Annotated in this window: 40 protein-coding genes (1 of these 40 running past the window's edge); 14 read left to right on the top strand and 26 right to left on the bottom strand. The window is 46.2% G+C overall.

Going from position 1 to position 43768, the window contains the following annotated elements; translation table 11 throughout:
* Positions 1-1179, bottom strand: a 1179-nt coding sequence (locus tag L4C42_RS17720; protein ID WP_429761497.1) for an aldehyde dehydrogenase, incomplete at its 3' end; no start/stop codon positions are given.
* Between the two features lie 574 nt (positions 1180-1753).
* Between L4C42_RS17720 and L4C42_RS17715 the strand changes: the two genes are divergently transcribed.
* A complete protein-coding gene (locus L4C42_RS17715) occupies positions 1754-3343 on the top strand; it encodes a diaminopimelate decarboxylase family protein (protein ID WP_429761495.1) in 1590 nt (529 codons plus the stop codon).
* Positions 3344-3395: 52 nt separating this feature from the next.
* Here the strand turns inward: L4C42_RS17715 and L4C42_RS17710 are convergent, their stop codons facing one another.
* Positions 3396-3992, bottom strand: coding sequence for an alpha-ketoglutarate-dependent dioxygenase AlkB family protein (locus tag L4C42_RS17710; RefSeq protein WP_418643013.1), 597 nt, complete (start codon positions 3990-3992; stop codon positions 3396-3398).
* Positions 3993-4008: 16 nt separating this feature from the next.
* The gene (locus L4C42_RS17705; protein ID WP_418642560.1) at positions 4009-4800 is read right to left on the bottom strand and encodes an MBL fold metallo-hydrolase; all 792 of its coding nucleotides are present in this window, start codon (positions 4798-4800) and stop codon (positions 4009-4011) included.
* 137 nt (positions 4801-4937) lie between these two features.
* Between L4C42_RS17705 and L4C42_RS17700 the strand changes: the two genes are divergently transcribed.
* Entirely contained in the window at positions 4938-5894 is a 957-nt protein-coding gene (locus L4C42_RS17700; protein ID WP_353498868.1) for a GlxA family transcriptional regulator, read from the top strand.
* A 68-nt stretch (positions 5895-5962) separates the two neighbouring features.
* Here the strand turns inward: L4C42_RS17700 and L4C42_RS17695 are convergent, their stop codons facing one another.
* The gene (locus tag L4C42_RS17695) at positions 5963-6601 is read right to left on the bottom strand and encodes a hypothetical protein (RefSeq protein WP_429761492.1); all 639 of its coding nucleotides are present in this window, start codon (positions 6599-6601) and stop codon (positions 5963-5965) included.
* 446 nt (positions 6602-7047) lie between these two features.
* Between L4C42_RS17695 and L4C42_RS17690 the strand changes: the two genes are divergently transcribed.
* The gene (locus L4C42_RS17690; protein WP_429761502.1) at positions 7048-7692 is read left to right on the top strand and encodes a PilZ domain-containing protein; all 645 of its coding nucleotides are present in this window, start codon (positions 7048-7050) and stop codon (positions 7690-7692) included.
* A 67-nt stretch (positions 7693-7759) separates the two neighbouring features.
* Here L4C42_RS17690 and L4C42_RS17685 read toward each other — a convergent pair whose 3' ends face one another.
* Complete coding sequence (locus tag L4C42_RS17685) at positions 7760-10120, bottom strand: Lon protease family protein (RefSeq protein WP_353498865.1); 2361 nt, start codon at positions 10118-10120, stop codon at positions 7760-7762.
* A gap of 246 nt (positions 10121-10366) precedes the next feature.
* On the opposite strand from L4C42_RS17685, the gene L4C42_RS17680 reads away from it, so the two are divergent.
* The 3 genes from L4C42_RS17680 (at position 10367) to L4C42_RS17670 (ending at position 12402) form a co-directional block, all read left to right on the top strand.
* Positions 10367-11266 carry a hypothetical protein gene (locus tag L4C42_RS17680; protein WP_353498864.1) on the top strand — a complete coding sequence of 300 codons (900 nt, stop codon included), beginning with the start codon at positions 10367-10369 and terminating at the stop codon, positions 11264-11266.
* A gap of 4 nt (positions 11267-11270) precedes the next feature.
* Positions 11271-11795 carry a GNAT family N-acetyltransferase gene (locus L4C42_RS17675; RefSeq protein WP_429761489.1) on the top strand — a complete coding sequence of 175 codons (525 nt, stop codon included), beginning with the start codon at positions 11271-11273 and terminating at the stop codon, positions 11793-11795.
* A 145-nt stretch (positions 11796-11940) separates the two neighbouring features.
* Positions 11941-12402 carry a fasciclin domain-containing protein gene (locus tag L4C42_RS17670; protein ID WP_353500176.1) on the top strand — a complete coding sequence of 154 codons (462 nt, stop codon included), beginning with the start codon at positions 11941-11943 and terminating at the stop codon, positions 12400-12402.
* Positions 12403-12484: 82 nt separating this feature from the next.
* Here L4C42_RS17670 and L4C42_RS17665 read toward each other — a convergent pair whose 3' ends face one another.
* From L4C42_RS17665 to L4C42_RS17655, 3 genes are all read right to left on the bottom strand, one after another.
* Complete coding sequence (locus tag L4C42_RS17665) at positions 12485-13084, bottom strand: DUF4136 domain-containing protein (protein ID WP_353498862.1); 600 nt, start codon at positions 13082-13084, stop codon at positions 12485-12487.
* A gap of 91 nt (positions 13085-13175) precedes the next feature.
* Positions 13176-13880 (bottom strand): lipid-binding SYLF domain-containing protein, encoded by a 705-nt coding sequence (locus tag L4C42_RS17660; protein ID WP_353498861.1) that lies wholly within the window; start codon positions 13878-13880, stop codon positions 13176-13178.
* A gap of 100 nt (positions 13881-13980) precedes the next feature.
* A complete protein-coding gene (locus L4C42_RS17655) occupies positions 13981-14562 on the bottom strand; it encodes a class I SAM-dependent DNA methyltransferase (protein ID WP_353498860.1) in 582 nt (193 codons plus the stop codon).
* A gap of 180 nt (positions 14563-14742) precedes the next feature.
* Here L4C42_RS17655 and L4C42_RS17650 point away from each other — a divergent pair, with 180 nt between their 5' ends.
* Both L4C42_RS17650 and L4C42_RS17645 read left to right on the top strand, forming a co-directional pair.
* Positions 14743-15621, top strand: a complete 879-nt coding sequence (locus tag L4C42_RS17650) for a LysR family transcriptional regulator (RefSeq protein ID WP_042502669.1) — start codon at positions 14743-14745, stop codon at positions 15619-15621.
* A 195-nt stretch (positions 15622-15816) separates the two neighbouring features.
* Complete coding sequence (locus L4C42_RS17645; protein WP_418642563.1) at positions 15817-16494, top strand: cation efflux transmembrane domain-containing protein; 678 nt, start codon at positions 15817-15819, stop codon at positions 16492-16494.
* Positions 16495-16502: 8 nt separating this feature from the next.
* On the opposite strand, the gene L4C42_RS17640 is transcribed toward L4C42_RS17645, so the two are convergent.
* Positions 16503-17108, bottom strand: coding sequence for an START domain-containing protein (locus L4C42_RS17640; RefSeq protein ID WP_429761486.1), 606 nt, complete (start codon positions 17106-17108; stop codon positions 16503-16505).
* 151 nt (positions 17109-17259) lie between these two features.
* Positions 17260-18177: an aromatic amino acid DMT transporter YddG gene (yddG, locus tag L4C42_RS17635; RefSeq protein ID WP_353498858.1), complete on the bottom strand. Its 918-nt coding sequence runs from the start codon at positions 18175-18177 to the stop codon at positions 17260-17262.
* A 204-nt stretch (positions 18178-18381) separates the two neighbouring features.
* On the opposite strand from yddG, the gene L4C42_RS17630 reads away from it, so the two are divergent.
* Complete coding sequence (locus tag L4C42_RS17630) at positions 18382-19917, top strand: phospholipase D family protein (protein ID WP_418642565.1); 1536 nt, start codon at positions 18382-18384, stop codon at positions 19915-19917.
* Between the two features lie 59 nt (positions 19918-19976).
* Here the strand turns inward: L4C42_RS17630 and L4C42_RS17625 are convergent, their stop codons facing one another.
* The 9 genes from L4C42_RS17625 to L4C42_RS17585 form a co-directional block, all read right to left on the bottom strand.
* A complete protein-coding gene (locus tag L4C42_RS17625; RefSeq protein WP_418642566.1) occupies positions 19977-20792 on the bottom strand; it encodes a nitrate- and nitrite sensing domain-containing protein in 816 nt (271 codons plus the stop codon).
* Positions 20793-20802: 10 nt separating this feature from the next.
* A complete protein-coding gene (locus L4C42_RS17620; RefSeq protein ID WP_353498855.1) occupies positions 20803-21909 on the bottom strand; it encodes a methyl-accepting chemotaxis protein in 1107 nt (368 codons plus the stop codon).
* A 269-nt stretch (positions 21910-22178) separates the two neighbouring features.
* A complete protein-coding gene (locus tag L4C42_RS17615; RefSeq protein ID WP_128650681.1) occupies positions 22179-22331 on the bottom strand; it encodes a hypothetical protein in 153 nt (50 codons plus the stop codon).
* A 173-nt stretch (positions 22332-22504) separates the two neighbouring features.
* The gene (locus L4C42_RS17610; RefSeq protein WP_353498854.1) at positions 22505-23656 is read right to left on the bottom strand and encodes an arginase family protein; all 1152 of its coding nucleotides are present in this window, start codon (positions 23654-23656) and stop codon (positions 22505-22507) included.
* 176 nt (positions 23657-23832) lie between these two features.
* Positions 23833-25422, bottom strand: coding sequence for a hypothetical protein (locus L4C42_RS17605; protein WP_353498853.1), 1590 nt, complete (start codon positions 25420-25422; stop codon positions 23833-23835).
* Between the two features lie 148 nt (positions 25423-25570).
* Entirely contained in the window at positions 25571-26332 is a 762-nt protein-coding gene (locus tag L4C42_RS17600) for an iron ABC transporter ATP-binding protein (RefSeq protein ID WP_353498852.1), read from the bottom strand.
* 11 nt (positions 26333-26343) lie between these two features.
* On the bottom strand, positions 26344-27294 hold the full coding sequence (locus L4C42_RS17595) for an iron chelate uptake ABC transporter family permease subunit (RefSeq protein WP_418642568.1): 951 nt from the start codon (positions 27292-27294) through the stop codon (positions 26344-26346).
* On the bottom strand, positions 27287-28246 hold the full coding sequence (locus L4C42_RS17590; RefSeq protein ID WP_429761481.1) for an ABC transporter permease: 960 nt from the start codon (positions 28244-28246) through the stop codon (positions 27287-27289). Before L4C42_RS17590 ends, L4C42_RS17595 begins: the two co-directional genes overlap by 8 nt.
* Positions 28247-28321: 75 nt before the next feature.
* A complete protein-coding gene (locus tag L4C42_RS17585; RefSeq protein ID WP_353498849.1) occupies positions 28322-29242 on the bottom strand; it encodes a siderophore ABC transporter substrate-binding protein in 921 nt (306 codons plus the stop codon).
* Between the two features lie 269 nt (positions 29243-29511).
* Here L4C42_RS17585 and L4C42_RS17580 point away from each other — a divergent pair, with 269 nt between their 5' ends.
* Together L4C42_RS17580 and L4C42_RS17575 are read left to right on the top strand one after the other, a co-directional pair.
* Positions 29512-30225: a GntR family transcriptional regulator gene (locus L4C42_RS17580; protein ID WP_429761478.1), complete on the top strand. Its 714-nt coding sequence runs from the start codon at positions 29512-29514 to the stop codon at positions 30223-30225.
* A 225-nt stretch (positions 30226-30450) separates the two neighbouring features.
* Positions 30451-31611 (top strand): MFS transporter, encoded by a 1161-nt coding sequence (locus L4C42_RS17575; protein ID WP_429761476.1) that lies wholly within the window; start codon positions 30451-30453, stop codon positions 31609-31611.
* A gap of 76 nt (positions 31612-31687) precedes the next feature.
* On the opposite strand, the gene L4C42_RS17570 is transcribed toward L4C42_RS17575, so the two are convergent.
* The 5 genes from L4C42_RS17570 to L4C42_RS17550 form a co-directional block, all read right to left on the bottom strand.
* Positions 31688-33271 carry an ATP-binding cassette domain-containing protein gene (locus L4C42_RS17570; RefSeq protein ID WP_429761474.1) on the bottom strand — a complete coding sequence of 528 codons (1584 nt, stop codon included), beginning with the start codon at positions 33269-33271 and terminating at the stop codon, positions 31688-31690.
* 301 nt (positions 33272-33572) lie between these two features.
* Positions 33573-34721, bottom strand: a complete 1149-nt coding sequence (locus tag L4C42_RS17565; protein ID WP_353498845.1) for a DUF1501 domain-containing protein — start codon at positions 34719-34721, stop codon at positions 33573-33575.
* Positions 34722-34726: 5 nt separating this feature from the next.
* Entirely contained in the window at positions 34727-36088 is a 1362-nt protein-coding gene (locus tag L4C42_RS17560; protein WP_353498844.1) for a DUF1800 domain-containing protein, read from the bottom strand.
* Between the two features lie 125 nt (positions 36089-36213).
* Positions 36214-36564: a hypothetical protein gene (locus L4C42_RS17555; protein ID WP_353498843.1), complete on the bottom strand. Its 351-nt coding sequence runs from the start codon at positions 36562-36564 to the stop codon at positions 36214-36216.
* Between the two features lie 73 nt (positions 36565-36637).
* Positions 36638-37843: a peptidoglycan DD-metalloendopeptidase family protein gene (locus tag L4C42_RS17550; RefSeq protein WP_429761499.1), complete on the bottom strand. Its 1206-nt coding sequence runs from the start codon at positions 37841-37843 to the stop codon at positions 36638-36640.
* A 601-nt stretch (positions 37844-38444) separates the two neighbouring features.
* On the opposite strand from L4C42_RS17550, the gene L4C42_RS17545 reads away from it, so the two are divergent.
* A complete protein-coding gene (locus tag L4C42_RS17545) occupies positions 38445-40049 on the top strand; it encodes a BCCT family transporter (RefSeq protein ID WP_353498842.1) in 1605 nt (534 codons plus the stop codon).
* Positions 40050-40174: 125 nt separating this feature from the next.
* Here the strand turns inward: L4C42_RS17545 and L4C42_RS17540 are convergent, their stop codons facing one another.
* Both L4C42_RS17540 and L4C42_RS17535 read right to left on the bottom strand, forming a co-directional pair.
* Positions 40175-40474, bottom strand: coding sequence for an isoamylase early set domain-containing protein (locus L4C42_RS17540; RefSeq protein ID WP_353498841.1), 300 nt, complete (start codon positions 40472-40474; stop codon positions 40175-40177).
* Between the two features lie 137 nt (positions 40475-40611).
* Positions 40612-41238 carry a hypothetical protein gene (locus L4C42_RS17535; protein ID WP_418642574.1) on the bottom strand — a complete coding sequence of 209 codons (627 nt, stop codon included), beginning with the start codon at positions 41236-41238 and terminating at the stop codon, positions 40612-40614.
* 298 nt (positions 41239-41536) lie between these two features.
* Here L4C42_RS17535 and L4C42_RS17530 point away from each other — a divergent pair, with 298 nt between their 5' ends.
* Together L4C42_RS17530 and L4C42_RS17525 are read left to right on the top strand one after the other, a co-directional pair.
* Positions 41537-42907 carry a YjiH family protein gene (locus L4C42_RS17530; protein WP_353498839.1) on the top strand — a complete coding sequence of 457 codons (1371 nt, stop codon included), beginning with the start codon at positions 41537-41539 and terminating at the stop codon, positions 42905-42907.
* 239 nt (positions 42908-43146) lie between these two features.
* Positions 43147-43768, top strand: partial view of a conjugal transfer protein TraF gene (locus tag L4C42_RS17525; protein ID WP_418642576.1) — the 5' portion only. It continues 542 nt past the right edge of the window; only the first 622 of its 1164 coding nucleotides appear in the window; it begins with the start codon at positions 43147-43149; the stop codon falls past the right edge of the window.

Raw genomic sequence — 43768 nt, 5'->3', positions numbered from 1 at the left:
GTTCTCGATGTTACCAGAGTAGATACATGCAGAGTGCTTGTTACCACGTTCAGCAGCTACTGCGCGCTCGATAGCTTCGTCGATGTTCGCACAACGAACAACTGGAAGTACTGGCATCATTTGCTCTACGTGTACTAGTGGGTGATCGTTCTCAACAACCATAACCGCTAGACGAGTCTCTGATTCAACACCGATAGACTTAAGGATTTCACCTGCGTCTTGACCAACGTGTTGTTTAACTGGGTGCCATACGCGAGCAATTTCTTGCGCAGTACATGGCTTAGCACCATCGATTTCATCCATAGTTAGGATTTGTGCAGTTAGCTTCTCAGCCTCTACTGCAGAAAGAACGTAAGCGCCCGTTGCTTCAAGCTTAGCTAGGAACTCGTCAGCGACTGCATCTTCAACGAATACTTCTTTCTCACCGATACATAGTAGGTTGTTATCGAAAGATGCACCGCCGTAAACGCCAGCCGCAGCTAGGTCTAGGTTAGCAGAAGCGTCAACGATGACAGGTGGGTTACCAGCGCCAGCGCCTACACCTTTCTTACCAGATTGTAGGATTGCTTTCACTAGACCTGGGCCACCCGTACCAACAAGCATGTTGATAAGTGGAGACTTAGCGATTTCATTAAGCGTTTCTAGAGTAGGCTCTTTAACCATAGTGACTAGGTTTTCAGGACCGCCTGCTTCAACGATAGTTTTGTTGATCATGTCGATCATTACCGCAGACACTACTTTTGAAGATGGGTGAACGTTGAACGTTACCGCGTTACCAGACGCTAGCATAGAGATAGCGTTGTTAACGATAGTTTCAGTTGGGTTAGTGACAGGCGTAACCGCACCGATAACACCGTAAGGTGCGCGCTCTTCTAGAGAGATACCGTTATCACCAGACCATACTTTCGTTTCTAGAACTTCAGTACCAGGCGTCTTAGCAGCCGTTAGCTGGTGCTTAGCAATTTTGTCTTCTACACGACCTAGCTTCGTTTCTTCACGAACCATTTTCGCAAAGTCTTCAGCTTTAGCTAGAACTGCACCACGAATAGCAGTAAGGATAGCTTCGCGGCCTTCTTTTGTAGACGTTGCGTAGAACTCAACTTGCGCTTTATGAGTTGCTTCAATCGCAGCGTCCACTGTTGCGAATACACCTTTAGCTTTATTGATATCAAAAGACATAATGATTACCTCGTGAAGAATGAATGGTCTGTATAACTATTTTTATAGAGACAGGCTTTATAAAGACGGAACTCTTGTTGTGCTTACTGTTTAATAACGATGGATTATGTTTGCTCTATCACGGAACGGAGTGATTTGGCTTGCCGTTATTGAATGACTATAAATTAGCCACCCAGCTTCAAGTTGTAACGTCACTGAGAGTCAATATATTTGAACGAACAGAAGCAAAAAGGACACTTTTTACCCACGACGTTACTTGACTTGTTGTAAACACAATTCATTTACTCACAAAATGTTAACCAAGCTCACAAAACCACGTATGAGCTTGCGTAGCACCGACAAATCTCGCTACTTACTTGATACTGGAGTGTATCTGTAACCCCAAAGTAACTTACCTAGCACGGCAATCTAATGTTAACGTTTCATTCAGCAGCAAAATCAATAGCCAGCAATACATTAGACGCCAGTGTAAGTTTTTTTGACTCTGGGTGACGTGTTGTTTTTTCCACCGCCGAATACACTAGGTACCAACAAATCAGTTCATACCTTTTCAACGATTTCGTGAGGAACGAATATGAAATATCAAGCGCGTTTAGAAGACTCAGTAAAGCAACTAAGTTCTGTATTAGAAGAGCAACAGCGTCTTCTTGCTGAACACAAAGCAAACCAGAACTACGCTGAGCGTCTACAAAACATCCTAACGCCAACTGACGAGCTAACAACAAAAGGCGACGACCTATACATCGGCGGCTGTAAAGCTTCTGACTTGGTTGAGCAATACGGTAGCCCGCTATTCGTTCTTAGCGAAGACACACTACGTGGAAACCTACGTCGCGTTAAAGCAGCATTCGGTTCAAACTGGCCAAAGCCTGTGAACGTGATGTTTGCAATCAAATCAAACACTAACTTTGCTGTTCGTGCTATCTGTCACGAAGAAGGCGTGGGTGGTGACTGTTTCGGTCCTGGTGAAGTTGAAGCAACTTACATCGCAGGTGCGGATCCAAAGACTATCGCACTAAACGGTACTGTTAAGCCTGAGCTTGCTATCCGCAAAGCGATTGAGTACGGCTACGCAGTCCACCTAGACTCGTACGAAGAGATCGAGATTGTTGAGCGTATCGCTCGCGAAGTGAAGCCAAAAGAAAAAGTACGCATCGCTGTACGTCTGAAAGTTATCCCAGAAGATTTCTTCAACGACTTCGAACCAGATGCATACCCATTCCCTAACTTCATCGGCGCGATGAAGTGGATCAAATTCGGTCTGCTAAAAGAAGAAGCGAAGAAGATCATCAACCGCGTGAAAGAAATCGATGTGTTCGAATTCTACGGCTTCCACACTCACCTAGGCCGCTTCTCTAAGCAACCTGAAGGTTGGGATGCGCTATACCGTGAGTATGCACGCAACGTTATCGAAATCTCTCGCGAGTGTGGCGTTCAACCATTCCAAATCGACCTTGGCGGCGGTTGGCCACGTGAGCGTGAGCCAGAGTGTCGTAGCGCTGAGCACATGATGAACCCGAACACTATCGAAGATTACGCGAAAGTAGTGTGTGCAGGCATGCTAGAAGAATTCAACAAAGAAGGCTTCGAGATCCCACAACTATGGCTAGAACCTGGTCGTTACATCGCTGGTAACATCGGTACACTACTAACGTCAGTATACGTAGTGAAAGATGACCAAGAGATGGACTACACCTACACAATGGTTGACGCATCAACTTACCTAGCGACGCTAGTTGAGTCTCAAGAGTCTAAGAACCCTGTTCTACCAGCAAGCAAGATGAACCAACCACTTGTTGAGAAGACAACTGAAATCGCAGGTCCAATCTGTATCCCATCAATCTGGGAAAGCGGTGCACGTATGCCAGCTCTAGAGCCAAAAGACGTTCTAGCTATCATGGATGTGGGTCACTACGCAGAGTCTCAAGCGAGCCAGTTCAACTCTCTACCACGTCCTGCAACTGTGCTAGTTAAAGACGGTGAAGCTGAACTAATCAAGCGTGCTGAAACCGTTGAAGATGTGTTCGCAACTCAAATTCTTCCTGAGCGTCTAAAGCAAAAGAAGAAAAAGCCAGCTGCGAAGAAGCCAGCAACTAAGCGTGCTGTAGCAAGAACGCCTAGCTACGCTAAAAATACAAAGAAAGCGGCATCTGCAAAAGCATAATCAAACTCTGATTTAGCTAATCAAAAGCTCCCTACGGGGAGCTTTTGTTGTTTTAAGGAACCAGAACTTTTCGAAAAGTTAAATTTATCCTTGGCGCCACAGGTCGCTTAGTCTTCGGAATGGTATGTTGCCAATAATGCTGAGTTTCTCCAGCCATTATCAGTAGTGATCCGGATGCTAGATTGAACTCCAATTTCTCACCGGTCGACTTGTGTTTGAGCAAAAATCGCCGCTCACCACCAAAGCTAAGTGAGGCAATCACTGGATTGGTGCCAAGCTCGGGCTCATTGTCACTATGCCAACCATTTGAATCCTGGCCGTCACGATACAAATTGGCGAGTACCGTATTAAACCTATGTTGCGCGTATTGTTCACACAGCGCCTTTAGCTCAGCGAGTTTGGGATACCAGGTCTGAGCCTCTAACTCTAAATTAGAATAGCGATAACTGACATCCCCATACCAAGCTTGAAGTCTCGGGATCGGGTGCACTTTTCCAAACAAGCGAATGTTATCTTGTCGCCAATTTAGCGCGCTTTGTAACTCATGGAACACCGCCTCAGCAGAGTCATGGTCAAACAGTGTTTCAATGTAAAGCAGGCGACCATTTTCAACCTCCTGCCATTCATATTGATGCTCTAGCACGCTCAGCCCCGCTATATAGCTCTTAAAATTCGAATGTTTCACCATCCTCTGGAACCGATACTTTGTCAACTAAGCCATGAGCGTTCAACGTTCGCTTCAGCGTTGTTCTATCCACCGGGCAGTGATTCAACGCTTCCAAATGGTTAGCGATAACTTTGCCTGGTGAACGCTTAATAAATTCAATGACCTCATCTGTTGGCATAAGGAGTGGCTGACCAACGTCCATCTGTGCTTGACCCGCTGCAACAACAGTAATGTCTGGCTTAAGCTCAGTGAGTGCCTTATTGACGTCGTTTGTTAGCACCGTATCGCCACTAATGTAGATGCTTGGTTCGTTAGGTAACTCAATATAGAAACCACAACCGTTGGCCATCACTTTATGAATCCAACCATGTCCATGCTGCGCAGGTACCGCAGTAATTTGTCCGCCCAAAAATGGGGTCGGTTGCCACGGTTCCAAACCATTTTCGACAGTCATGCCATACTTTTCCAGGTACGCCTTGTCTTTGCTTGGTGTGGTAACTGGAATCCGGTTTTCAATCAAAAAAGCTTCACCAGCAGGATCTAGGTGATCGCCATGTTGAAGAGGCTTAAAGCCAAAGGTTTGACTGTGCGTCACGAGTGCATGAGTCACTTTAGCAAGTAGCTCATCAGCATTCGCGGGTAGATTTACCGTTGGATTTTTTTCCGCTTTGAATCGAAACACAGAAAACGGAGGCATGGACCCTTTGCTACCCAACATAGGGTCGATAAGAATAAAGTGATCGCCCGATTCAATAACAAATGTCGCGCTTCTTAGATGATGAATTTTCATAGTAACCTCCGATTCTCAAGATGAGTCCATTATGCAGCTGTTGAGAACTGTGCAATACTGTCCCTAGTGCCAACTATCGCTCAAATCAGGCCAACCAATTCATCATTAAGGTTTACTTCTATTTACGGTTTAGTTCTATGCAGCCCTATAAAATCGCGCTAGTTGCGCTCAATGATATTAGTGCTTTTCATCTCTCCGTCCCGTGTCTTGTTTTTCAAGATGTGTTTCTTGGCCAACAGGCTGCGTTTGAATTAACCATTTGTAGCGAAGAGAGTGAGCAAATAACTCTTAGTAGTGGATTTCAAGCCTCGGTAAACGCGGGGCTAGATAACTTAGAGCTAGCAGACATTATAGTGATCCCAGGTTGGCCAAATCATCTACCCGAACCTAGCCATACGCTCATCTCGAAATTAAAGGCCGCTCATAAAAGGGGAGCTATGGTGGTTGGTCTGTGCCTTGGTGCCTACGTATTGGCTAAATCGGGGTTGTTGGACGGTCGACGGGCAACTACCCATTGGGGATACCAGAAGGAGTTCATCGAGAGATTTCCTAATGTCATTATCGATTGCGACCCGCTATTTATCGAACAAGACAATATCATCACTTCTGCGGGCACCGCCGCCTCGCTCGATTGCTGTTTGCACATTGTACGCACTCTTTGTGGCAGCGAAGTCGCGACACAACTTGCTCGGATAATGGTAGCGGCACCGTTTCGAAGCGGTGGTCAGCAGCAGTACATTCCTAATCCAATCGCTAAGCAGCCTGACAAAGTCACCAGCTTTGGACATGTCATCAGTGACGTAGAAAGAAATCTAACCCAAAGTTATGATCTTGATGGCATTGCAGAGCGCTGTGCAATGAGTCGTCGCACTTTTACCCGCCAGTTTAAAGCCGCTTATGGCTGCACTTTTGGAGAATGGCTCCTTAATCGGAGATTGGCACTTAGCCAACAGCTATTAGAGTCAACTGATTACGGCATCGCTACCGTTGCTGAGTTATCGGGTTTTGGCTCCGAGAGTGTGTTTCGTAAGCACTTCTCGCGCAGTTTTAATGCCTCACCATCTCAATGGCGAGTGACATTTAAAGGGGGGTAACGGAAGGTCTCAACCAGGGGGTAAGCGCATATCCCTTGCACTCAACAATAGAATGTGAATACCAGGCCTCAATTGTCATCGAAGCCAGCGTATTCACGCCACTCTTGGATATCACGAGGGTCACCAAACTGGCGAAAGAATCGAACAGAACTTTGTGGCGCCTTACAATCAAACTTATCCTGGCAGTAGTTTGTCAATTTATAGTGACTTTGGTAGCCGTCACTCCAAGCATCATAGGCAAGGTGGGACTGCTTCCAAAACGCATGATCCACCTGCCCTTTGGTTGCGAGAAATGGATAGCTTGGTTTGGATTGTTGGATAGAATAAAGAGCACCGCCATATAAGTTCACCAACTTTGATAACAAGTCAGCGCCGATTTCTTCGATGGTCAGGGCTTTAATTTTCTCAATGTCACCACCGACAAGCGACGCAACTCGCTCAGTTAAGAAATCCATATCGATATGTGGTTGCAACTCATAGGCAAGCCAATTGAGGCGCTCGCCGATTTCATCAAGGAACTCTTGCTTGGTAAACTGCCCCTCGCGAAGTGCTCGGTTGTAGTTAACCACATTTGGATTTTTGCGCGCCAAATAATCTTGGAGCTCAGGGTAGTCATTCAGCGAGGAGTGACTTTTTGCCAGCACGTCCAGTAATGCTTCTTGATTTACGAGCAACTTCCCTAGCTCATTTTTGATACTTTTGTTCATTTCGACCTCATTATTGATCTGAAGGCATGATATATAGAACTGTACATATAATCAACAGCAATGACAAAACACCCTACCTATCAATCTAAAATCCTCCCTGGTTAGCCATTTTATAAATGCTAGGATTTGTGGCCTTCTTTTGTGAGTACCCTCTTTGGCAAAAACAAAAGTTGTGCGGTTGAACTCAATATTGACATCTAAGTCAATATTTTGACTCCTGAATTCTTGTTTTTGATTGCACTTTAATGAGCGAAACCCTAGAATTTTGTGAACACGGTTCAAAAATACAACACGTGTGACTCAAAGCAATTCATATAAAATATCCGAGATAAAGGTTTGAGTGTAGGTAAGAAAACGTCAGGAATTATCAGGCAGTGACGCAACAACAAAAATCCAATCCTCCATCACGCACGACGCAAACACTGAACAGCACCGATGCTCTCGCTATGATCGAGCATGGTGGCGACGTGACATTGACGGTTAATACACCTGTCGGCACTTCTTTTCGCTGTGCGACCCAATTTATTGGTGCTCATTCTGAGCATCGTATTTTGCTGGAAACGCCTAAGATCGATGAAAGTGATCTCAAGTACTTCTTTCAAGAGGGGTTTTGGCTAACAGTAAGAGCGATTTCTCAGCGTGGCGAAGGAGGAATTGTTCAATTCCGCGCACAGCTACTTAATATAGTTGAAGAGCCCTTGCCGATTCTTATTCTGTCTATCCCGCAGTCGATGCAAGTGACCAACCTTAGGAAAGAACCAAGGTATGAAGTAAACCTTGAGGCGATGCTAAGCACTGGGCACAGTCAAACGCGCTGTGAGCTAAGAGATATGTCAAAAAGCGGCTGTCGGTTTATTCTGCCAGCCCTTGGCAAAAGCTTAGTGGTAGGCCAAGAAGTGGCGTTAAACGTTGCAGCAGGCACGCAAAAAGGGCGATACTTCCCGCCACTATCTGGACTTATCTGCAACCAACAAAAATCCAGTCATTACACCGCTTACGGTATCAAATTTGATGAAAAAGGTGAGGCGAATGCCAAAGAGCTGCTCTCCCACCTTAAGTTTGATGGCACAAAACTCAAACTTCGCGCCTAACAGTTAGCACCTAAGCTGCTTAAAAAGTGGAATCGTTAAAAAGCCAAGCATTCGCTTGGCTTTTTAGTTACTTACGCAATGCGTTGAGTCTTGCTTGAGCGATACCAAATATGGTGTCGATGGGGTAACTGCCCTCTAGCGAAGCGGTACCCGCCTCTTTGCCAGTGAAGAGCTCGATCGCTTCGGTCACATGATCGATTGCCCAAATATGGAACTCACCTTTATCGACAGCCTTAACGATGTCAGCACGTAGCATCAAGTTATGAGCGTTAGAGCGTGGAATGATTACCCCTTGCTCGGAGTTACGACCCTTGATCGTGCAAACATCGAAGAAGCCTTCAATCTTCTCATTTACACCGCCAATTGGCTGCGACTCACCAAACTGGTTCATTGAACCTGTAATGGCTATGTCTTGTCGATTTGGTTGACCCGAAAAAGCAGAAACCACAGCGCAGAATTCCGCCATACTGGCACTGTCACCGTCCACGCCACCGTAAGACTGCTCAAAAGTGATCGTGGTTGTGAGTGGTACTTTGGCAGTTTTTCCAAACACAGAGGACAAGTAGGCGGTGAGTATCATGACGCCTTTAGAGTGAATGCTGCCGCCAAGATCGACACTACGCTCAATATCAATCACATCACCGTCGCCGTAGGACGTGGTGGCAGTAATTCGGTTTGGCGCTCCAAACATATGATCGCTGGTCGTTAACACCGAAAGTGCATTCACTTGACCAATCGCTGAGCCTTGAGTGTGGATTAACGTCGTACCATTAATGAAACCTTCCATCACGTTATCTTGCAATCGATTGACTCGCATCTGCTGGTATTCCAATGCTTGGTCGACATGCCCCATACGGATCAAATTAGACTTTGCATTCCGCGCCACATAGTTCGACTCTCGCAGCAAATTGGCAATGTGCGCAGAGTGAAGCGACAGTTTGTTTTGATCACCTGATAGACGCGAGCTGTGCTCAATGATACGAGCAATGGCTTTGCGGTCACAATGCAACATGTTGTTATCATGAACGATACTGGAAATAAAACGCGCATAATGCAGCTCGGAGTCCGCTGTTCGCGGCATTTCATCTTCAAAATCAGCTGTGACTTTGAACAGCTCACTAAACTCTGAATCGTAATGTTGCAGTAGTTGATAGGTACGGTAATCACCAAACAAAATTATTTTCACATTCAATGGAATAGGCTGTGGATCGAGTGATACCGTCCCGGTCAGCGTCACCTCTTTTTCAAGAGAGGTAAAGCTTAGCTGACGTGCACGCAGCGCCCGTTTTAGACCATCCCAAACATATGGCTGCTCTAACACCTTAATTGCATCCATCAGCAGCACGCCACCGTTCGCTCGATGCAAACTACCTGAACGGATTAAAGAAAAGTCGGTGAAGACTGTGCCTTTGTAGGTCGCGGTCTCAATGTAACCAAATAGAGAGTGATAGTTTGGGTTTTCCTCAACAATGATTGGAAAATCACTGCAAGACTGCTTCACAATCAAGTTCACTTTGTAACGTCGCGGGAATTTTTTATCAAGAGAAGCCGTAGCAATTTCTCCCTGCTCATTCCCTTCTTCAAGGAAGATATCAACGTTCTCACAAATATCCTGCTGAAGGGCGCTAAAGTACTTTTTAATTTCTGTGTAACCGTTGTATTCTTTTTTCAGCTTTTTGATCAGGTGACTGATCACCCCAAGGGTCACTTCTTCATTAAGCTTTTGAATGTTATCAGTGAAGGTCTCTTCCCAATCGGTCAGCTCTCTGGCCATACCACGCAGACTCACCTCAAGCTCATCAATGGTGGTACCAAATCGCTCTTGCTCTTCCGGTGGCAGCTCAGAAAAGCTCTCATCAGTATGTAAATCTTCACCATTTAGGGCGACAAATTGGTAATCCCCCTGCGGCGTAATAGTCAGGCTGATGTCTTTCTCTTTCGCCTCTTCGCTGAGCTTTTGCAACTCAACTTGCTGCTTGCGAGCCAAGTCATTTTTGAGTTTATCTGCTCGGCCAAAATAGAGTTCATTGTCAAAAGCCATTGGAATGGCTTTCACCAGTTTCGAAATCAGCTTTTCAACATCTTTCTTCAGCTTCTCACCCATACCACACGGCAACTTTAATACCTGCGGCGTACGAGTATCGGCGAAATTGGCCACATAGCACCAATCATAGAGTGCTTCAGTGTCGTGAGGATGGCGACTTAAATAGCGCAGTATCATGGTACGCTTACCCAGGCCGTTTTGGCCTATCGCGTAGATGTTGTATCCTTTTTCCTTAATAGACATTGCGAACTCAACCGCTTTTTGAGCACGCTCTTGACCGACAATTTCATCAATCGGATCCAGTTCTTTGGTCGACTTGCATGGCAGTTTTTTCAGTTCTGCGGCATGGTATAGCTTGTTAGCTTCGAGTCTTTGAATCGCCATCACCAGCTCCTACTTTTTTCCCTTATTGATTTCAGTTTAGCTGAATTGGCTTTACATTTTAGTGACTTACTAGGTAAATACGTTTAACTGGTGACTTTTTGCACAATCTCCCATTTTTCATCGCACGCCTCATCATGTTTGCTCTCATCTCATTTACTAAGAGAATCAGTTTGGTTATGGTTAGTGCTGGACGTTTCAATTTCAAAGCAATGTACTGAATTAGATGGCTTTGAAACAAGGAGTGATATGGAAAAGATCGTTGCCGCCAGCAGAGTGCTACTTGCCATTGCTATTTTGGCCTTGGCTTGGTCTATCTATATTTTCACCCTCGAAGCCAAACAAGTCAGGGTCGAACTGCCCACTCTAATCAAGCAAATCGACCAAACGGCGCAGCGCATTACTCCCGTGGTCGAAGAAGTACAAAAAATCCAAGCTATCATCCCTAGCATTCTTGAGCAGAGTGAGAAATACCAGCAAGCCATTCCCGAAGTACTCGCAAGAGTTGACGACATGAACCGTCAAATCCCAGTCATTCTCAATGAAGTTCAATCTGTCACAGCGGCCATTCCTCCGATTCTTGAGCAATCAAATCAATGGCATAGCTCTTTACCTAGCCTTCTAGAACAAGTTGAACAAACCAATAAGACGATTAGAGCGACCAACCAGCAAATTGCCGCCACCAACAAACAAGTCCCTGCCATACTGGCCGAGAGTGAAGCGCTGCGCGTCGCGATGCCTGAAGTGATTCGCCAGGCAGAATCTTTAGTACAACAGGCAGAGCAAGCAGGACGTGAAGCCAGTAAAGGGGCTGTTACTGGTGTGATTGGCGGCATATTGTCATCGCCGTTTCAGCTTGTAGACTCGCTCACGTCACAAACCTTCGGAGTCGAAGATAAAAGCTTCTCCGACAAAGACCAACAGCTACACAAGCAAGCGGTAGAAAGCCTCCTCCGTGACCCAAGCGCTGGACAAACCATTCCATGGGAAAATTCCAGTAGTGGTAATTCAGGTACGGTAAGTATCCAATCAACGACTCAAAATGGCAGCTCTACTTGCTATAACATTTTAAGCCGACTTACCATCGCGAAAGGAACTGACAAAGGCACTCACAGCATCGTCACAGAGCGTTGCGTAGTGAGCCAATAACACTATGAAAATACACTATATTGAAGATAGCTCCGTATCCGAAGAGCTCAACCAAGGACTGATCACCATTCTTAGTAGCTGCTTTACTAAGCCTAGTGATAGTCGTTTTAAAACCCAACGCTTTTACAACGAAATGCCTCAGCATCGCTGGTACATAACCGGCGATCATGACCATCACGTTATTGCCCACCTGGCCGTTCATGAGAAGACCATTACTGCTGCGAGAAAAGCAATCCCTATCGCAGGTGTTGCCGAGGTTTGTGTCCACCCAGACTATCGCAAAAAAGGCTTGGCGAAAGCCTTAATCGAAGAAGCCCACCAGTGGATGGAGCAACAGCCGTTTCATTACTCAATACTGTTTGGTCGTGACGAAGTCTACACCTCAAGTGGTTACAAACGAGTCACTAATCTTTCGCTGCTTCCCAATGAGCCTTTGGCTCAGCCTACCCCGGTTTCAGTGATGGTCAAAACGCTGAACCAGCACAGCTGGCCAAAACGAACCGTGCTACTTCCTGGTCTTACTTTCTGATGTTTTTCTACGTGGCGGCGTAAACGTAATTTGTTACTTGCTGCCAGTGATCGATAGCGATACCTCACCGTAACAGACGTCTGCGAATACAAACAAACAAAGGATCACAGATATGAAGACTTTACTAACACGTTCGTTTGCAGCAATGGCAGCGCTACTTCTATCCTTCTCAGCTCTCGCTGATCATCATGGAATGAAAAAAGACATTGTTGACGTTGCGGCTGAAAACGGCTCCTTCACAACACTCGTGGCAGCAGTACAGGCAGCTGGGCTGGTCGACACATTGAAAGGTGACGGCCCATTTACCGTGTTTGCGCCGACCGACGACGCTTTCGCAAAACTGCCTGAAGGCACGGTCGAATCTCTGCTAAAACCAGAGAACAAAGATAAGCTGGTAGCGATTTTGACCTACCATGTGGTGCCAGGAAAAGTGATGGCGGCGGATGTGATGGGACTTGATAAAGCAACGACAGTGCAAGGCTCTGACATCATGATTACGAAGAGTGACGGCAAAGTGATGGTCGACAACGCGACCGTCGTGGCAACTGACGTCAAAGCGAAAAACGGTGTGATTCACGTCATCGATACAGTCATAATGCCAAAATAAATCAAAGCGATTTTGACAAATTGCGGCATTGCAAAGGCCGAAGCTTAACGCTTCGGTCTTTGCTATTTAAAAACGTCGTAGGTTAGCGAGAAGGTAAATCGTCCAGCATAGCGCCAATTAAATTCTTAAGCTCTTCACGCTCTTCTGGGTTATCGATTCGATTTTCAGTCGGCCCCTGAGCTAAGGCTCGCCACCGTGGAAATGCGCCTACCGAATCAAACACTGCGATGTACAAACTGCCCTTCTCACTTTTCTGGCCTGTCAAATCAAACTGCACCCCAGTCTTAATTTGGGTGCTGGCAAATATTTGCTCATCATCCATTGCCGTTTCAGTTGCAATACCAAAGTCAAGGTGCATCGTCGCAGCCTGACCATCTTGAACCGCAATATAACCCTTAGATGTCAGCACTTCATCGATTTGCGCTTTGATTACAGAAAGGTAATGTTCGGCGTCAAAGTCTTCAGAAACTCTCGCCACAGGCAAATTAGTGCGCCACGAATAGGTCACCGCCCCTGACTGGGGTAAAAAACCAAAGTCTCCGGTTTTAGCAACACCATAAGAAAAGTTAAGGGGGGCAGCCGGTTTGGTGGTCGTCGTACACCCCACCAAAGCCAAACTTGTGAGAACCAAGGTCATCACTGCGTATTTCATAGACTGGTGCTTTATAGGCAGATGTTTCATAAACAAGTGTCCTGTGCGATTAAAGTCGGTTGCATAAAGACAATAATGCACGAAAAAACAACAAGTACAAATTTAACTCATCGCTTGATGACTAGCGGTAGACAGCCCGATAGGCGATCCCTTCCAATCGGCGACGTAGGTTCTGCGCTTGGCCTGATTGATGATCGTAGTTGGTGAGTACCTTATCGACAGAAAAGTCGTCACCATACAAGGCATTGTTCAACTTGTCGTCTAATGTCATGTTGAAGGTGTCAATGCTGCCACCAAAGTAAAGTCCTTTGTTTTGCGATACCATCATAGCGCTAATGCCGCTGGTACCACCGACTACTTTACCGCTGACACCATTTCCAATCGTCACGTCGGCTGTACCGCCTATTTTGGTTGAACCAGACTGCAATTGCTCAACCACATCATCAGAAAGAATCACACCCACACCGTTAATTTTCTGCGCGCCCGCTAATAGGCCAAACATCGCACTGCGGAAGGTCACAAACACAGGTTCACTCCAGTGGTGTGCATCTCTGGTAAGCAAAATGCCCTTGCCCCACTGCACGCCCAATAGAAACCCCGCCTGGCCTCCCGATGGGAAAATCACGATGGCTTTGGCAACGCCAGTGACATTCTTCACGGATTCCCAATGCGATACTGAGTCGAACTCATCAATGTTTTGCGCTGCTTTTACTAAAATAGCGTTCGCTTGCTCAATCATTTCTCGGTCGCCAGAATAAGCGTGACTACTAATAAGCAATAGGGACGCGAAACATGACCAAATCCAGCGCTTTGATTTTAGAAACATAATCAACCTATCCAAAAACTAGCCTGTTAGCATAACAAAAAAAGGTGGTACCAAAGGCACCACCTATTCGGAGATCAGATAATTAGTATTGAGTTTTACGTTACTTGCGACCAACACCCATCAGTACTTTTTGTGTGCCTTTCGAGGATTCAATTTCAAAAGCAATAGACACATCGACTTTTTCGAATCCAGCATTGAGGAGTACTTCTTTAGCACGCTTCTCGGTTATACCAAATCCTGCATCATCACTTTCGACCGCCCAGTCCCAATGAACAAACATGCCGAACTCATCCAGCAAGGTGTAGATCACATTAACGGTATCTTGAAGGTTATCAACGAACCCACAAACAGAAGACGCAACGACAAGATCGAATTGATTACGAAACGCAGGGTGCTGGGCAACGAGACCGCGCGTTAACAGATCCACGACTGGCTCTACGTTGTCTAAGCCTTTTTTGTCTAGCTCTTCAATCATGGCTTCAGAGCCATCCAGCGCGACAATATCTTTGGTCGTGGGTGACATTAATTGGCTCAAAAGGCCAGTACCACAACCAAAATCTAAAACTGATTTACCTTTCAACGAGGTCATTTCTGAAAGCGCGTCATAGCATGACTGAGCAAAGACCGCCGTCGCATCGTTATTTTCCCATGTCGCGGCGTACTCATCCCACTCATTAGACATAGTTTACTCCATTGTTTTGCTAGTGCTGAACATAATATAAGCACTTCATTTTAATCCTTGATGACTAGGCATAGATTAAACCAGAACGCCAAGCAATTCCTAGTGTTATCTTCGTATTCTTTGGCACACGTGCTATGATTTTTGCTCCCTTGATTTACTGGCGTTTTGCGATCAATGTCTATCAATCTTTCTCAAATAGAAGCTTTCTGTGCCGTGGTTAGCGCAGGCTCCGTGTCCGAGGCGGCGCGAGTGCTAGACTGCAACCGAACCAAACTTAGCATGGCTATCAAAGCACTAGAGAAAGACCTCGACACCGATCTTTTTGTCCGTACAGGCAATAATGTGACGTTGTCAGAAACAGGGAAGGCAATTTATAAAGACTGCGAAAACCTGCTTGTCACCTCGGCTCGCATTCGACAAACCTGTGCTCAGGTGTCTGGCGACTTTGCCACCGAACTGCGCATTGCTCATGATGACAGCCTGCCAGACCAAGTTTGGCAAGATCTCACATTGGAACTTAACCAGCGTTACCCTGCTCTATCACTCAACATAGTACTGGCCTCATCTGGTGATTTGGCTGACATCGTTGAAAAGAAACAGGTCGATTTCGCCTTTGGTGTTGATTTTGAAAGAGAGGATGACCCAAGACTCACCTACCAGCCTCTTGGAAAAATTCGCATGATGTCGGTGTGCCGAGCCGACCACAAGTTGTCGAAACTGCCTCGTGTCTCTGATGAAGTATTACGCGATGAGATGCAAGTGTCGCTCGCGTATCTCAACTTGCGTGACAACCCTGAGCTACTGCCTTTCTCATTGAAGTACATTGGTTTTTCAAGCTTTGAATTCATGCTAAAAACCATCCTTTCCGAAGGTGCTTGGGGCGTTCTGCCTGAGCCACTTATCCGTCAGCTCCTACGTGAACAGACACTGTCTGTTATCAAACATACCTACGGTCTAACACAAGAAGACTTCTGTATGTTGACCTCATCAGGCATGTCAGAGCACCCTGCGATGACTTGGCTCGCCGACCAAGTCAGTGATTACTTGTTTACCTTCTAGTTGCTCACAAACAGATGTGCGTGCCATCAGTGGGCGTCATTAATCCTGACAGCACAACCCATAGATTAAGCTATTGATTTTAAATAATATTACTAACCTTTACTGCCCCTACCCTCACTCAGTGATACAGTTAATGTTTGAAAGTTAATCACCCCGGCGAAATAATGGCCTTAATTCAAACAAAAGGTAAATCCCATGTCTTCGCTAACGCAACACAACGAATCATCAGTCTTGAGAGTATCAGCCATTATAGCTACTGGCTTCGCTGTCGCAGGCCTAGTGGTTGGTGTGTTGATGGGCTCGCTGGTCATCGCTTTTGACGGTGTTTATTCTCTGGTCAGCTTGCTGTTAACTTTATTGTCACTGGCTGCTGCGCAGCAACTAAAGAACCCGAAAAGTCAGGCTTGTAAATACGGCCGTCAAAGAGTTGAATCTTGGGTGATCGCGATTAAGGGTGCCGTTATTCTGATGATCGTGTTGGCGTCATTGTACTCCGCTATCAGCTCTATGTTTACCGGTGGTCGTCCAGTCGATACCACTGTCGCGACATTGTTCGGCTTGTTTAACGTCATGGGCTGTACTTACGCATGGTGGTACATAGCGTCAAAGAACAAACTAATGTGTGCAAACCTTATCGAAGCGGAAACAAAACAGTGGCAAATGGACACGCTACTCAGCGTAGCGGTAATGGCTGGCTTTATTTCTGCTTGGGTAATGGAGTTCACACCGTGGTCACACCTAAGTGTTTACGCAGATCCTGCGATGATGATTATGATCTCTGCCTACTTCATTAAAGTACCAGCACAGATGTTGTTCGAGGCTTGCAAATCGCTCTCAAACGCTGATGAGGCCAGTGTTGCTAGCAACTCATAAGCGCAAGCTCAATCTATGACATTTGGATGGGAGAGATGCTGATAATCGGCAATCTCTCTCTTTAATCCCTTAAAGGTTTCTATAGCTCCTTCTATTGTTAATTGATTGGCCAACCAATCTGGCAATGCTCCCCCAACATCAGCAAACGCGGTGTAGACGACAAAGACCTGCCCATCGTCTATCTTGGTCAGTTCCCAACGAGACCGCACCTTATGGATACGAATATAGTCTGGTTGTGGCGCGAGGTAATCCGAAGCATCACTGATCTCCAGCACAAATCGCTTTCCAGTTTGGTAGTACCGCGAGTAAGTGACCATGTCTCTGTTTTTAGCAGGCCAGGGGGCAGCGAAGGTGGTATACACGACATTTTCATTCGGTGAGAGTTGAGCCAACACCTTAGTTTGGTCGACATTGTGTAGCCAATTCGGCACATTCATGGTGTCTTCAAACAATCTCAAAAATGCCGAAAACGTGGTTGATACATCGGCATGAACACGAATTTCGATTAAGCCACTATGGTGTTCACGCTTGTACAAAGTCACGGCATCTTGATTGTAACTTACTAGCCAATGCTTTCCGCTGGGCGCAGCAGCTGCAATTGGGGTGTTCAACAATCCCAGACAAACCAGTATCACCCCGTAAACGTTCCATTTTAAGCCCGCTCGCCGCCGCATTTCGCTTTGCCTTTTTCACCAAACCTGTCCCTATTACGATAGTAAAGTGAAAAAAGATTGCCTAATTTGTTCACATTGAGTGTGCACAGCGCTAGGCGTTGACTTTTTGTTCAACTGACTTTGGCTCTCTCGTTGCCCAAGCACACAGCAGAGACCCAAGAGTAACCATTGCCACACCTTTCCAGAACGATTGAGTCAACGCAACGGAAAAATAGAACGAAGAAAACACCGTTGAAAATACTGGTGTAAAGTAGGAAAACGTCGCAATAAGCACCATATTGCCGCCGATGATTGCTTGATTCCATAACGCATATCCGGCTCCCATAATGACCCCAGCCAACAGCAGCGTAGAAACAGAAGAGAAAGTAAACATCATCTGACTTTCATCACTCAACGCATACTGTATCCACAGCGTGACCGACGTCATCGTAAAAAACAGCACAATGGCATTTTTTCCACCGCTCATTTTAGGGGTAATGTTGCAATACAGCGCCCAAATAAATGCCGCGGCGAATGCCATGGAATATGTCAGCGGGTTCGTTGCTACATTGTTTTTAACGCCCTCGATAGATAAAGAAGCATCTCCCGAAATGCACCAGACGACCCCAACAAATGCCAGCACCACACTAGGGTAAACAAGAAGGTTTACTCGGCGACCACTCATCGCCACTGCGAGCAATACAGTCAGCGCCGGCCACAGGTAGTTAATCACCGCCATTTCCATGGCTTGCTGACGATCATTTGCCATCCCTAATGCAAGCGCAAGACAGATCTCATAACTGACAAACAGTCCGCCACCAAGCAACACGTAGCTAAGTCGATACTCGCCAATCTTTGGTCTTCCCATGACCAACATCAGAGCTAGTGTACTCACGCTATACATTAACGCCGCGCCGCCAATCGGGCCAAATAACTCGGCAATATCCCTTGTTAGCGCAATCACACAGCTCCAAAGCAAAATGGCCATAATGCCAAACAAGGTATATTTATTGGTGCCTAAACCTGCCATCAGTACTCCTAATATCCGGCAACTAAAAACGAGCAAGATTCGTTATAAGTAATTGTTATGCAACCTAGTCGATTTCAATTAGGCTATACTTAATTGCTATGAAATTTATCAGTAAAAACGCCAGCGACCCAGTGCAAATTCTATGATGAGCCGTTACACTCTCGCTGCATTTCTAGAACTCAATCGAATACCAGCACTTTAACTATGCCCAACATTTTGTCTATCAAAAATTTTTTCGCTCTCTTGCTCATCGTCACTTTGAGCGGATGTGTCTCTTCCAGCATTGACCCTAGCCGGTACGAAAAACAATCTTCATACACCATCATCAATGATGAGCCAACCAAACTCGACTTGTATTTCGCAAGAGAAGTGGCCTCCCATTCTCTGATTGATGAAACCGGGTTTCACCCTCTGGATAAGGGTCACGATGCGCTACTCGCTCGGCTGGCGATCATCGAAACCGCTCAATCCAGCATTGACGTACAGTACTATATTTTCCGAGACGACGAAGCGGGAAACCTGATCGCGTGGCGACTATTCGAAGCCGCTGAGCGTGGCGTGCGCGTACGCCTTTTGCTCGACGACATGCAAAAATACGACGACAACGATCTGCTGCGCTTTAGTAGCCACCCCAATATCGAAGTGCGCATGTTCAACCCGCATCACCTTCGCTCTGCGCGCGGCATAGCAATGCTCAGTGACTTTGAGCGACTAAACCACAGAATGCACAATAAGTCGCTGACTGTAGATGGTGTCGTATCCATCATTGGCGGACGAAACGTTGGTAATGAATACTATTCCATTGAATCTACCGTAGAGTTTTCCGATCTAGATTTGATGATGGTGGGTAAAGCCGTGCGTCAAGTAAATCGCCAGTTCGACCTTTATTGGAACAGTGATTACAGTGTGCCAATCGAGTGGATTGCACCAAATCAAGATCTTCGCTATACCGATGCTGACGTCGAAGCTTGGGTCAACGAGCTCGGTCTTGAAGCGAAATTCTCTGGTGGTCAATATGATTTCGCTAAGCTCCCGCTCTACAACGATTTAGTCAATGGTACGGTCGAACTGTATTGGGGCATCGGTGATCTGCTCTATGATTTACCCAATAAACCGGACAGTAAGCAAAGTACCCTTATCGACAGCTTGAGCGTTGTGCTCGACGACTCGAAAACATCGCTCGTATTTATCTCACCCTACTTTGTGCCAACCGAGCAAGGCACCAAAGATCTCATTAATGCCGTTGAACAAGGTCTTGAAGTCATCATTATTACTAACTCACTGGCGTCGAATGATGTCTTTGCCGTGCACGGTTGGTACGCTAAATATCGTGAAGATTTGGTCAAAGGCGGTGTAGAACTGTGGGAAGTGAAGTCCAATGCTGAAATCAAAAAGAACTGGAGCTTAACAGGGAGCAGCCGCTCAAGTCTTCATACCAAAGCGATGGTCATTGATAAGCGTAAAGTGTTCGTTGGTTCAATGAACCTCGACCCTCGTTCAGCCCATCTTAATACCGAAATGGGCGTTGTTATCGAGCAACCTGAGTATGCAAATAAGGTCTATGACGCTATCGGCAAAGAAATCTCAAAGACCGCTTATGAGTTAAAAATGGTCGATGGGGACTTGATATGGTTTGACCACGCGACAGGGGAAACCTTGACGTCTGAGCCAGACGCCAGTATTTGGCGCCGCATGGGCGCTTGGTTCAGTGGTATCTTACCGATTGAGGAGCAGTTGTAACCTTACCCTCGCAAAGCGCTCTGAGGTAACAATACTTCAGAGCACTCAAGTCTAGCATCTTAAACATTGTCACCAAGTGCAGTAACCCGCTCGTCAAATACTCGAAAAACCTCATCTAGAGCGGCTGTCGCATCATCAAAATATTCAACTGCGGTAACGCTCGGGACAAGCACGAGCACTTTATTCTCTATAGTCCCGAGAAGCTTCTTAACGGTAGGAAAATCCGAATGACGTTGCGCGGTGACAAAACGGCGAATCGACTGGTGCAGATACTTCAATCGAATTCGCTCAACGCTACTGCACGTCGCTTTGGCCGCCACACCAGTACCGAGAGCTCTAGCCTGTCCGACACATTCAGCGACCCTCAATAAATCATTCCAAAGCAGTGCGATGGACTCGCCTTCTCTCTGTGGCAGCTCTGTCAAACGGTAATATTGGGCACACTCCTCCACTGATTCAAGCAACGAAGCCAGCAGTTGATTGTGAGTGGCAAGATTTTGCTCTGCCGACCACTGCTTAAACTGAACACGAACCCTTGGCCAGTTTTCTTCAACACTTCGCCAACTGCTAGTATTGCGGACACCCTCATCCAAGTGAGTCAGTGTCTGCAGATGATTATTAATGTCGCTTTGTAGCGTTGGAAGGCGAGATTGCAATTTGTCGTCTCCACACAGCACACCATTGGTGATTCCTCTGTGTTGTTGAATCGCCGCCAGAAGCTGTCTAAGTGTGGTTAAGTACTGCAATCCCGAGCGCTTTGCTTGCTGGCTCTTACTCAGCGCAAGTTTCCTTTTCCACACAAAAACAACCATGCTCAAACAGGCAAAAAGCATTACAACCGTTGCTTGAAGATTGGCCATTACAATATCCATCATCATTCACTCCCTATGCAGTCAGCTTTTCAAGATGCTCAGCCACCTGAGCGTTGTCAGCGGCAGTCTCGGCGTTGTGTTTTGCCGTTAGCGCGACCTGCTCCATATTGCTCGATATTTCCTGAATCGCGATTGCTTGTTGATCGGATGCGGCTGATACGCCAGCAACTTGATCGGTAATCGATGCCATGGATATGCCCATCTCCTCCAACGTGTTTTGAGCCACCAGCGTCTGCTCAGTGCAACGCGTGTTACCCTCGCGAACTTGCTCTATCATCGCTGTGACATCACTCATGCTCGCGGTCACTTGTTCAACATGAGAAGTAATGGCATTAGCGGACTCATGACTTCGCTTAGCGAGGCGGCCAACTTCTTCGGCAACCACACTGAACCCGCGACCATGTTCACCAGCTCGCGCCGCTTCAATCGCAGCGTTGAGTGCCAGCAGATTGGTTTGCTCGGCAATCTCTCGAATAAACTGGGACATCTCCGAGACCGTGTATAAATTGCTCTCCAGTGTAACGATACTCTTCGCCGTTGAGCCTACTTGAGATTCCACTTGCTCAACACTACTTTGAACGCTCACAAGCGCCTGATTGCCTTGTCCACAAAGAACATTGCCTTGCTCAATTGCCTGCAAGGTTTGCTCAATGCGAGTGGATACATCTTCAATACTCTGTGAAATTTCCGTTGCCGCTGATGCAGAAGAGAGCGTCGACTCCGCCTGCCTATCACTGTCCTTGGCCGCATCGGCTGCATTGCTTGCCAATTCTTGAGCACAAAATGCCATTTCTGAACGCACTGCTTCCGCTTTGCGCTGTTTTCGTTGCATCAACTGATGAACATCATCAATGGCGTGGAAGCTTGAATAAAGTAGGCCAAGTGATTGAGGTACAGAAGGCACCTCACCATGCCTTAGCTGCTCAAAGTGCTCATTGAGTACTCGCATTTCTCGATTCAATGTGAACAGCATCAGCCATGCCATCGTCGCAATGGATAGCAATACCAAAAAACCCGCTAGCATCGCATTCAGCGCAAACAGCACCACCGATGACAACAGCACTAGTAGAATGAGCAAATTAAGTATGCTTAACGGTGTTGTGCGCAAGATAAGTATCATCTTTCCCCTCCTTGGCTAAAGACCCACTTTCTTTATGTCTATGATTGAACTGCAACTTTCGTTCCAGACAAAAGTTGAAAAACGAATTTGTATTGATACTAAGTAGCGCTAAGGCTTGCATGAAAACTAGCGGTTGCACGCTTAATGCGCACAGCTGGACTAATGAGGGGCATTGCACAGTGAAGGTTCAATGTATTGATAAAATTAAGAGCAAAAGAAAATGGCGACCCTAGGGTCGCCATTTACAAAGAAGAACTCAACGTCAAAGGTTACGCTTTTTGTAGGTCTTTTGCTGGGTAAGTTAGAGACATGCCGTCTACTTCTACACGAACGTAGAAGCCGCCACTGCTCAAGCCAGTCACGACCATTTTACCTAGATCGATACCTTTAGTTGCAACTACAACATCATCAATAGCAAACATTTTAAACCCTTAATTGGAAGTAAGATTAACAGCAATCTTTCGGACGCTATTGAAGCAAAGTTGGTTGAGTATCACTAATCTAGTTTTTTGTCGTTTTCATCATTTTTTGTTATCAAGCAGGCATAAAAAAACCACCGCAAAAAGCGATGGTTTTTAAAATCAGTGCAGTAAGATTACAGCGATACAGAACCAAATGCTTGGTGCCATACTGTGTGACGATTTTCGCCGCCGTTTTCCCTCTTACGCTCTTCTGCTAGCCAGCAAAGTAGCTCCCAACCGAAACCAGCAGCAATGATGCCGTCTTTATCTGTTGGGTCAGTATCTGGCGTGTACTCAGCGACGTCAGCACCGACAAGACGAACTTTACCCGATGCCTTCACTTTACGAATGATGTCGTAAACCTGAAGGTGCGTCAGACCAAATGGATCTGGGCTTGAGTTTGAACGACAGAACGCAGTATCTAGTGCATCAAGGTCGAATGTGAAGTAAACCGGACCGCCATCGCCACAAAGTTCGATGATCTTGTCTGCTACTGCATCAACGCCTTGCTCGTAAACTTCGTTGGTCGTGAAGCCAGTGGTACCAAATGCGATGTGGTTACCTTTTACAAGCGCAGTTTGACGACCACGCATACCAATTTGAACTGTGCGCTCTGGATCCGCTAGACCTTCAGAGTACAGTTTTGGTAGCCAGTGACCAGACGTGTATGGGTAGTCAAAGTCAGCACGAGTTGATAGGTCATAGTGCGCATCGAAGTGGATAACGCGAAGAGGACCATACTTCTCACCTAGAGCACGCATTGTTGGGTATGGGATTGTGTGGTCACCACCAAATACTAACGGCGTACAATCTTTTTCAACAACCATGTGGTGTAGAAGTTCTGTTAGCTGCTCAACTTCTGCTTTCAGCTCGAATTGGCCTAGGCTATCCCAGTTACCGTAGTCAGAGATACGACACCATTCGAATGGGATTTCACCGTTGTCACCAACCGTACCCATACCCATTTTACTTAGGTGGCGTAGACGCTGTGGTGCGAACTTGTGTGAAGAACCAGTAGGAGAACATTTTTCAATGCCCATACCGTAGATAACAACGTCGGTGTTATCTAGATCTTGTGAGAATGGCGCTTGATAGAAACCTAGGTAATCTTTGTTGATGAAGCTCATTTGTTCGATACCCTTGCCGCCGCCTTGCTCTTTAACGCGAGCTAGGTATGCCGCAACTTCTGGGTCTAGGTTGTCTGCTGCAGAAACGTTTTCCCAGATGTGCTTATATTTCGCTACTTTTTCTGGATCGATTGCAGGCCACTTTTTGATGTTAGACATGATATTGCCTCTCTACTTGGTTGATGGCTAAATACTAGCGTAACAATTTGGGCACCAACAGTAACAGTAGGTACGCTTTACGTTTTTACAAACGTAAATTACTCAGATTACCTTTGAGTAATTAGGGACATTAACTGTCGTACCAAGTACAAAAAATGGTGAACAACTTAAGAGCGCTAGTCTGTGATATTGGCCAAGCTTAATCTGGCATGCTCTAACGTCGCGCGAAGGGAATTATCAAGTATCATGACATCAAGTTGCTGCGCTGCGATGGCGTCGATGTCTATCACGCTTTGTTTAGCCTCGCTCCAATATTGCCTAGCCGTCTCTTCTTGGCCTGCGACCTGATAAATCAAAGCAAGTAGCGTGGTCTGAAGCACATTTCCTTCTGCATAGAACAAATCCAGGCTTTGCAGCGCGGCTTCATTGTCTTGTTGACGAATGGCGTTCAACGCTTGACTTAGCTTAAGCCAGATTGGGAAATAATCATCCTTGCCCAGCAGATTGGTCAAAATCTTGATGCCGTAATCAAAATTGCCCGACAAGCACACTAGCCAACCCACCGCGCCGATAGTGTAATGAGAGTTAGGATTAAGCTGAATAATACGCTCAGCACAGCCGCTGACTTTCTGCGGATTGTTTGTCAGCAATGCCCACCAAGCTTGAGCCAAAATCACTTCGCCATCACGCGGGGCATAATCCAACGCTTTCGAGACCAACTTTTCGCAGCGCTCAATCACCTCGTCATAGCTCATCATGCCAAAGAGTAAGGCGTCACAATAAAGCTGAGCTAACGTAGCCAAGGTTCTCGCATCATTGGCGTATCGACCAGCGACCAACTGTTGATAGAGTGTAATCATATCTTGTAGGCGCTCCTGACTCATTTTGGTCAGGTACTCCAAATAATAGAGACGCGCTTGATAGTCGTTGAGTGAGACCGAGTCTTGCTGTTTAACACGCTGAAATTCATGCATCGATATCACGCCATAGGAAGACGCCATTTTGGTAGCAATACGTTGCACCACCGTGAGTTGGTCGCCGAGCACATCCTCACTAGTAACCACCAAAACAAATCGCTCACTCCAGATTTGCAGGCCGTGCTCTGTCTCATTGAGTGCGACTGTTACACGCAATGACTCACCCGCACGGCGCACTGACCCAGACACAACGTAGCGTGCGCCTAGCTTGTCGCGAAACTCACTTAACGACAGTGAACCTCCCGCCATTTCTTGCACCCGCAGCGGCGATATCACTGCTAGCTGCTCAAACAAGCCCAGTGCATAACTAAGTTCTTCTTGTAGCGACAATGCTACTTCATTGCAGATCGGGTCTTGCAAGGTCATCGCAAAAGGCTGAACCACGAGAGTCGGATAGTTGATATTTGGGATAAGTGGCGAAGGCTCGGTGCTCTCTTTTACTGCAAACTCTGGCATGTAATTGCGCTTAGGCAAGGAGATGACAATAAGCTCACTGTCGTTGTTGCTTTCATAAAAAGCGGTCAGCAGCTTGCGTAATTTCGTTGCCAGCATACGAACCATAGGATCCGAAGAAGGGTTAAAGCTCGCCGGCTTTTCAAACAGATCTGTCGCGATTGAATATTGAGTAAGTTGACTACCTTGGCCTGCCAGCGTTTGCTCCACAACGTAACGTAAAAACGCCACCAGTTTGGGCGACGAATAGAACGGAGGGAAGACAACGATCTTCTCTAAGGTGGTCTGAACTTGCTGCTCCGTGATGGGCTTGGGTATAGGCTCGGTGCTTGGCATACATACTCGAACTAAAGTGCTTTGTGTTTACTAGTTTATCACCTAGCGAGGTGTTTCCAAATCTAGCTGCTTTCAATGCAGTATTTGCCTAACGCAAACTGAAGTTCAAAAAAAGGAGCCTGTCGGCTCCTATATCGGCTTTAAAACATTAACTATTGAAGTAGAGACAGACCTTACGCCCATCGACCTCACGTATATCAAACGGGATCTCGTAGATGGCTTCCATGGTTTCCTGCTGAACCACTTCATCGACTTTGCCCGATTTGATGACCTTGCCTTTCTTCATCGCTACGATGTTATCCGAGTAACAAGACGCAAAATTAATGTCGTGAATAACAATCACCACAGCCTTATTGAAATCGTGCGCGAGACGGCGAAGCGTGTGCATAATTTCAACTGAGTGCTTAATATCAAGGTTATTTAAAGGCTCATCCAAGAATACGTAGTCAGTATCTTGAGCCACTACCATGGCGATAAACGCCATTTGACGCTGACCGCCGCTGAGCTGATCCAGGTACTTATTTTGGATCTCTTCAATCCCTAAATGGCCGAGAGCCTGGTCAATGATTTCGTTGTCCTCTGCCGTTAGACGTCCACCAGAATGTGGAAAGCGACCAAAAGACACCAACTCACGAATGGTAAAACGCATATTAATGTTATTGGATTGACGAAGTACGGCGAGGTGTTTTGCCAGCTCTTTAGTATCCCATTGGGCAAGCAGCTTATCGCCAATCACGACTTCACCCGCATCGCTCTCTGTTAGGCGACTCGCCATCGACAACAGCGTACTTTTACCTGCACCGTTAGGGCCAATAATCGAGGTCACTTCTCCTTTCGGGAAAAGTGCATCTGCATCTTGTACAACGAAGGTTTTGCCGTACTTTTTACTTAGACCTGTTAACTTAATCACTGTTAAACCTCTTAATTAATTCTGTTTCTTAACAATAAGAACAGGAAGTAGGAACCACCGACGAGATTGATGATCACGCTGATCGTGGTTTCGAACGCCAATACCTTTTCAACAAACCACTGACCCGTCACCAGCAGAAATACCGCCAGTAGACTGCTCGCAATCATGAGAAAACGGTGCTGATAATTTCTGAAGATCTCACGAGTTAAACTTACCGTAATCAAACCAAAGAACAGCACAGGCCCCACCAAAGCCGTAGAAATGGCAATCATAATGGTAATTAGGATCATCACTCGCTGAGTGAGTTGCTGAGTATTCACACCAAGGCTTGTTGCGTTATCTGTCCCTAGCCAAAGTACATCTAGCTTTGGAGCGTAGTAAAACAGAATTGCTAAGCAAAGTGAGAGTGGGACCAGGCTCCAGTAGACCAATTTGGCATTCACGTTGTTAAAGCTCGCGAACATGGAGTTTTGAATGCTCGCGAATTCATTGGGGTCAACCAACATGGTCAAAAAGCCGGTCACACTGCTAAACAAACTGCCGCAGACAATACCAATCAACAATAGCGTGAACACATTGCTGTCTTTGCGCTTAAAGTAGAAATGAAACAGCAATAATGAGAAGCCAATCATCACACAGGTTGAAAGCAAAAAGTTACTCATTGCGTGAATTACCCAAAAACTGGTACTGCCTAGAATGACCACCATCAGTACTTGCACCATCAGATACAAACTATCAAAACCCAATATAGATGGCGTTAAAATGCGGTTGTTGGTGATGGTTTGGAACACCAAAGAAGAAGCAGAAATCGCTACGGCTGCTAGGACAATCGCCAACACTTTTGGTATACGACGTGATAGGAAAAACTGATAGTTATCCGCTGTCAGCCCTTGACCTATAAACCAAGCAATAATGGCAACGCACCCAGCGATGAGTAAGGAGACTTTTAACGAATCACGCATTGCGTTTCTCCCTTAACACCAGATAAATGAACACCGCACCACCGAAAATACTGATGATCATCGAGATAGGCATTTCATAAGGGAAAATAATCAAGCGACCTAAAATGTCACATGCGAGCACCAAGATAACGCCCCAGTAAGCAGTCCAAGGCAAGATCCGCTTCATGTTGTCGCCCATAAATAGCGACACGATATTAGGCACGATAAGACCAAGGAATGGGATAACACCGACAATCATGACTACAGTGGACGAGCTTACCGCTACTAAAATGACACCAATAAAGACTATCTTCTGATAATCGAGGCCGATGTTCTTTGCAAAGCCCTCACCGACACTCGCCGCGCTAAACTGTCGGGCATAAAAGTAAGCCAGTAAGCAGGCTGGTACTGCTAGATACAGGATCTCATAGTTGCCTTGCAGCACACTGGCGAAGTTCGCCACCGTCCACGACGACATGGTTTGCACCAAGTCATACTTATAGGCAATAAAAGTGGTAAGTGCAGAGATCACGTTGCCATACATGATACCGATAAGCGGCACTAGAACTGCGTTCTTAAACTGCAGCCTTTGCAAGAAGCGTACAAAAATCAACGTACCTGCGACGGCGAAAAAGAAGATGGCACCTAAGTGTACCCATTGGCTAGCACCGCCAAGGAAAATTAGCCCAACAACGTAGCCAAGCAGCGCACAATCAATAGTGCCCGTTGTCGAAGGTGACGCGAAACGGTTCTGCACGATTTGCTGCATGATGAGGCCCGCGACACTTAAACCGGCACCGGCAAGAATGATGGCAAGCAATCTAGGAACGCGGCTGACGACATAGATGGAATAGGCATGCTCATCACCACGAAACAAGTCGGCCAGTGAAACGGAAGCAGCGCCAAGAACTAGGGAGCAGACGGCCAATACAATAAGCAGAGCAGTCGCCAAAATGGTTTTATGAATGGTCATTACAACGATGGGCTAATAAGATACTTAACGAGAAGAGTCTCTGCTAATTAGCAGAGACTTTTAATGAATAACAAATTAGTTCAATGCTTTGTCGATATCACTGATCATGGTTTGCGTTGCGGTTACACCGCCACCCGAGATATACCAGGCGTTTGGATCGATATAGACAATCTTGTTGTTTTTCGACGCTGGTGTTGAATCCACTAACGGGTTGTTGAACAGCTCTTTCGCCTTACCAGTACTGCGGCCAATCGCTTGTTCGCGGTCAAGAATGAAGATAACTTCTGGCTGAGCATCTGCAACATATTCGAATGAAATAAGATTACCGTGCGAGCCTTCAATTGGTGCTACGTTTTTGCTGCTAGACTCTGCAAAACCAAAATCATCAAACACAATTGAGAAGCGGCTACCTTTATTGAACATGGCGACGTTGCTGCCGTTGTTCATTAGCATCAGCGCATTTAGATTTTGCTTCGCGACTTTAGATGATGCGTTGTCTAGTTGCTGCTGAGTTTCAGCGATAAGCGCTTCCACTTCGTCTTGTTTGTCAAACAGCTTACCTAGCATACGCCAGTTTGCTTGCGCGTCTTGCCAGTACTGACCGTTATCAACGTAGAACATGACGGTAGGTGCAATCTGGTTAAGATCATCGTATACGCGAAGCATGCGACTTTCTGCGATGATTACGTCAGGCTTCAAGGTAAAGATGGCTTCAAAATCCGGCTCACCGACAGAGCCTGTGTTGCCTGTCGTTTGTTTGTAGTCAGCTAGGTATTCTGGAAGCAGTGAGTGAGGCGCGCCTACAGGTTTCACACCAATACGGTCTAACACGTCTAGACTACCATTGCCCAGTACAACGACACGCTTTGGTGTGCCATCAAACTCACTGGTGCCTTTAAAATGCTGAATAGTAACGGCACTGGCCTGAGCGGCCAAAGCTAGACTTGCGGTAAGGGTTAGCGCCAAACGCTTGACGAAACCAAAGGACTGACTCATTCCGATTTCCTTATATACTTTATGGTTATAGTTAACCCGCTCATTATTACTTACTGTAAAATAGGAATCAATATCATTTTCATAATCAATAGTGATTTTATTGTCCTAGCTCAATAATCCTCTGATCTAGAAGCACCTGGAGCTCGCCTCTTCCTAGAAGTCTTGCGCCGATCTCTCCAAAACGCTGTTAAATCATCGCTATTGTTTTTACTCCTGCGCGTTTTGTCATACTATGTCGAAAATCATCGACTTATAGACAGCGCGACACTATGACCACCAAAGCGAAATACTCCGATATCTACCAATCGATCAAGCAGCGCATTTTGAGTGGGCAATACTCCACAACACAAAAACTACCTGGTGGTAGTGAGCTGGCCGAAGAGTTCGGCTGTAGTGAACTGACGATAAAAAAAGCGCTAGATATACTGGTCACAGAAGGTTTGGTCGTTAGAAAGCGAGGTTCGGGGTCGTTTGTTAAAAGACCGCTGGGTAATGCAAGCTACGCCCACTTACATGGCACCAAAGCCAATGTCCTCGCTAATGGTCAGTCCGTTGCGACTAAAGTACTCGAATTTCAGGTAGTGCCGGCCAATGAGCATGTTGCCAAGCGCCTTAACTGTGATGTAGAAGACATGCTCTATAACACCACCCGACTGCGCATCATTGACGGCATCGTCTCTTCGCTAGAAGAAACCTATATGCCGATCAGTATCATTTTGGGTCTAAAACGTGAGCACGCAGAGGACTCCATCTACAGCTTCATCACCAATAAACTTGGCCTAAAGATACACAGTTCAACGATGGAAATTACCGTGGTCAAGGCGAGTCAGTTTTACGCCAAGGAATTTGGAATCTCTGAGGGTGAGCCACTCGTCAACGTTGAGCAGGTGGTATATCTCGATGACGGCGAGATTTTTGAGTATTCGAATGTGAAACATCGCTGGGATAGCTATAAGTTCGCTACTAACTTCTTTAAAGTTTAACGTTCGCACTCCTCCACATACACGCTGAAATAAGGCCTTATTTCAGCGTCGATAACCCTCATTTTAACTAGCAAAATTTGCCCACATTGACGATAAGCACTCTTTGTCGTCAAGGTCATTTTTTTTCGTTTTACTCACCTCCCCTAAAGCCTCATAGTCGCGGCGAAAACTTCATCAAATCTTACATTTTTTGATTCCCCACGACTAAATTTGGAGGCTCCGCGAGTGGAAAACACAACTGATTTCGCAGTAAAAACTGGCTTTAAAGTTCCTGTTATTGCGCTATCACTCTATGCTGTGGCATCAGGCTATCTAATGAGCTTGATCCCGTTGATGCTCAATCAATATGGCATAGATGCAAGCAACGCAAGTTGGCTCGCAAGTGTGTTTTATGCGGGTCTATTAGTTGGCGCAGTGATTATTGAGCCAGCGGTTAAACACGTGGGTCACCGTATCGCATTTATTGCTTGCTTGGTGCTATTTATCGCAACCATCGTTGTATTGCCGCTTGTCTCTATCGCTTGGGCATGGCTGATAGCACGTTTTGTTGCGGGTATCGCGGTTGCAGGCGTATTTGTCATTGTTGAGTCATGGTTACTCGTGGGTGACGAGTCAAGCCGAGCAAAACGCCTAGGCCTTTACATGGGCTCACTATACGGTGGCTCTGCTCTGGGTCAGCTTGGCATCGGTTTCATTGGAATCGAAGGTAGCGTGCCGTTTGTGGTGATTCTATCTATACTTAGTGCTGCGATTCTAGTGCTAATGTTTATACCAACTCAGCAGCCACAAAGCGCACATTCAGCGACACTGTCACTCAAACAAGTTGCGAAGCTGAACCATGCCGCCATTATTGGTTGTATCGTATCGGGTCTGACACTCGGCTCAATCTACGGTTTAATGCCGGTAGAGCTGACACATCGCAACGTGTCACAGACCAACCTAAGTGCATTAATGGCATTAGTCATTCTTGGCGGTATGGCAGTACAAACGATTGTTCCAGCACTGATTAAAGTAGCTGGGCGCACACCGCTAATGGGTCTATTCTGCCTACTCGGTGTGTTTGGCGTGGGTTTAGTGATTTTGAGCGATGACTTGAGCGTACTTGCCATCAGCCTATTCTTGATTGGCATGGCCACGTTCGCGCTCTACCCGATCGCGATTAACCTTGGCTGCGACAAGCTTGATGAAAGCTTTATTGTGTCAGCGACTCAAGTGATGCTTTTCTGCTACAGCATTGGCTCAGTAGCCGGTCCTGTGATTGCAGACTGGTTTATGAATGGCACACAAGGTTTGATGGCATACTTGCTAGCCACCATGATGGCAACTGCGATCTACATGTTTATTGCGAGTATCCGTACCAAGAAACACTTGGTGGCGGGAGAATAGAAGTAAAAGGGTCACAATCGTGACCCTTTTTCAATTTTACTCGTTTATTAGCAAACAACGCTTTGGAACCCAACATTCAACTTAGTTCGATGGTTCTATCAATCACCAATCGTCCAACGAACCCTTCATCATGACTAACAAGGATCACTGTACCTTGGTAGCCATTAATTGCTCCAATCAACTGCTGTTTAGCCTCCAAATCAAGATGGTTATCGGGCTCATCCAGCAGCAAAATTGAGGTGTGTGATTGGTGCGAGGCGATCAACATCGCGAGCTTCATTTTTTCTCCTCCGCTAAGTGCTGACACGCTTTGATGCACCGTTTCACGCCGAAAGCCAATGCCAGCCAAAAGCGTTCGTGCCTTGGGTATGTTCAAGGCTTCACAGCGATGACAGACCATATCCAGCATAGAAACCTCAGCGTCTAAAAAGGAGAAATGCTGATCAAGATAGAAGCACTCGCCATTTACCGTGAAATGTCCACCAAAGCTCGAATGATTGCCCCCCTCCAACAGGCGCAACAAGGTGGATTTTCCAGAGCCATTAGCCCCTTTGAGCCAAACATGCTCGCCGGAGAGTATCTGCTGGTTAATTGGCTCCGATCCGATGAGCGAGTGGCTAAAGTCTTCAAAATGCACCTTCACTCGCCCACCAGACTGAGCCTCGCAGGTATACCATTTTTGTGGCTTGAACTGCTCAAGCTGTGATTTCACATCCTGCAGCTTTTGGTCAAGTTCGGCCATTTGACGCTCACTTTGTGCTTTGACTGCCGCGTTTGCCAATTGTGCGCCCTGCTTCTTACCATCCATTAATATTTTGGGCTGACTGCCTGAAGCTCGCTGCTTCTCTCCTCGACTAGCGAGCCTTTGGGCGGTTATTTCGCGGCGCTGGGCTCTCTCAATCTTTACTTTTCGGGCTTTCTCCAACATTTTCGCCATCTTATTGATAGCAGCTATCTTCTCCTCTTTTTGTTTAAGGTAGCCTTGAAAACCACCGCCAAAACAAGTGATACCCAAACTGTTGAGCTCTAAAATGCGATCCGTGTTATTCAAAAAAGTGATGTTATGACTGATCACTAAAATGGGCACATGACGTTTCTTTAGCGTCGCTACTAGCCATTTAATGTGCTTTGCATCTAGATGATTGGTGGGCTCATCGAGGATCCAAGCATCGTGCTCTTGGTGGAGTAAACGATAGAGCCTAATAATCGCTCTCTGTCCTCCACTTAAACGGCTCAATTTAGTGTTTAGAACTTTGGGGAGTCGCAGTGTCTCCATTAAATCGGCAAGTACTTGCTCCAACAGCCAGTCTGAGTCTGAAATACGTTCAAACCACTTACTGTCGGTTGCCCCTTCAGAAATGTGTTTAAGTGCTTCGAGCTTATCTTCAACACCTAAGTAGGCGGCTATCGAGCACTCAAAATCATCGGGCGATGCTTCTTGAAGGTAAACCCCCACGGACTTGAGGCCGCCTTCCCACTCAACACTGCCGCTTGTCGGTTGAGATTGCTTAGCCAATACTGAGGCTAAGTGGCTTTTGCCACATCCATTTTTCCCTACTAGAGCGGTAACACCGCATGGAATCGTGAACGAGAGTTCGTTAAACAGATCTTGTCCATCTAAAAATTGTTTTGATAGTGAAATAGCATGAATAGCAGTCATACATCCTCCTTGGCAGAGCATGAGACGCATGGCAGCACATACAGTAATGTCGTGATAAGTAGTGATGTCTAGACCAGTAGCGATACCATGATCAGTAGACAAAAATATAGAACGAGCCAACGCCCACTAACTCTGCGATTTCAAAAGTTACTTGTATAAAACGTTCGAAATTGAGTTAGTTATTCATGTAGGCGTGCGCTCCTAGGGAAGTGATGGGACGGATTATACACAATTGAGCGACGGTGGCAGCCTCAAAACCCGAGACTGCCAACAGGATCGCAAAATAAAGCGCTAGTGCTCACTAGCCAAGTAAACCATTTAGAGCCAGTGGCTCTGGTGCGCCTGGAAAAACTTGAGTCAAAGCAGTGCTATCTGCTCCCATATGCTGTTTTAACACCGCCTTAATCACGGCACGAGTATCGGTCGTTGGTGCCAAATCACGCCCTTGATAGCGCTGTGCTTCAGAAAGCCCAGGCCACTCGGTGATAACTTCAGATTTCTTCAATGCGCCTCCAAGCACAAACATAGCGTTGGCTGTGCCATGATCGGTACCTTTAGTGCCGTTTTCTGCCACGGTACGACCAAACTCACTGGCGGCGATAATAACGGTTTTTGACCACTGTTCACCTAGTGCCTCTTTGAGAGCTGCCAGTCCTTTGTCTAGTTTGGTCAGTTGATTGCTAAGTCGCCCCTTGACCGTACCTTGCGCAGAGTGGGTATCCCACCCTCCTAGCTCTAGTACAGCAATATTGGGACCGTTAGGTGCCCTCATAAACTCTCCAGCTTGGCGCATTAAGCCTGCAAATTGTTTGCTTTGGTTGCCACTTGAGGTCATGGATTCAAGTTTCACCGCATCTTCAAAGTTGGCCGATAACACCTCATCATTTTGGAATAGCTCTGCAAGCAAATCTGCCTGTTGCTGCTTAGCTTTGAGTTTATGGGGAAACCAGCTACTGACTTTAACATCACCGCGCACAATGAGCGGCATACCCGCATCAATCGCAATTGCTTGCTGCGATGTTACTTGAGAGTTCTGCGTTGCCAAGTAACGGTTCATCCAGCCAATGGGATCGAACGGATCGGAGGTGCCATTTTCTAGTACTTTTTGACCATCAAAGTGAGAGCGCTGTCGGTAATTCGTCGCACTGGCATGGACAAATGCCGCTTGTCCTTGCTGATACCACTGATGAACATTCACTAGCGATGGGTGTAAGCCAAAACCTTTATCGAGCGGCTTAAGGTCGCTTTTCGCTATCGCGATGTTTGGACGCAGCGCATAATAGTCATCATCAAAAGTTGGCACTACAACATTCAACCCATCCATAGCGCCACGTAGCGTTATCCAAACCAATTTGTTAGGTGATTGAGTAGAAGCAAACGATAAGTTGGGCAGCAAACCAACCAGAGATGCCGCGCCAACGCCTTTAATAAAATCTCGTCTTGTCGTCATCGTCTTTACCTATATTGAAACTGTGGGCTCATCCAAAGCACGACAAGCTTGGAGACAGGATCTTGCGCTTTATCTATCGCCGTAAGAACATGCTCATCAACTTCACTGCCGTACAGCCTTTGAATCATTTGTATCAGTTTGTCATCGACATTTTGTTTACTGCGCTCCATTTGCCTCACAACCAGTTTGGCGGTTTGATCCGCGACTTGCCAGCGCTGCTTTAGCGCCGATGAAGAATTGTAATCAGCATCGCTATCAGGCCAACCCGCAGGCGAGCCAGACATAAAGGGCTGCTGACCTAACAGTCTCAGGTGCTGAATCATTTGCCTTGGATTCGGCTCAAAATTGGCACTTCGAAGAACTGAAAAATACCACTCTTGAGGCGTGCGAAAGCGCAATTGCTCGGAACTGTTTTTCAGTGGTGAGTTAATTAACGTGAGGTATACAGGGATCAGCATACCTTGATTGTCGAGCCACACCTTGGTCAGCTCATCGATTAAAGAAGCGTGTCCAGTACCATAAAAATGCTCCACCAGCTTGCGACACAAATGCCTTGCGGTATTTTCATGGTTAGCCAGGTCGCGCAAACAGGCGATGCCTTGCTCTTCACCTGCTTGGTCATACACCTGACCAAGCACGTTGATGGCACCCGGCTCATGCATGTCCTCGACAAACTGATAGCCGGGACGCGCTGCTTTGAAGCTGACACTCCAACCCGTTAGGCCTTGCGCTAACTCTATGACATCGTTTTGGGAGTAACCGCCATCGACTCCTAAAGTATGCAACTCCAAAATTTCTCGCGCGAGATTCTCATTGAGTCCTTTATTGCGCTTTTGACCCGCCTTGGATCCAGGACCAATCGAACGATGATTATCCAAATAGATCAGCATGGTCGGGTGCTGACACACGGCAAGCAGCATCGATGGAAAATCGATACTCCAAAGCTCACGAATCACTTCATTTTCGATACCAGCAGCAATAGGTCGAATGCGGCGGTTATCCGCAGATACAGCGAAATGGTTACTCCAAAATTGGATAAGGCGCTCTTGAAATCCAAGTGGTGTGGCTAACGTTTGCTGGTTTCGAGCTGTCGCCAATGCTTGATAGCTTTCTTGGAAAAACGCATTGTTCGATTTGGTGAACAGCTTTTTCTCTTCTTCCGTCATAGATTCTTTTCGGCGACGGTTGAGATCACCCATATGAGCAAGCAGCTCATCAGTGGTAGGCAGCGACGTGATTGCTTTGTTCACATAAGGCTGAGACTTGAGTTGGTCATTGAGTGAAGCGGCGAGTTTTGCATCCCCCACCCTTGGACCAAAACCAAAACGCTGCGAGACAATATATTGTGCGGACTGTGATTTCTCCATGACAACCTCAATGACGGGAGCATACAAAAAGCATTGCACATTCACGCCAAATTGCCCAATCACAAACAGCAAAAACAGCAGCGGCGCTCATTATTGAGCGCCGCTGCTGTTTGATCAGTTAACGATTACGAACGTTTTGGCTGACGGTAAGTTTTACCTGCTGTCTTGTAAGTATCGCTTTGCTTGATTTCAAACATCACATCGAAGAACCATGCGACAAACTTAATCACGTCGTCACCTTCGTTCATGATGTGCTCAGCGTACTCTTGCTCTTCACCATTATCATCAACGTCGTTAAATACGTGATAGATACGCTCTTCACCATCAACTGTCGCCAATGCGAACTGACCTGTTAGGCTCTCTGCCGCTTCTTTGACTTCTAGGTTTTCAGAGCTTTTCAGCTTGCTCAATGCGTCTGGAAGTGTTTTCAACTCACACAGCTGCATGACCAGCAGCTGAAATTCTAATTGTTGCATGCATTACACCGTTATTATTTGCAGACCAAGTGTTATTTGCAGACCAAGCCGCAGCACTTAAAAATCTTAGAGATTATAGGCTCGCCAGTTTGGTCTCTTGTTTCTCAAGCATAGCGTCCAGTTCGTCTCGACGCGCGATAAACTGCTTGAGTTCGTTTTTCGGGACAGAGTCTGCCATAGGAATGTTAGCTCGCATAGCATTTACTGGCCTTCCACGGGAAATCAACTCGTAATGCAAATGTGGGCCGGTGACTCGACCTGTTGCACCAGACAAACCAATTCGAGTCCCTCGTGTCACTTTCTGTCCTTTCTTCACTAAGATTTTACTCAAGTGAAGATAACGCGTTTTGTACGGACCACCATGATCCACAACCACGTACTTACCTGCGTATGGGTGATTGCGCACCATAGCTACAACACCATCACCCGTCGTATAGACATTGGTACCGGTGCGAACGCCAAAGTCCGTACCATTATGTGGAGAAACACGCCCGGTCACTGGGTGACGACGATTTGGGTTAAAGCCAGAAGTAATGCGGTGGTTTTTCACCGGATAACGCATAAACGCACGCTGCAAACTATCGCCTTTTGCATCGTAGTATTGACCGTTGGTATGCAGGTAAGCTGAGTACATCGCGCCGCGGTTGAAGATCTTAATCGCTTGGATCTCCGAATTCCCAGTTGGGGTACCATCGACAAATTGGCTATTTTTCACCACTTCAAAGCGATCGCCAGCACGCAAGTCACGCGTGAAGCTGATCTTATCTTTTAGCAAGGTCACGACTTGGTCGATTTCTCTTGGGTTAAGCCCGAGTTTATTCGCAGAGGCAGAGAAGCTGCCGTTGATACTACCAACCATAGCGGCGCTTTCCCATTCACCCGGGATCGAAATATCTTTGAACTCGTAGCTTCCATCATCTAAGCGAGCATACACTGCTTTTTCAGCGACACTACGGCTAACTTCAAGTTTGCTTAGCGTACCGGTCGCTTCACTTTGCCAAAAGCGCAATCTGTCGCCCGGTCTTAAAGTGTCGAGCACAAGGAAGTTCAAGTCGGTTTCCATTACAGACATCATGTCACTGTAAGGAAAACCCAGTTGGTCAAAGATCTGGCTTAGGCTATCACCAGATTTTACTTTGTAAGCGTATTTAGGTGGCAATTCAGCTTTTGGCGGTTCTTCAGAAAGCACAGCAACGACTGGAGAATCATTGAGGTTAAGATCAATGGTACCCTTCATATTTGAGTCAGGTAAGCTGTGAAGAAAAGCAAACGCTGCCATAAAAGGCAGTCCAAAAGCGATGCTTGTTTTGAGTTTTCGAGACGGATTCTTAGCCGTGGTTGATCCGCCTGCTGGTTGATTCGATTGCACAATGGTTCCGATGCATGTCGTAAATTGAGCCAATAGAGTAATCGTTTCCTATTTTAAATGCACCCAAATGTCGGGAAAAGTCAGGTAAAACATGTGATGAGAGTGTAAAAAAGCGACGTTTGTCATCTATTCAATCTCGCCCATTTTTCAGGCATCAGTTCCAAGATTATCTAACTGCTTGAATTTACTTGAACAGCGTAGAACTGCGTGAAAGAAGAGCTTTATCGGCAACTTATGTGAAAATTCTGGCGACGTTCAACACTTGCTCTATCGCAGAATTAGTAGCATATCAATGCCTTTAATTACACTTTCTATTCATATCCATCCCCATATGATTGCCTAGATATGATAGAATTGTCAGCTCAGGATTAGATGTAAAACGGATAATTTCATCATAAACCTCTGATTGAAAATTGTTTTAGTCACAGGAATTTCGAATTCTAATCAGTAGTTCAATAAACATGGAGTTGGTCTTTATATTCGTCTACACGAATATGTAAACCTCATAATTATGAGTTTCAAATCTCAAAAATACAGTATCGATTCAACTGACTATCAAGTCGGCCAAGACAACATCACTAAGTGGGGCATGGATGTCCACAATACAGTTTTCACCGCTTCAGCGGGTCTATCCATCCTCTTCATTGTCACTCTTTTAGTTCTTTCCCCTGCAGATGCCAAAGCTGCCATTGACGCCGTTAAAGCCGCAGCGCTATCTAAGTTCGATTTCGTCTTTATGTGGGGCGCGAATATCCTTCTGATCTTTGCGATCCTTATTGCCCTATCACCGCTGGGTAAAATTCGCCTAGGCGGCGACAATGCCACAACTGACTATTCCACTTTATCCTGGATTTCAATGTTATTCGCCGCAGGTATGGGTATCGGCCTTATCTTCTGGGGTGTGGCTGAGCCTACCGCATTCTTCACTAACTGGTTCGGTACGCCGCTCAATGCGGAACCTTTCACGCCAGAAGGCCGTGAAGCAGCATTGGGAGCTACCGTATTCCACTGGGGATTGCACGCGTGGGCTATTTACGGAATGACGGCTCTCTCGCTGGCCTACTTTGTTTATAACAAGGGGCTTCCTCTTTCTATGCGCTCTGTGTTCTACCCTCTATTGGGAGACCGAGTATGGGGACGTGTGGGTGACATTATCGATGTGATGGCAGTTCTGGTTATCTTGTTTGGTCTTGCTACGTCACTTGGACTGGGCGGCTCACAGGCGGCAAGTGGTATCAGCCACGTATTTGGTCTAGAGAACAGCCTATTGCTCCAAATTGCTATCATTCTGACCATCATGGGTTTAGCTATTGTATCCGTTGTACGTGGCATGGATGGTGGTGTTAAGGTGCTTAGTAACCTCAATATGATCATTGCCTTCGTCTTCCTTGGTGTCATGGGTATTTTGAACTTCACTACCGTTCTAGATTCTGTGACTACATCGATTGTGGGTTATGTGAAAAACATCATCCCGCTGAGCCAAACTGCTGGACGTGAAGATACCACATGGCTGCACGGCTGGACGGTCTTCTACTGGGCTTGGTGGGTTGCGTACGCGCCATTCTTCGGTATGTTTGTAGCACGCATCTCGAAAGGTAGAACCATTCGTGAGTTCCTAGTCTGCGTACTTGTCATTCCAACGATCGTTACAACTGCATGGATGTCTTTCTTCGGTGGTATTGCAATCCAACAGATCATCGACAAAGTTGGCCTACTTGGCATGGAGCAGGGAATCACAGATGTCTCACTAAGCTTGTTCTACATGCTTGATGCTTACCCTATCGGCAATATTCTGTCGCTGATTGCGGTCGCGCTAATCGTTGTGTTCTTTGTGACCACATTGGACTCTGGCTCTATCGTTGTCGATAGCATGACGGCAGGTGGCAAACTTGAGCTACCAATCAAACAGAAGGTTGTTTGGGCTGTAATTTCTGCTGTCATTGCCATGGTCATGCTATGGATTGGCGGTACAGACTCCATTCAAGCGCTGCAATCCATAACCATCATTGCTGCACTGCCGTTTACTCTTATTCTGATATTAGGCTGTGTGAGTCTTCTTAAAGGCATGTTGACTGAGGTTGAAAAGCCAGAAGTAGCCCATAACAAGCCCAACTAGCGCTTAAGAGGTAAGCCGATTTCGGTTCACTTTAAATCGCGATGATTAAAAAAGCCGCCCACTGAATAAAGTGAGCGGCTTTTTTTAATTGTAACGTCGAGTATCGCCTATGTATCTATAAAGAATTACGCTTGCGCGGTTTTAACAATACAGTTGTCAGCGCCAAAACCGTTCGGGACATACTGGTCTGCTTGAGCGTCGTTTACCCACTCACTTTCGTTTACTAAGTAACGGAACTGAAACTCCGCATCTTTTGGCAAACGAGTTTTGTACTTAAAGGACTTCGTCTTGGCGACCTTTTTCATTGGGGTCGGTTGCCAATCCAAGAAGTCAGCCATCAAAACCACACTGTCCACATTGGTCGCATCTAACTCAAAGGTGACTTCTACTTCATCTTTTGTTTTAAAAAAGCGCTTATTAATCATCGCAAGCTCCATTTGTCTAAAAATAACAACATCAAAAGTCCATGTTATGTAATTAATGTCACATTCTCAAGTGTGCATTTCGCAACCATTTATTTCCAAAAGCTATAGGAGGGATCACGGTCGGTGTAAAAAACTGGCTAACAACCGACCCATTTGAACGACTTCGCTTCACACGTTAGAGTCTCATTTTCATCAGGCGCTTCACTCATCGACTGGTACTGCCCGTGAATCTTAAACGCCAGTGTCATCCGATCGTCCATTCTTGTGAGCGTTAAAAGTTCTATTCGATCGCCGGCAAACTTCGCATCAGATAGAATCACTCGCTGACGTGAACTGTCCCATTTGAATAGCCCGAGGTAATAGAACACGCCGGAGCCTTGGTTACTCACAGCAAACGGAATAGCAATTCCCGCAAGAGACTTCCCGTCATAAATTGCCTGCTGGTAACGGTAAAGAAGGTAAACATTACCTCGCTCCATACCATCATCGTAACTTCCTGCTGCGACCTGTTTCTCCGCATCGATATCTGTTAGTAATGAAAACGCACTCGTCTCTGGCACTTGAATCGTCCAAGGGTTCGGCACTTGAAGACCCAATATTGCTTCAACAACAGGATCTGCTTGTAAGCTTTGCTGCGAAGGGAATTTAGCAAGTATCTCTTCATCAGAAAGGGAAAACCGATAGACTCCCGCCACGATAACAACGGCGAGTAAACAAAGAGGGATCAATAGAATCAGGGGTACTGGGAGCTTCTTCCTAGGCATTGTTATAATTCTCAATAACTTATTCAATCATTACAGTTTAGCGCGTTCTTGAAAACGCCGAAAGCATCAATCCCCACTATACTTTGTGCATACTCACACCAACACTCACCATACATTCTGTTGCGTATTATTGGTTATTGTAGAACCATATAGTGAATAATTACCCTTAAATGATGAATAGTATTGCCAGCATTCAAAAAAAAGAGTAATCTTGCGCTCAATGCACAAATATGGATGTTTAGTGAATAAATAGGCGAAGGACGTCGTCATTATTAACTAGTTGTAACACGAGAGAAAAATGCAAAATAGTGCTCAATCTGTGCCGGAAAGCGGCAAAAAAGGCAATTTCTGGATGTTCTTCATCCCGTCTTTAATCGGTCTATTCTTGTTTATGGCCCCAATCAGTTACGATGGCGGTCTAACTATCCCTGTTGCTGTACTTGCTAAAGCTTTACAAGCGGCAGTGGGCGACTTCATTGTTCCGTTAGTCACAGCAATCATTGCAGTGATGGCAGCAGCGTCAGTCTTGTCACGCATTTTTAAGCCTGCTTTCATTACTAACAATGAATTTTTAAACGGTTTGTTTAACCCAACACCAATGTGGCTTGCGGTTCGCGTTATCGGCGGTATCGCGGTACTCATGACCTACTTCCAAGTGGGTCCTCAAGCCATTTGGGAAGAAAACACGGGTGGTCTAGTGCTAGAAGGCCTTCTACCGACGCTATTTGCCGTGTTTATTTTCGCGGGTCTTCTTCTACCACTTCTATTGAACTTTGGCTTGCTTGAACTGTTTGGTGCACTACTGAGCAAAATCATGCGCCCAGTGTTCAACCTACCAGGTCGTGGCGCTATCGACTGTATGGCTTCTTGGCTAGGTGATGGTAGTGTGGGTATCCTTCTGACCAGCAAACAGTATGAGAACAAGTTCTACACCATGCGCGAAGCGGCGGTGATTGGTACAACATTCTCAGCAGTATCTATTACATTTAGCTTGGTTGTTATTGCCCAAGTTGAGCTTGAGCACCTATTCCTACCTTTCTATGGCGCAATTTGTTTGGCAGGTATTGTAGCGGCGGTCATTATCCCTCGCTTGCCACCACTGCGTAACAAGAAAGACCTATTTATCGATGGCACTAAACCATCAGCAGACGCAGAAGTCACACCAAAAGGCCACACCACGTTCTCTTGGGGTTTAGATCTAGCGCTGCAGCGTGCTGGTACAGTGACATCGGCCAAGTCCGTATTCGGTGAAGGCGTGAAGAACGCTGTCGACATGGTATTTGGCGTACTGCCTGTCGTGATGGGGCTTGGTACTGTAGCTCTTGTTATCGCTGAGTACACATCGGTATTTGAGATCCTAGGAACACCATTTATTCCTTATCTAGAACTACTTGGCGTACCTGAAGCCGTAGCGGCTTCAAAAACGATGGTTGTTGGCTTTGCTGATATGTTCATCCCATCGATTCTCGCTGCATCGATTGATAACGAAATGACGCGTTTTGTCATCGCAGCCATGTCGGTAACTCAGCTTATCTACATGTCAGAAGTCGGTGCCCTACTGCTTGGTAGTCGCATCCCTGTGAATATTTTTGAGCTGTTCGCTATCTTTATTCTGCGTACGCTGATCACACTGCCTGTGATCGCTGGTGTCGCGCATTTAATCTTCTAAATCGCAGACCACTTTTTCTCTTGATGAGGCTCACCTTTTTAGGTGAGCCTTTTTTTATTCCATAAAAACAACATGATGTGTCGTTTACTTTATATAAATATCAATTATCATATGCTCGCGTGTGAATAACTCACAGCAAAGCAGTGGCGTGCTCTTTGCAGAACTCCGGCAAGGAAGTACGTAAAGATAAGACTCATCGGATAATGAGTACTAATGCGAATGAATCGCAGGACATAATAATGAAAAATATCACTAAAGTGGCCGCCATCGTTTTGGCAGCCACCACTCCAACTATATCGAATGCAGCTAACAATATGATCGAAGCGCGCGGCGCTGCCATGGGTAACACTGGCGTAGCCTCGGCTGACTATCTAACGGCAGGCTTATACAACCCAGCCTTAACGGCATCATACAAGGATAGTGACGATGTTGGTCTACTACTTCCAACATTTGGCGTAAGCGCTCGCGATACTGATGAAAGTATCTCTACGCTTGACGATCTACAGTCGTTGATCGACGAGTACGAGAAAAACCCGTCAGGCGAACAAGCAAAGCTAATCGAAATCAACCGCCTACTTGATCAACTCGAAGGTAATAAACCGACTACGGTGAGTGCTAACGTAGGTTTTGCCGTTGCAATTCCATCGAGCCTAGTATCTAGTAATCTCTACGCTCGTGGCTATGCAGAAGCGATTGCAGCGCCATTAATTGAACCTAACCAAGGTGATGACCCAGCTGACGTTGAAAAGCGTTACATGGACTCTGAAGTTCAAATGCAAGCTTTTGCTAGTGCAGAGCTCGGCCTAGCGCTAGGCAAAAACTTCACCATTGCCGATCAAGATGTCTCGTTTGGTATCACGC

Origin of the sequence: Vibrio wakamikoensis (assembly GCF_050337275.1) — a bacterium.
GTDB lineage: Bacteria > Pseudomonadota > Gammaproteobacteria > Enterobacterales > Vibrionaceae > Vibrio > Vibrio chaetopteri.
The sequence above is the reverse complement of the archived record's forward strand: the minus strand, read 5'-3'. Positions and strand labels throughout refer to the sequence as shown.

Bases quoted from the DNA above. Each gene is read 5' to 3' on its own strand.
- L4C42_RS17630 (WP_418642565.1), top strand. From the start codon at position 18,382: ATGCCCAACATTTTGTCTATCAAAAATTTTTTCGCTCTCTTGCTCATC.
- L4C42_RS17715 (WP_429761495.1), top strand. From the start codon at position 1,754: ATGAAATATCAAGCGCGTTTAGAAGACTCAGTAAAGCAACTAAGTTCT.
- L4C42_RS17665 (WP_353498862.1), bottom strand. From the start codon at position 13,084: ATGAAACATCTGCCTATAAAGCACCAGTCTATGAAATACGCAGTGATG.
- yddG (WP_353498858.1), bottom strand. From the start codon at position 18,177: ATGGCAGGTTTAGGCACCAATAAATATACCTTGTTTGGCATTATGGCC.
- L4C42_RS17610 (WP_353498854.1), bottom strand. From the start codon at position 23,656: ATGTCTAACATCAAAAAGTGGCCTGCAATCGATCCAGAAAAAGTAGCG.
- L4C42_RS17645 (WP_418642563.1), top strand. From the start codon at position 15,817: ATGTCTTCGCTAACGCAACACAACGAATCATCAGTCTTGAGAGTATCA.
- L4C42_RS17550 (WP_429761499.1), bottom strand. From the start codon at position 37,843: ATGGCAGCGTTTGCTTTTCTTCACAGCTTACCTGACTCAAATATGAAG.
- L4C42_RS17585 (WP_353498849.1), bottom strand. From the start codon at position 29,242: ATGAGTCAGTCCTTTGGTTTCGTCAAGCGTTTGGCGCTAACCCTTACC.
- L4C42_RS17565 (WP_353498845.1), bottom strand. From the start codon at position 34,721: ATGACGACAAGACGAGATTTTATTAAAGGCGTTGGCGCGGCATCTCTG.
- L4C42_RS17540 (WP_353498841.1), bottom strand. From the start codon at position 40,474: ATGATTAATAAGCGCTTTTTTAAAACAAAAGATGAAGTAGAAGTCACC.
- L4C42_RS17615 (WP_128650681.1), bottom strand. From the start codon at position 22,331: ATGTTTGCTATTGATGATGTTGTAGTTGCAACTAAAGGTATCGATCTA.
- L4C42_RS17535 (WP_418642574.1), bottom strand. From the start codon at position 41,238: ATGCCTAGGAAGAAGCTCCCAGTACCCCTGATTCTATTGATCCCTCTT.
- L4C42_RS17670 (WP_353500176.1), top strand. From the start codon at position 11,941: ATGGCAGCGCTACTTCTATCCTTCTCAGCTCTCGCTGATCATCATGGA.
- L4C42_RS17580 (WP_429761478.1), top strand. From the start codon at position 29,512: ATGACCACCAAAGCGAAATACTCCGATATCTACCAATCGATCAAGCAG.
- L4C42_RS17530 (WP_353498839.1), top strand. From the start codon at position 41,537: ATGCAAAATAGTGCTCAATCTGTGCCGGAAAGCGGCAAAAAAGGCAAT.
- L4C42_RS17685 (WP_353498865.1), bottom strand. From the start codon at position 10,120: ATGGCGATTCAAAGACTCGAAGCTAACAAGCTATACCATGCCGCAGAA.
- L4C42_RS17660 (WP_353498861.1), bottom strand. From the start codon at position 13,880: ATGTTTCTAAAATCAAAGCGCTGGATTTGGTCATGTTTCGCGTCCCTA.
- L4C42_RS17680 (WP_353498864.1), top strand. From the start codon at position 10,367: ATGGAAAAGATCGTTGCCGCCAGCAGAGTGCTACTTGCCATTGCTATT.
- L4C42_RS17605 (WP_353498853.1), bottom strand. From the start codon at position 25,422: ATGCCAAGCACCGAGCCTATACCCAAGCCCATCACGGAGCAGCAAGTT.
- L4C42_RS17675 (WP_429761489.1), top strand. From the start codon at position 11,271: ATGAAAATACACTATATTGAAGATAGCTCCGTATCCGAAGAGCTCAAC.
- L4C42_RS17590 (WP_429761481.1), bottom strand. From the start codon at position 28,246: ATGACCATTCATAAAACCATTTTGGCGACTGCTCTGCTTATTGTATTG.
- L4C42_RS17545 (WP_353498842.1), top strand. From the start codon at position 38,445: ATGAGTTTCAAATCTCAAAAATACAGTATCGATTCAACTGACTATCAA.
- L4C42_RS17655 (WP_353498860.1), bottom strand. From the start codon at position 14,562: ATGTCTAATGAGTGGGATGAGTACGCCGCGACATGGGAAAATAACGAT.
- L4C42_RS17620 (WP_353498855.1), bottom strand. From the start codon at position 21,909: ATGATACTTATCTTGCGCACAACACCGTTAAGCATACTTAATTTGCTC.
- L4C42_RS17690 (WP_429761502.1), top strand. From the start codon at position 7,048: ATGATCGAGCATGGTGGCGACGTGACATTGACGGTTAATACACCTGTC.
- L4C42_RS17560 (WP_353498844.1), bottom strand. From the start codon at position 36,088: ATGGAGAAATCACAGTCCGCACAATATATTGTCTCGCAGCGTTTTGGT.
- L4C42_RS17595 (WP_418642568.1), bottom strand. From the start codon at position 27,294: ATGCGTGATTCGTTAAAAGTCTCCTTACTCATCGCTGGGTGCGTTGCC.
- L4C42_RS17570 (WP_429761474.1), bottom strand. From the start codon at position 33,271: ATGACTGCTATTCATGCTATTTCACTATCAAAACAATTTTTAGATGGA.
- L4C42_RS17705 (WP_418642560.1), bottom strand. From the start codon at position 4,800: ATGAAAATTCATCATCTAAGAAGCGCGACATTTGTTATTGAATCGGGC.
- L4C42_RS17625 (WP_418642566.1), bottom strand. From the start codon at position 20,792: ATGATGGATATTGTAATGGCCAATCTTCAAGCAACGGTTGTAATGCTT.
- L4C42_RS17700 (WP_353498868.1), top strand. From the start codon at position 4,938: ATGCAGCCCTATAAAATCGCGCTAGTTGCGCTCAATGATATTAGTGCT.
- L4C42_RS17695 (WP_429761492.1), bottom strand. From the start codon at position 6,601: ATGAACAAAAGTATCAAAAATGAGCTAGGGAAGTTGCTCGTAAATCAA.
- L4C42_RS17555 (WP_353498843.1), bottom strand. From the start codon at position 36,564: ATGCAACAATTAGAATTTCAGCTGCTGGTCATGCAGCTGTGTGAGTTG.